Annotated in this window: 60 protein-coding genes (1 of these 60 running past the window's edge); 20 read left to right on the forward strand and 40 right to left on the reverse strand. The window is 44.3% G+C overall.

All coding sequences use genetic code 11. The features are described from left to right. Positions 1–213: 213 nt before the first annotated feature. On the reverse strand, positions 214–1098 hold the full coding sequence (locus tag ACY3LV_RS14440; RefSeq protein ID WP_148963678.1) for a nucleotidyltransferase-like protein: 885 nt from the start codon (positions 1096–1098) through the stop codon (positions 214–216). A gap of 206 nt (positions 1099–1304) precedes the next feature. On the opposite strand from ACY3LV_RS14440, the gene ACY3LV_RS14445 reads away from it, so the two are divergent. Then, positions 1305–1658, forward strand: coding sequence for a YgzB family protein (locus tag ACY3LV_RS14445; RefSeq protein WP_464864031.1), 354 nt, complete (start codon positions 1305–1307; stop codon positions 1656–1658). Positions 1659–1692: 34 nt separating this feature from the next. Here ACY3LV_RS14445 and perR read toward each other — a convergent pair whose 3' ends face one another. After that, a complete protein-coding gene (gene perR, locus ACY3LV_RS14450) occupies positions 1693–2130 on the reverse strand; it encodes a peroxide-responsive transcriptional repressor PerR (RefSeq protein ID WP_464864032.1) in 438 nt (145 codons plus the stop codon). 114 nt (positions 2131–2244) lie between these two features. Continuing rightward, positions 2245–2718 (reverse strand): thioredoxin-dependent thiol peroxidase, encoded by a 474-nt coding sequence (gene bcp, locus ACY3LV_RS14455; protein WP_003223280.1) that lies wholly within the window; start codon positions 2716–2718, stop codon positions 2245–2247. Between the two features lie 152 nt (positions 2719–2870). Here bcp and ACY3LV_RS14460 point away from each other — a divergent pair, with 152 nt between their 5' ends. After that, positions 2871–4160 carry a glutamate-1-semialdehyde 2,1-aminomutase gene (locus tag ACY3LV_RS14460; RefSeq protein ID WP_464864034.1) on the forward strand — a complete coding sequence of 430 codons (1290 nt, stop codon included), beginning with the start codon at positions 2871–2873 and terminating at the stop codon, positions 4158–4160. A gap of 219 nt (positions 4161–4379) precedes the next feature. Beyond that, the gene (locus ACY3LV_RS14465) at positions 4380–5441 is read left to right on the forward strand and encodes an aromatic acid exporter family protein (RefSeq protein ID WP_148963675.1); all 1062 of its coding nucleotides are present in this window, start codon (positions 4380–4382) and stop codon (positions 5439–5441) included. A 74-nt stretch (positions 5442–5515) separates the two neighbouring features. On the opposite strand, the gene ACY3LV_RS14470 is transcribed toward ACY3LV_RS14465, so the two are convergent. The 5 genes from ACY3LV_RS14470 to fabL all read right to left on the reverse strand — a co-directional run bounded on the left by ACY3LV_RS14470 (position 5516) and on the right by fabL (position 9528). Beyond that, positions 5516–7258 carry an ABC transporter ATP-binding protein gene (locus ACY3LV_RS14470; protein ID WP_333562373.1) on the reverse strand — a complete coding sequence of 581 codons (1743 nt, stop codon included), beginning with the start codon at positions 7256–7258 and terminating at the stop codon, positions 5516–5518. A gap of 87 nt (positions 7259–7345) precedes the next feature. Further along, the gene (gene ntdP / locus ACY3LV_RS14475; RefSeq protein WP_003223272.1) at positions 7346–7876 is read right to left on the reverse strand and encodes a nucleoside tri-diphosphate phosphatase; all 531 of its coding nucleotides are present in this window, start codon (positions 7874–7876) and stop codon (positions 7346–7348) included. A gap of 144 nt (positions 7877–8020) precedes the next feature. Then, positions 8021–8281: a YgaB family protein gene (locus ACY3LV_RS14480; protein WP_087992627.1), complete on the reverse strand. Its 261-nt coding sequence runs from the start codon at positions 8279–8281 to the stop codon at positions 8021–8023. Positions 8282–8453: 172 nt separating this feature from the next. Beyond that, the gene (locus ACY3LV_RS14485) at positions 8454–8708 is read right to left on the reverse strand and encodes a gamma-type small acid-soluble spore protein (protein WP_148963673.1); all 255 of its coding nucleotides are present in this window, start codon (positions 8706–8708) and stop codon (positions 8454–8456) included. Positions 8709–8775: 67 nt separating this feature from the next. After that, a complete protein-coding gene (gene fabL / locus ACY3LV_RS14490) occupies positions 8776–9528 on the reverse strand; it encodes an enoyl-[acyl-carrier-protein] reductase FabL (RefSeq protein ID WP_087992625.1) in 753 nt (250 codons plus the stop codon). 82 nt (positions 9529–9610) lie between these two features. On the opposite strand from fabL, the gene ACY3LV_RS14495 reads away from it, so the two are divergent. Next, positions 9611–9835 (forward strand): hypothetical protein, encoded by a 225-nt coding sequence (locus ACY3LV_RS14495; protein WP_148963672.1) that lies wholly within the window; start codon positions 9611–9613, stop codon positions 9833–9835. Between the two features lie 6 nt (positions 9836–9841). Here ACY3LV_RS14495 and mutY read toward each other — a convergent pair whose 3' ends face one another. Continuing rightward, positions 9842–10951, reverse strand: a complete 1110-nt coding sequence (gene mutY / locus ACY3LV_RS14500) for an A/G-specific adenine glycosylase (protein WP_148963671.1) — start codon at positions 10949–10951, stop codon at positions 9842–9844. A gap of 215 nt (positions 10952–11166) precedes the next feature. Here mutY and ACY3LV_RS14505 point away from each other — a divergent pair, with 215 nt between their 5' ends. Beyond that, positions 11167–12150, forward strand: a complete 984-nt coding sequence (locus ACY3LV_RS14505) for a metal-dependent hydrolase (protein WP_464864035.1) — start codon at positions 11167–11169, stop codon at positions 12148–12150. Here ACY3LV_RS14505 and ACY3LV_RS14510 read toward each other — a convergent pair. The 5 genes from ACY3LV_RS14510 to ACY3LV_RS14530 form a co-directional block, all read right to left on the reverse strand. Beyond that, positions 12143–14728: a YfhO family protein gene (locus ACY3LV_RS14510; RefSeq protein WP_333562147.1), complete on the reverse strand. Its 2586-nt coding sequence runs from the start codon at positions 14726–14728 to the stop codon at positions 12143–12145. The two genes, ACY3LV_RS14505 and ACY3LV_RS14510, sit on opposite strands and share 8 nt — an antisense overlap. Before the next feature lie 62 nt (positions 14729–14790). After that, positions 14791–15780 carry a glycosyltransferase family 2 protein gene (locus tag ACY3LV_RS14515; RefSeq protein ID WP_333562146.1) on the reverse strand — a complete coding sequence of 330 codons (990 nt, stop codon included), beginning with the start codon at positions 15778–15780 and terminating at the stop codon, positions 14791–14793. A 228-nt stretch (positions 15781–16008) separates the two neighbouring features. Beyond that, the gene (locus ACY3LV_RS14520) at positions 16009–16869 is read right to left on the reverse strand and encodes an alpha/beta fold hydrolase (RefSeq protein ID WP_148963667.1); all 861 of its coding nucleotides are present in this window, start codon (positions 16867–16869) and stop codon (positions 16009–16011) included. Next, entirely contained in the window at positions 16856–17188 is a 333-nt protein-coding gene (locus ACY3LV_RS14525) for an SdpI family protein (RefSeq protein ID WP_148963666.1), read from the reverse strand. The genes ACY3LV_RS14520 and ACY3LV_RS14525 overlap by 14 nt, the downstream gene beginning before the upstream one ends. 85 nt (positions 17189–17273) lie before the next feature. Beyond that, a complete protein-coding gene (locus ACY3LV_RS14530; protein WP_333562145.1) occupies positions 17274–17792 on the reverse strand; it encodes an SH3 domain-containing protein in 519 nt (172 codons plus the stop codon). Positions 17793–17983: 191 nt separating this feature from the next. On the opposite strand from ACY3LV_RS14530, the gene ACY3LV_RS14535 reads away from it, so the two are divergent. After that, positions 17984–18196 (forward strand): helix-turn-helix transcriptional regulator, encoded by a 213-nt coding sequence (locus tag ACY3LV_RS14535; protein WP_087992617.1) that lies wholly within the window; start codon positions 17984–17986, stop codon positions 18194–18196. 1 nt (position 18197) lies between these two features. Continuing rightward, a complete protein-coding gene (locus tag ACY3LV_RS14540) occupies positions 18198–18581 on the forward strand; it encodes a hypothetical protein (protein WP_333562144.1) in 384 nt (127 codons plus the stop codon). Between the two features lie 31 nt (positions 18582–18612). Here the strand turns inward: ACY3LV_RS14540 and ACY3LV_RS14545 are convergent, their stop codons facing one another. Then, positions 18613–18882, reverse strand: coding sequence for a YfhJ family protein (locus ACY3LV_RS14545; RefSeq protein ID WP_087992615.1), 270 nt, complete (start codon positions 18880–18882; stop codon positions 18613–18615). Positions 18883–19006: 124 nt separating this feature from the next. On the opposite strand from ACY3LV_RS14545, the gene ACY3LV_RS14550 reads away from it, so the two are divergent. Next, a complete protein-coding gene (locus tag ACY3LV_RS14550) occupies positions 19007–19159 on the forward strand; it encodes a small, acid-soluble spore protein K (RefSeq protein ID WP_010330867.1) in 153 nt (50 codons plus the stop codon). A gap of 32 nt (positions 19160–19191) precedes the next feature. On the opposite strand, the gene ACY3LV_RS14555 is transcribed toward ACY3LV_RS14550, so the two are convergent. The 3 genes from ACY3LV_RS14555 to recX all read right to left on the reverse strand — a co-directional run bounded on the left by ACY3LV_RS14555 (position 19192) and on the right by recX (position 21642). Further along, complete coding sequence (locus tag ACY3LV_RS14555) at positions 19192–20385, reverse strand: MFS transporter (protein ID WP_333562143.1); 1194 nt, start codon at positions 20383–20385, stop codon at positions 19192–19194. Positions 20386–20522: 137 nt separating this feature from the next. Further along, positions 20523–20843, reverse strand: coding sequence for a YfhH family protein (locus tag ACY3LV_RS14560; RefSeq protein WP_333562142.1), 321 nt, complete (start codon positions 20841–20843; stop codon positions 20523–20525). Between the two features lie 7 nt (positions 20844–20850). Continuing rightward, positions 20851–21642, reverse strand: coding sequence for a recombination regulator RecX (gene recX / locus ACY3LV_RS14565; RefSeq protein ID WP_148963661.1), 792 nt, complete (start codon positions 21640–21642; stop codon positions 20851–20853). An 88-nt stretch (positions 21643–21730) separates the two neighbouring features. On the opposite strand from recX, the gene ACY3LV_RS14570 reads away from it, so the two are divergent. The 3 genes from ACY3LV_RS14570 (at position 21731) to ACY3LV_RS14580 (ending at position 23064) form a co-directional block, all read left to right on the forward strand. Further along, positions 21731–22642 carry a TIGR01777 family oxidoreductase gene (locus ACY3LV_RS14570; protein ID WP_148963660.1) on the forward strand — a complete coding sequence of 304 codons (912 nt, stop codon included), beginning with the start codon at positions 21731–21733 and terminating at the stop codon, positions 22640–22642. A 53-nt stretch (positions 22643–22695) separates the two neighbouring features. Then, positions 22696–22806 carry a YfhE family protein gene (locus ACY3LV_RS14575; RefSeq protein WP_003223230.1) on the forward strand — a complete coding sequence of 37 codons (111 nt, stop codon included), beginning with the start codon at positions 22696–22698 and terminating at the stop codon, positions 22804–22806. 66 nt (positions 22807–22872) lie between these two features. Further along, on the forward strand, positions 22873–23064 hold the full coding sequence (locus ACY3LV_RS14580; RefSeq protein ID WP_148963659.1) for a YfhD family protein: 192 nt from the start codon (positions 22873–22875) through the stop codon (positions 23062–23064). A 38-nt stretch (positions 23065–23102) separates the two neighbouring features. On the opposite strand, the gene ACY3LV_RS14585 is transcribed toward ACY3LV_RS14580, so the two are convergent. The 4 genes from ACY3LV_RS14585 to ACY3LV_RS14600 all read right to left on the reverse strand — a co-directional run bounded on the left by ACY3LV_RS14585 (position 23103) and on the right by ACY3LV_RS14600 (position 26795). Continuing rightward, entirely contained in the window at positions 23103–23687 is a 585-nt protein-coding gene (locus ACY3LV_RS14585; protein ID WP_464864036.1) for a nitroreductase family protein, read from the reverse strand. An 86-nt stretch (positions 23688–23773) separates the two neighbouring features. Next, the gene (locus ACY3LV_RS14590; protein ID WP_333562140.1) at positions 23774–24655 is read right to left on the reverse strand and encodes a PhzF family phenazine biosynthesis isomerase; all 882 of its coding nucleotides are present in this window, start codon (positions 24653–24655) and stop codon (positions 23774–23776) included. Positions 24656–24765: 110 nt separating this feature from the next. Further along, on the reverse strand, positions 24766–25797 hold the full coding sequence (locus ACY3LV_RS14595) for a FecCD family ABC transporter permease (protein WP_148963656.1): 1032 nt from the start codon (positions 25795–25797) through the stop codon (positions 24766–24768). Further along, positions 25794–26795, reverse strand: coding sequence for an iron ABC transporter permease (locus ACY3LV_RS14600; RefSeq protein ID WP_333562139.1), 1002 nt, complete (start codon positions 26793–26795; stop codon positions 25794–25796). The genes ACY3LV_RS14595 and ACY3LV_RS14600 overlap by 4 nt, the downstream gene beginning before the upstream one ends. 130 nt (positions 26796–26925) lie before the next feature. Here ACY3LV_RS14600 and ACY3LV_RS14605 point away from each other — a divergent pair, with 130 nt between their 5' ends. Continuing rightward, positions 26926–27903: an iron-siderophore ABC transporter substrate-binding protein gene (locus tag ACY3LV_RS14605; RefSeq protein WP_333562138.1), complete on the forward strand. Its 978-nt coding sequence runs from the start codon at positions 26926–26928 to the stop codon at positions 27901–27903. Between the two features lie 17 nt (positions 27904–27920). Here the strand turns inward: ACY3LV_RS14605 and mprF are convergent, their stop codons facing one another. Continuing rightward, complete coding sequence (mprF, locus tag ACY3LV_RS14610) at positions 27921–30491, reverse strand: bifunctional lysylphosphatidylglycerol flippase/synthetase MprF (RefSeq protein ID WP_333562137.1); 2571 nt, start codon at positions 30489–30491, stop codon at positions 27921–27923. 172 nt (positions 30492–30663) lie between these two features. Here mprF and ACY3LV_RS14615 point away from each other — a divergent pair, with 172 nt between their 5' ends. Together ACY3LV_RS14615 and ACY3LV_RS14620 are read left to right on the forward strand one after the other, a co-directional pair. After that, positions 30664–31146, forward strand: a complete 483-nt coding sequence (locus ACY3LV_RS14615; protein ID WP_289346722.1) for a MarR family transcriptional regulator — start codon at positions 30664–30666, stop codon at positions 31144–31146. 111 nt (positions 31147–31257) lie between these two features. Then, positions 31258–32814, forward strand: coding sequence for an MFS transporter (locus ACY3LV_RS14620; protein WP_333562136.1), 1557 nt, complete (start codon positions 31258–31260; stop codon positions 32812–32814). On the opposite strand, the gene bstA is transcribed toward ACY3LV_RS14620, so the two are convergent. Further along, complete coding sequence (bstA, locus tag ACY3LV_RS14625; protein WP_333562135.1) at positions 32811–33347, reverse strand: bacillithiol transferase BstA; 537 nt, start codon at positions 33345–33347, stop codon at positions 32811–32813. The two genes, ACY3LV_RS14620 and bstA, sit on opposite strands and share 4 nt — an antisense overlap. Positions 33348–33470: 123 nt before the next feature. Here bstA and ACY3LV_RS14630 point away from each other — a divergent pair, with 123 nt between their 5' ends. Next, the gene (locus tag ACY3LV_RS14630; protein WP_464864038.1) at positions 33471–34724 is read left to right on the forward strand and encodes an MFS transporter; all 1254 of its coding nucleotides are present in this window, start codon (positions 33471–33473) and stop codon (positions 34722–34724) included. Continuing rightward, complete coding sequence (locus ACY3LV_RS14635; RefSeq protein ID WP_333562133.1) at positions 34690–35307, forward strand: TetR family transcriptional regulator; 618 nt, start codon at positions 34690–34692, stop codon at positions 35305–35307. Before ACY3LV_RS14630 ends, ACY3LV_RS14635 begins: the two co-directional genes overlap by 35 nt. Positions 35308–35344: 37 nt before the next feature. Here the strand turns inward: ACY3LV_RS14635 and ACY3LV_RS14640 are convergent, their stop codons facing one another. From ACY3LV_RS14640 to ACY3LV_RS14655, 4 genes are all read right to left on the reverse strand, one after another. Further along, complete coding sequence (locus tag ACY3LV_RS14640; RefSeq protein ID WP_464864039.1) at positions 35345–36433, reverse strand: acyltransferase family protein; 1089 nt, start codon at positions 36431–36433, stop codon at positions 35345–35347. 436 nt (positions 36434–36869) lie between these two features. Continuing rightward, positions 36870–38879, reverse strand: a complete 2010-nt coding sequence (locus ACY3LV_RS14645; RefSeq protein WP_464864040.1) for a hypothetical protein — start codon at positions 38877–38879, stop codon at positions 36870–36872. Next, positions 38876–39343, reverse strand: a complete 468-nt coding sequence (locus tag ACY3LV_RS14650) for a hypothetical protein (protein WP_464864041.1) — start codon at positions 39341–39343, stop codon at positions 38876–38878. The genes ACY3LV_RS14645 and ACY3LV_RS14650 overlap by 4 nt, the downstream gene beginning before the upstream one ends. Before the next feature lie 3 nt (positions 39344–39346). After that, a complete protein-coding gene (locus ACY3LV_RS14655; protein WP_394716726.1) occupies positions 39347–40291 on the reverse strand; it encodes a hypothetical protein in 945 nt (314 codons plus the stop codon). A gap of 562 nt (positions 40292–40853) precedes the next feature. Between ACY3LV_RS14655 and ACY3LV_RS14660 the strand changes: the two genes are divergently transcribed. Together ACY3LV_RS14660 and ACY3LV_RS14665 are read left to right on the forward strand one after the other, a co-directional pair. Beyond that, positions 40854–41402: a PadR family transcriptional regulator gene (locus ACY3LV_RS14660; RefSeq protein WP_148963648.1), complete on the forward strand. Its 549-nt coding sequence runs from the start codon at positions 40854–40856 to the stop codon at positions 41400–41402. Between the two features lie 49 nt (positions 41403–41451). Next, positions 41452–42051 (forward strand): GNAT family N-acetyltransferase, encoded by a 600-nt coding sequence (locus ACY3LV_RS14665; protein ID WP_148963647.1) that lies wholly within the window; start codon positions 41452–41454, stop codon positions 42049–42051. Between the two features lie 35 nt (positions 42052–42086). Here ACY3LV_RS14665 and ACY3LV_RS14670 read toward each other — a convergent pair whose 3' ends face one another. From ACY3LV_RS14670 to glvA, 12 genes are all read right to left on the reverse strand, one after another. Continuing rightward, positions 42087–43244 carry an ABC transporter permease gene (locus ACY3LV_RS14670; RefSeq protein WP_464864042.1) on the reverse strand — a complete coding sequence of 386 codons (1158 nt, stop codon included), beginning with the start codon at positions 43242–43244 and terminating at the stop codon, positions 42087–42089. A 12-nt stretch (positions 43245–43256) separates the two neighbouring features. After that, the gene (locus ACY3LV_RS14675) at positions 43257–44447 is read right to left on the reverse strand and encodes an ABC transporter permease (protein WP_464864044.1); all 1191 of its coding nucleotides are present in this window, start codon (positions 44445–44447) and stop codon (positions 43257–43259) included. A 12-nt stretch (positions 44448–44459) separates the two neighbouring features. Further along, positions 44460–45395 carry a linearmycin resistance ATP-binding protein LnrL gene (gene lnrL / locus ACY3LV_RS14680; RefSeq protein WP_464864046.1) on the reverse strand — a complete coding sequence of 312 codons (936 nt, stop codon included), beginning with the start codon at positions 45393–45395 and terminating at the stop codon, positions 44460–44462. A 144-nt stretch (positions 45396–45539) separates the two neighbouring features. Continuing rightward, a complete protein-coding gene (gene lnrK, locus ACY3LV_RS14685) occupies positions 45540–46202 on the reverse strand; it encodes a two-component system response regulator LnrK (protein WP_464864047.1) in 663 nt (220 codons plus the stop codon). After that, a complete protein-coding gene (locus ACY3LV_RS14690) occupies positions 46199–47401 on the reverse strand; it encodes a sensor histidine kinase (RefSeq protein ID WP_464864048.1) in 1203 nt (400 codons plus the stop codon). Before ACY3LV_RS14690 ends, lnrK begins: the two co-directional genes overlap by 4 nt. A 117-nt stretch (positions 47402–47518) precedes the next feature. After that, on the reverse strand, positions 47519–48376 hold the full coding sequence (catE, locus tag ACY3LV_RS14695; RefSeq protein WP_464864049.1) for a catechol 2,3-dioxygenase: 858 nt from the start codon (positions 48374–48376) through the stop codon (positions 47519–47521). A 17-nt stretch (positions 48377–48393) separates the two neighbouring features. Then, positions 48394–48798, reverse strand: a complete 405-nt coding sequence (gene catD, locus ACY3LV_RS14700) for a DoxX family oxidoreductase CatD (RefSeq protein WP_464864050.1) — start codon at positions 48796–48798, stop codon at positions 48394–48396. Positions 48799–48951: 153 nt separating this feature from the next. Beyond that, complete coding sequence (locus ACY3LV_RS14705; RefSeq protein WP_464864051.1) at positions 48952–50766, reverse strand: ABC transporter ATP-binding protein; 1815 nt, start codon at positions 50764–50766, stop codon at positions 48952–48954. Further along, entirely contained in the window at positions 50760–52481 is a 1722-nt protein-coding gene (locus tag ACY3LV_RS14710) for an ABC transporter ATP-binding protein (protein ID WP_333562123.1), read from the reverse strand. Before ACY3LV_RS14710 ends, ACY3LV_RS14705 begins: the two co-directional genes overlap by 7 nt. Before the next feature lie 105 nt (positions 52482–52586). After that, a complete protein-coding gene (gene malP / locus ACY3LV_RS14715) occupies positions 52587–54173 on the reverse strand; it encodes a PTS maltose transporter subunit IIBC (RefSeq protein WP_464864052.1) in 1587 nt (528 codons plus the stop codon). Between the two features lie 15 nt (positions 54174–54188). After that, on the reverse strand, positions 54189–54953 hold the full coding sequence (glvR, locus tag ACY3LV_RS14720; RefSeq protein ID WP_464864053.1) for a MurR/RpiR family transcriptional regulator GlvR: 765 nt from the start codon (positions 54951–54953) through the stop codon (positions 54189–54191). 65 nt (positions 54954–55018) lie between these two features. After that, positions 55019–56368: a maltose-6'-phosphate glucosidase gene (gene glvA / locus ACY3LV_RS14725; RefSeq protein ID WP_464864054.1), complete on the reverse strand. Its 1350-nt coding sequence runs from the start codon at positions 56366–56368 to the stop codon at positions 55019–55021. Positions 56369–56703: 335 nt separating this feature from the next. Between glvA and ACY3LV_RS14730 the strand changes: the two genes are divergently transcribed. Both ACY3LV_RS14730 and ACY3LV_RS14735 read left to right on the forward strand, forming a co-directional pair. Next, positions 56704–57018 carry a WXG100 family type VII secretion target gene (locus ACY3LV_RS14730; RefSeq protein WP_087992581.1) on the forward strand — a complete coding sequence of 105 codons (315 nt, stop codon included), beginning with the start codon at positions 56704–56706 and terminating at the stop codon, positions 57016–57018. A gap of 5 nt (positions 57019–57023) precedes the next feature. Then, positions 57024–57671, forward strand: partial view of a hypothetical protein gene (locus tag ACY3LV_RS14735; protein WP_464864055.1) — the 5' portion only. It continues 576 nt past the right edge of the window; the window shows 648 of its 1224 coding nt (coding positions 1–648); the start codon lies at positions 57024–57026; the stop codon falls past the right edge of the window.

Raw genomic sequence — 57671 nt, forward strand, 5'->3', positions numbered from 1 at the left:
TACGCACATCGCTGTGCGATTTATAAAAAAATGAATTAACAGGTACGTTTTGTCTTGTTTAGTTTTCAAAGATCATTTCCACTTCTTGTTGAAGCGACTTTACTAATATAACATTTTGACTTTCTTTTGTCAAATGTTTTTTAATTTATTTCTCCGCCGCTGTGAGCTCATTTTTCCAGAAGCACATCAGCGACGTTTAATAATATAACACGGTCAAGAATTAGAGTCAACATCTTTTTTAAAAGAATATCCTCGGTGATAGACAGCCTGTCCTTTCGTTTCTATCTGGCAGACGTTAATAAGTCCCTTGTCAGTCAGGTAATCAAGCATAACGCCAAGGTCTTGAGTAAAGTGCTTTAAGTCAGGATGCTGAAGAAGCTCCCCAAATTGCCAAATGTCTTTTTCTTTCATCACCTCAAAAAGATGTGCCGACCCGATATCTGATTTAGAATGGATAAGAAAATCATTTGCTAGAAATAATAATTCAAGTCTTTTTTCCAAGCTCTCGTGACTTTCAATCAGCTCAGAATATAATTTGTATACTTGAGGCTCCATCTGGCGCACTTGGCTCCATACTGTGGTTTCCGGATGGAATCCTCTGTCGATTACTTCTATACGCGCTAAATGATGCAGTGCATGAACAACCGCATTGTAGGCATCTAAAAATTGATTGGCTTCAAAAAAAGCTTTTCCTTCAACATATCTTCTGATTAATTTGCCGTATTCAAGTCCGATCTTCAGTTTACGTTCGGCAAACGGAAATGTATTCAGTCTCTCAATCTGTTCGGCAATGTATTCATTGCGGTCAAACATGACTTTTCCATTTATAATCCAATCTATGATTCTTCTATTTGTCCCGAGCAAAATCCATTCTTGAATCTGAGAATCTGTTACCACATGCAAAGAAGCTGTTTTATGATCAAATTCATAATGCTTTATAAAAACAGGCTCGTCAGCCTCCTTTACAATCACCAGCAAAGCGGCATCAAAGTTATCTGTTAAGGAAGATGTTTTGTTTCTTCTCTCGATCATTATGACAGCCAATGTGTTGGGGTGACTTGCTCTTTCTTGGTAAATTGGACGGAGAAGATTATCCATCACTATTCCTCCAATGCAAATGTTCAATTTTTTATTTTCTATTTGATTCAATTCTATGATTAAAACGAAATTCCTTTATTCTAAACACATTGAACTATTATAAACAATTTCACAGGAAGTCTCCATATGTAAATTCCAGTTCAACCGAAAACATGAAGAAAATCCCATTGGGTTTGTGCTATAGTTAAAGTCAGAGGGGGATGGACATGGCGAAATACTCCAGCAAAATTAATAAAATCAGAACATTTGCGTTAAGTTTGGTTTTCGTTGGGTTTGTCATTATGTACATCGGGATCTTTTTCAAGGAGTCCGTTTTGCTTTCAAGTTTGTTTATGATACTAGGGCTTTTATCCATCGGGCTCAGCACGGTTGTTTACTTTTGGATCGGTATGCTTTCGACCAAAGCGGTCCGCGTCATATGTCCGGGCTGTGAAAAAGAGACAAAGGTTTTGGGAAGAGTAGATATGTGCATGCATTGCAGAAAGCCGCTGACTTTAGATAGGGGCTTAGAAGGAAAAGAATTTGATGAGTCTTATAATAAAAAGAAAATGTCCAAATAAAATAAGCTGACCGTTTCGTACGGTCAGCTTATTTTTAATGGTTTTCTTTTTTTGAACACTCTTGGCAGACGCCGTAAATTTCTAAACGGTGGTGACTTACTTTAAAGCCCGTGACATGGGCAGCAAGCTGCTCCACTTCGTCAAGGCCCGGGTAGTGGAAGTCCACAATTTTGCCGCAGTTTTCACAGATCGCGTGATAGTGATCGGATGTGACAAAATCGAATCTGCTGGAAGCATCACCGTATGTGAGCTCTTTTACCAAACCGGATTCCCGGAACACACGCAAATTGTTATATACCGTCGCTACGCTCATGTTAGGAAACCTCCCTTCCAGAGCTTTATATATATCGTCCGCTGTTGGATGAGCCATAGAGTTAACGAGATATTCCAGAATCGCATGACGTTGAGGAGTAATGCGAACTCCGGTTTCCTTCAACGTTTCTAAGGCTTCTTTTAGTTCATGTGCAGCCATCCGTCATGCACCTCTCTTCTAAAAAAAATTCTTACATTGTAATGTTTATAATTAGTGTAACTCTTTTTACGATAATTTGTCAATTGATATCAGGGTGAAAGTAACCAAATCAGTTTACTTTTCCGACATATCCTTGAGTGTCTGAAGCGCTTCGGCTACATGGTCTTTTACTTTTACCTTTCTCCATTCTTTAACGAGCCGGCCTTCCTTGTCTATCAAAAAAGTAGAGCGTTCAATTCCCATATATTCTTTTCCAAAGTTTTTCTTCAGCTTCCAAACATCAAATGCTTCCGCCAGCTTATGTTCGTCATCAACAAGAAGCAGAAATGGAAGGTTATGCTTCTCTTTAAATTTTCCGTGTTTTTCCTGGCTGTCCGGGCTGACGCCGATAATAACAGCATCAAGTTCAGCGAAGCTTTCATGGCTGTCCCGAAAATCGCATGCTTCAGTTGTGCATCCCGGTGTCATGTCTTTTGGATAAAAGTAAAGCACGATATACTTCCCTTTATAATCCGATAATGTTACTGTTTCCCCATGATCGCCCTTTAACTCAAGATCAGGCGCTTTTTGTCCGATTTCTATAGTCATTGCTTTACCTCCGAATGTTTTTTATTAAGCGTATCCAATTCTTGTCCAGATTACAACCATCGTCCTCTCCATCTTAAGCCCGAATCCGTTGTTCTTATTGGGAAGCATGCTACAATAGAAAGGACGCATGGAGATATAGGAGGTTTTTATTTTTGCATACAAAATCAATTGAACTTCACAACGAGGCATTAGCGCACATTGTCGGCGGAGTAAACAGCCCGTCTAGATCATATAAAGCGGTCGGCGGCGGTTCTCCCGTCGCAATGGAAAAAGCAAACGGCGCTTATTTTTGGGATGTGGACGGCAACAAGTACATCGATTATTTAGCGGCGTACGGTCCGATCATCACAGGGCATGCCCACCCGCATATTACAGAAGCGATTAAAAAAGCGGCAGAGAACGGTGTATTGTATGGAACACCGACGAAACATGAGGTTACATTTGCAAAGATGCTCAAAGAAGCCATTCCTGCTATGGACAAAGTAAGATTCGTTAATTCGGGAACAGAGGCTGTGATGACGACCATCCGCGTGGCTCGCGCATATACAGGCCGGACAAAAATCATTAAATTTGCAGGCTGTTATCACGGGCATTCGGATCTTGTTCTTGTCGCAGCCGGCTCTGGCCCGTCTACTCTCGGCACGCCAGACTCAGCCGGCGTACCGAAAAGCATCGCAAACGAAGTAATCACAGTTCCATTTAATGATATTGACAGCTATAAAGCAGCCCTTGATAAATGGGGCAGTGAAATCGCGGCGGTTCTCGTTGAGCCGATTGTCGGCAACTTTGGAATTGTTGAGCCGAAAGAGGGCTTCTTGGAAAAAGTAAATGAATTGACACACGATGCGGGCGCTCTCGTTATTTACGATGAAGTCATTACGGCTTTCCGCTTTATGTATGGCGGCGCGCAGGATCTCTTACAGGTGAAACCGGATTTAACCGCACTCGGAAAAATTATCGGCGGCGGACTTCCGATTGGCGCCTATGGGGGTAAAAAAGAAATTATGGAGCAGGTAGCTCCACTCGGACCGGCTTATCAGGCTGGAACAATGGCCGGTAATCCCGCTTCCATCCTATCAGGCATCGCTTGTTTGGAAGTGCTCAAAGAGGAAGGCTTGTATGAAAAGCTCGATCATCTTGGCGCTATGCTGGAGGAAGGCATTTTACAGCACGCAGAAACACACGGCATCACGATTACTGTCAACCGGTTAAAGGGTGCACTCACGGTTTATTTCTCTGAGGAGAAAATCGAAAATTACGAGCAGGCTGAACGCAGTGACGGGGAAACATTCGCTACGTTTTTCAAGCTGATGCTGGAACGCGGAATTAATTTAGCACCATCTAAATATGAAGCCTGGTTTATTACAACAGCACACACAGAGCAGGATATTAAAGACACGCTTGCAGCTGTCGAGGATGCTTTTAAACATCTTAAAAACTAGGATTACCCCCCTTGGACAGGAGCATAAAGCTCCTGTTTTTTCATTCATTCCCACAGCGTGTAAGATTTTGGTCTTTTTCTTGAAAAAATAGCTTGAATATTTGTATTGATCCCTGTATATTACTTAATTGTTTAGCAAATAAACTGACCGGGAATTTTAAGGATAGCCCATTTGCTATGTCACATAATTTATTATAGAAAGGAATGCACGCACAAACCAATGAAACTTGGTGCCCGCATTTTCAAAACCGGGATTGCGATTACACTGGCCCTTTATTTGGCTTCGTGGATCGGGCTTCCCACGCCGATTTTCGCTGGGATTGCAGCGATATTTGCGATTCAGCCGTCGATTTACCGCTCTTTTCTTATTATTATTGATCAGGTTCAGGCCAATATTATCGGAGCTGTTATCGCCACAGTGTTCGGCCTTATTTTTGGACCCAGCCCGATTATGATCGGGTTGACAGCAGTTATTGTCATTACAATCATGCTGAAACTTAAAATTGAGCATACAATTTCAATCGCACTTGTAACAGTTATTGCGATTTTAGAAACCGCCGGCGACGACTTTTTAATGTTCGCGCTGATCAGAACAAGCACAGTCATCTTGGGGGTGCTGTCTTCTTTTATCGTCAACCTTGTGTTTTTGCCTCCTAAGTACGAAACAAAGCTGATTCATAATACCGTTGAAAATACAGAAGAAATTATGAAATGGATCAGGCTGAGCATGCGGCAGTCAACAGAGCATTCGATTTTGAAAGAGGATATTGAAAAGCTGAAAGAAAAAATGATCAAGCTTGATCAGACTTATCTTCTATATAAAGAAGAAAGAAGTTACTTTAAGAAAACGACTTATGTGAAATCAAGAAAGCTTGTCCTGTTCAGACAGGCAATTATTACTGGAAACAGAGCGCTTGATACATTGAAGAAGCTGCATCGTCTGGAAAACGACATCTATCATATGCCGGAAGAGTTTCAGGAAACTCTGACTGAAGAGCTTGATTACCTGCTTTACTGGCATGAACGGATTTTGATGCGGTTTGTCGGAAAAATCAAGCCGCATGATGACACAGATGAAGAAGGCATTCAATATAAACAGCTTTTAACAAAGTCATTTTTAAAAAATCAGCAGAACACAAATGATGAGCTTATTGATTACAACATGCTCAATATTATGGCAAGTGCCGTAGAGTATCGCGATCAGCTTGAACATTTAGAAACTCTGATCACAAGTTTTCAAACGTATCATCCGAAAGACTGCGAAATAGAGACAGAAGAGTAACCCGGTTGAACAGCCGGGTTTTTAATATACAAAAAAATCTTATACCCTTCGTTGAAAGGATATAAGATTGATGTTCAGCTCAAATTTTGAATAGTAAATAAGTGTTTGTACTGACTGTCATAGTCCATGAGTTCATGATGGGTTCCTGTTTCGGTGATTGTGCCGTTTTCCATAACCACAATCTTATCCGCATGTGTGATGGTCGATAAGCGGTGGGCGACAACAAAGGTTGTTCTGTCCTTTGCCAGTTTGTCCATCGCTTCTTGAATGTAATGCTCACTTTCCAGATCAAGAGCTGATGTCGCTTCATCTAAAATGAGGAGCGGCGGATTTTTCAGAAATACTCGCGCGATTGAGATCCGCTGCTTTTGTCCGCCTGACAGCTTAACGCCTCTTTCACCTACCCGGGTCTCATACCCTTCTGGGAAACTCATAATAAATTCATGGGCATTGGCAGCTTTAGCGGCTTCGATAATCTCTTCCAGCGTGGCATCAGGTTGGCCGATTGCGATGTTTTCCCGAATCGTTTCGCTGAATAAAAAGGTATCCTGAAGCACCATACCAACCTGGTTGCGAAGGCTTCTCGCTTCATAATCGCGAATATCTGTCCCGTCAATCAGCAGTCTGCCGCTTGTCACATCATAAAATCTCGGAATCAGGCTGACGAGTGTGGATTTGCCTCCTCCGCTCATGCCCACGAGAGCTACGGTTTCTCCTCTATTTACCTTTAAAGAGACATCATGGAGAATGTTTTCTTTTTCCTTTTCATATTGAAAAGAAACGTTTTGAAATTCCACTTCTCCGCGAATCCGGCGGGCCTTAATGGCATTTGGTTTGTCAGTGAGTTCATAAGGCTCGTCAATAAATTCAAACACCCTGTCCATTGATGCGATTGACTGTGTCAATGTTGTAGAGGAATTAATCAGCCTTCTAACAGGGTTGTACATTCTGTCAATATATCCGACAAACGCGACCATTGTGCCGACTGTCAGCGGCCCATTAATGACAAAATAGCCAGCGCACGCAATCACGATGAGCGGTGCCAAATCTGTAATGGTATTAACGACCGCAAAGGTTTTGGCATTCCAATTCGTGTGGCTGATGGCTTTATTTAAGAAATGGCTGTTTTTCTCATTAAAATTAGCCTGTTCATGATCTTCTATCGCAAAACTTCTGATGACCGGCATGCCTTGAATGCGCTCGTGCAAATGCCCCTGCACTTGAGCTAGCGCCTGCGAGCGCTCCCTTGTCAGCTTTCTTAAACGGCCGTAAAAATACTTCACTGATATGCCGTATAGTGGGAATAATACGATAGAGATCAGCGTTAATTTAATGTCCAGTGTCAGCATGATAGAGATTACAATCAAAATCGTCAGCATATCAAGCCATATATTCATCAGGCCTGTAATGACAAAATCCTTTGTTTGTTCCACATCATTGATCACTCGCGAAATGACTTCTCCTGTTCTTGTATTCGCATAAAAACGAAGGCTCAGTTTCTGTATATGGTCAAACAGCTTGGCTCTTATATCGTAGAGCACCTTGCTGGCTGTCCACTGGGCAAAATATTGCCTATAGTATTCAACAGGCGGGCGCAAAATTAAAAATAAGGCGAACATAATCGCCATAATGGTGAACAATGACGTTGTTTTGTCACTGGCCGTGCCGCCTCCTTGAATAATGTCGTCAACTACGTACTTCAGAAGCAATGGGAGAGCAAGCGGAATGGAGAATTTTACAATCCCGATTAACACGGTAACGAAAATTTGCTTCTTATAAGGTTTGACGAACTGCATGTAGCGTTTCATAACCCCCACGTTGATTCCCCCTCTCTCTTTACCATGATGTGTGTGAGCCCATGTGAAAAACCTGTTGTACCCCGCAACAGGTTTTTTACGTAACCATTATTTTGTATAGCGCAAATACCGTTCATACCACATATCGACAAACTCGGGAGCAAACGGTCCCTGACGCTGGTGAATCCAATGGAGCAGCGTGTTTAGGTAGTCTCTTAAAATACTGTCGATTTCTTTTGGATAATTCATGGCTTTCCGATGATCATCATATTCGTCTTCATCGAGAATATTGTAGGTCATGTCAGGAAAAACCTTAACATCTAAGTCATAATCAATATATTTAATTGCTTCGCCATCGTAGGCAAATGGAGAACTGATATTACAATAGTAATGAACTCCGTCTTCCCTCAGCATCCCGATGACATTAAACCATTGTCTTGCGTGAAAATAACAGATTGCGGGCTCTCTGGTTATCCATGTCCGGCCGTCTGATTCGGTAACCATCGTCCGGTCATTGGCTCCAATGACACACATTTCTGTACTTTTTAAGATTGTCGTCTCATTCCAAATTCTATGAATCAGCCCGTTATGCTTATAGCTGTGAATTTGAATGGTTTCTCCTTCCTTGGGATAGCCCATATTTCTCCCCTACTTTCTATAAAGCCCTACAGTTAGTATGTCCAAATTTTGCTTACCGACAACGTCTTTTACCTATTATAACGTTACAAATTGAAAAATGAAAATAAAAGAGCCATTCCGGCCGGGGAATGGCACATTCCTGCTCTACACAAAGGAAGACGGCTTTTCTGAGCTGCGATATGAACGAATCACCTGCTCTGTCTGTTTTTGAAACATATCCTTTATATCGGCAAGATGTTTCCGTTTTACCGCAATTTCATTCTGAATACCGCGCAGCCTTGCATCTCTTTCCAAATGCCGGAGTTCTGCTTCAATTTGTTTGCAGCGGTCGAGCTCTGATTGGAGCTCGAGAAGCTTGTCCATCGTTTTCATCTGTTCACTTACGAGCTTTTCAAATTCCGTCATCGGTTCCTCCTTCAGCCTGGTGAAAGTCTAAACGTTTCCTCCTTTCATTATTTCGATCTCAAGAAAGCAAACCCTTTGACTCATTCTGTAGACCTTGCACAAGTTTTGTCGTTTTACAAACAGAAAAAAGCACTTTCACCCGAAGATGAAGTGCTTTTTTCTGTTTCAGTGATTAGCTGTTTTGTTGTTTGTTTTGTTCAGCAGATTGGTTTTGCTGTCTTACCTGCTGTACGTTTGTTTCGCTAGCGAATTCAGTGCCGAATTGGCCTTGTTGGCCAGCAGCTGATTGCTGGTTTTGTTTTCTGACTTGCTGAGCGTTTGTTTCGCTAGCAAATTCAGTGCCGAATTGGCCTTGACCAGCAGCTGATTGTTGATTTTGTTTTTTGACTTGTTGTGCGTTTGTTTTGCTGAAATTTTGGTTTGCCATTGTTATCACCTCCACGGTCATTAGAATGTGCAGGTGACGGTATGGCTATTCCTCTTTTTTAAAAATTTTAAACGAGCAGCGAGCGTCCGCCATCGATGATAATGGTCTGTCCGCGAATCATGTCAGCCTTAGATGACACTAAAAATTCGACAGTATCAACCATGTCTTTAATCTCAACCATGCGTCCTGCCGGCGTGTTTTGACGCGCATCCTCGAGCAGGTCTTCTCTATTCGGGAAGTGTTTGAGCGCGTCTGTGTCAATCGCTCCGCCCGATACGGCATTGACGATAATTTGTTTTGGAGAAAGCTCAACCGCGAGATAACGGGTTAACGCTTCTAATGCCGCTTTAGATACCCCAACTGTCGTGTAGTTTTCCAGGTAGCGGATAGAACCTAGTGAACTGATGCTGACGATATGCCCGCCTCCGTTCTTTTCCATTAGCTTGGCCGCTTCCTGAGCGCAGAAAAGCAATGCCTTCGCATTAATGTTCATCGTCCAATCCCAGTGTGTTTCTTCTAATTCCATGACAGGTCTCAGGACGCCTGAAGCGGCATTATTAACAAAAACATCAAGTCTGCCGAACGTTTCTTCAATTTGCTGAAACATTTCTTTGATTTTTGCCTGCTGTCCTACGTTTGCTTTTACGACAAGCACTTTGACACCAAGCTTTTCGATTTCTTCCGCTGTTTCCAAAGCTGCTTTTTTGCTGCGTGCATAGTTAATGACGATGTTATAACCGTTCTCAGCGAGCCTGATCGCTGCCGCTTTTCCGACACCTCGGCTGCTTCCTGTTACGAGTGCGCATTTATTTTGTTCCATTTTTTCCTCATCTCCTTGTAGCGTATAGTTCTTTTATTTCCACAAACAATAATGACAAGAACGTAAAGGGGGATCTTCTGTTATGTATGTCGGACGTGATATGAGCGAATTAAACATGGTTTCCAAAAAAGATTGGAAGAACAGTGAACTCGCCTATTTTCATCATGCCTTTCAGCAAATTATGCCTTATTTAAACGAAGAAGGCCAATCAAAATACCGGGAATTAGCGCAAGAAATTGAAGCGCGAGGCGGGATGAAACGAAATGAAGCGGACTACACCCACGGCACGCGCGTCACTTACGATTAAGAACGTTTACGGAGCAGCCGTGTATTCGGCTGCTTCCACTGCCATCTTCCAGATTTTTTGATGTGACACCGGGAACGCAAATTGTTCAAGCTCTTCTTTCGTTACTTTTTTCAGCTTTGCGGAATCCGACACTTGTTTTACTTTACCGAAAAACACAGAAATATTCCATACCAGGTGGGTGAAAACGTGCTCGACTACACCTTGCAGATCACTGATGTCAGCTTGTATCCCACATTCGGTTTCCAAAAATGCAATGAGCTGTTCACGCTCGGTTTTGATTCCTTTTTGTGTTTCAAGATTAGGGAATTCCCACAGGTTGGCGAGCAAACCTTTTGACGGGCGTTTGTGTATATACACTTGTCCGTCTTCATCAGTCAGAACGATCGCGGCCATTGATTTGACCCCTGGCTTTTTCTTTTTGCTTTTTACGGGAAGTTCCCGTTCAGTGCCTTCTTCAAATGCTGAGCAATGCTGCTGAACCGGGCATAGCAGGCATGAAGGTGATTTCGGCGTACAGATCAAGGCTCCAAGCTCCATCAGGCCTTGATTAAATTCAGATGGTTTTTCTTTTGAAATAAATGCACGAACTGCATCTTCAAAGATCGTCCTTGTTTTTGGTTTGGCTATGTCATCCCAAATGGAAAGAATTCTGGACATGACACGCATCACATTTCCGTCAACCGCAGGGACGGGTTTATTGTAGGCGATGCTGAGCACAGCTCCCTTTGTATAAGGGCCGACGCCTTTTAAGCCGCCAAAATCTTTCTCGTCTGGAGGAACAATGCCCCCGTATTCCTGTTTCACTTCTTTTACCGCGCTTTGCAGATTTCGGACTCGCGAATAATAGCCGAGTCCCTCCCATGCTTTCAGCACTTTTTCTTCATCAGCATCAGCGAGCGCTTCCACTGTCGGGAATTGTTCCACAAACCGCAGAAAATAAGGAATCACTGTATCTACTCTTGTTTGCTGCAGCATCACTTCAGATACCCACACTTTATATGGATCTTGATCCTCTCTCCACGGCAGAATGCGCTGCTCTCGTTCGAACCATGAGATTAAATCATCGCGAAATTGCTGTATGTCTTTTTGTTTTAATTTGTCTTCAAGTACGTTCATATGTGTTTCTCCCCAGTCTTTCGCGCCCCGCTTTTCTTTAGACTGTTTTTTGTTGTACACTAAGGGCACAGTACGATAATATGTTACATTAAATAGAAGTAAAGAAAAAGCGGAAACATATGAGAACGATTAAATCGGTTGAAAAATTGGGTATATGAAAATGGGGAATATCTTATAAAGTCAATGTGCAGGACAATCCTGCAAGGAGGTCACCTATGGATACGGGCACACATGTCGTCATGGGCATCGCACTTGGCGGTATTGCGACGCTTGATCCTGTTGTCGGATCAGATCCGGCAATGGCTCACGCTGTTATGATCGCAACGCTTGCGGGCTCTCAGGCTCCGGATATTGATACTGTGTTAAAGCTTAAAAATAATGCTGTTTATATAAGAAATCACAGAGGATTTACCCATTCAATTCCCGCTGTTTTGTTTTGGTCTGTGATCATCCCGGCCATTCTGTATTTATTTTATCCGCAGGGCGATTTTCTGCATCTGTGGCTATGGACGCTGCTGGCAGTCGTTCTGCATGTTTTTGTTGATATTTTTAACGCATACGGAACACAAGCCATACGTCCGTTTTCGAAAAAGTGGGTTGCGCTCGGGCTGATTAATACGTTTGATCCGTTTATTTTTATCAGTCATCTGGCGGCTATTGCGATATGGTATGCGGGCGGCAGTCCCGGCATCACGTTTCTCAGCTTATATATCATATTGGCAGGTTATTATATGGTGCGCCTTATCATGCAGCTGAGAATTAAACGGAAGCTTCATGAGATGATTCATGATGAAATCGAAAGCATCATTATTTCTCCGACGATGAAATTCAGGCAATGGCGGGTCGCAGTTACGACAGCCCATGCTTTCTATGTGGGAAGAAGCATGGAAGGGCATGTCGTGATTCTGGATACGTTTAATCGGGTGCCTGTTCCTGAAACCGAAGTGATGCATGCGGCAAAGCAGGATGATAACATTGCGGCGTTTCTGTCATTTTCTCCTGTTTACCGATGGGAAGTGGATACGTTTAAAGATCATTATGAGGTGAGATTTATTGACCTGCGTTACCGAAGCAAAGGCCATTATCCGTTTGTGGCCATCGTTAATATCGGCCATGATCTCAAGATTCGCTCATCCTATACGGGATGGATATTCAGCGAAGAAAAACTCCAGAAAAAATTAAAGCTCGGCTCTATTTAGAGCCGGGCTTTTTTCGCCTTATATATAAAACAGCAAGCAGCAGACTGACGAGAGATATGAGCGCCGATCGTTTAAAGTATGGCGGATAGTAGGCAAGCTCAATGTGATTGTCTCCCTTTTGCGCCTTAAAGCCTATGAAAGCATAGTCCGCTTTTTCGATCGTCTGTGGTTTCCCGTTAATCTTCAGCTCCCAGCCTTTTTCATAAGGAATGGGAAGCATGATGTACTTGTCTTTTGACAGATGATAGGCAAACATCAGTTTGTTTTTATCCCATTTCAGATTGTCTGCTTCTTCTGTTTTATTTTTCCGCACAGCGCTTTTCAGTATTTGATAATTTTCTTCGTAGAGCGCTATGTTTCTCAGTTCATATGATCCTTTCGGAAGCTTGATCGAGATATGCCCTGATTTAGGCACTCTGACCGTGATATCATTTACTCCGGTTTTATAAATCGATTGGTTCGATTTCCTTGTTGTGGCATAATCATTGACTCTTAACGTAAATCCTTTGTCTTTTGCTTTGCTTTTCAAATAAAAGCTGACATAGTAGTCTCCCGGAGAGGATGACGCCTCTTGCGGGGTAATGATCAGTTCTCCTCCGTTTTCTCCAGTCACAGTGAGCAGTCCGTTTTGATACTGGGCATGCTTTGCGGTGATGTCCGACTTGTGAACCAGATTGGCCAGTTTTGGTGCCTGCTCCGTTTTCCCCGTTGGATCTGCTACTACAATTCCTTGCAGCATCGCCTGTTCTTTCACAAGAGCGGGCAATTTGTCCAGCTCGGTTTCGCTGTATATGGCATCGGCTGTTTTGACAAAAGGGAGCATGTATTGATTTTCATAAACCGCATAATGCTCTGATTCCAAGTGCTTTTTGAAGCCGTACGGGACATTGGCTTCGTTTGTTTTTTCCGTCATGTAATATTTTCCGTAAAGCAGGCTGTATAAATTCGCCCTGTCTCCCAATGACGCATAACGGCTGACGCTTTCCCTCCCCATATCGATGCTCAAATCATTCCAATAAAAGGTCAGCAGATGTTTGTTTAAAATGCTGGAATAAGCGCTGAAGCCATTAAACCCGTAAATGATTGGCGTGTTATTGCGGACCCCGTTCATCCAGTCGATTCTCATGAGCGGATCATCGTCTTCCTTCTGTAAACGCTTGATGAGCTCAGAAGATTCTTCCCCTCTATACTCCTCACCCGTTAGATATGCTCTTGTCACTCTGTCCAGACCGCCGCCTTCTGAGAGTGCGTATTTTTGATAGGTGTTGGCGACAAGCAGTGAAGAAAGAATGACCACACCGTACACAGCTACCGTTGCCCGTTTTTTCGCAATGGCTGAAGTAAACAAGGCAGCGATTGTCAGGAATAAAAGTAATAGAATCCATTCATTCACAGGCTTCCATATATCAAGCTTATACCTTTGGATATGATATAAGTACAGAAGCAGGACAACGGACGCAGCCGGGAGCAGTTCTTTCCATTTCAGTTCAGACACCTGTGAAAGTCCCCCCGCAACCGCTCCCGCAATGGTAAAGGCCAGAACATATTCAAACCGGTTTTGCGGGGCGGAAAAGCCGTTAAATGCGCTTGCCGCATACGGACTGAAATGAAACAGAATAAACAGCAGGCTCAATCCGGCAAAAAGACGAAACACGCGTTTTTTGTAAAAAGAAACAATAAATAAAAACAGCAGAAAGGCAGCCGGCAAAATGATGATCCGGCTTGTAAATAAGATATTATCATCGAAATTAAGCCACTCTATGTTCTGGCTGTACGGAGGGCGCAGGTTGTTTAAATAACCGTATACCACCGGCATAAACGCGGCCGCACTAATACCAAAAGAAATCAGGCCTGAAACGACAAACATTCTGCATTGAATCCATCTTTTCTCTTCATGCTTTTCCAGCCGGATGAGCCATCTGAACAGCACGTAAATTCCGATGAATATAAAGTTTATGTATGCAAAGTAAAAATTGTTGATTAACGTCAGCGAAGACGCAATGATAAACCATGCCGGACGCCGTTCCCTAATGACTTTTTCCGCTCCGAGCACTAACAGCGGAAGCCAGATCATTGTATCGGTAAAAAATTCCCAATACGCTTCGTGCCGGAAATAAATGATTGAGGTACCATATAATACGGCCCCCGTAAACGACGCCGCTCTGTGTTTGAGAAGATAGTGAAAAACAGAAGCGGCCGTAAAGATGATCAGGCTCAGTTTAAAAATACTGATAAAAACAGCTGATTCCGCCCAAAAAAGCGTATCCGCTTCTCCGATCAGCTGGACGGCTTGAAGCAGCCAAACGACGGCGGACGCCGCAAGAAAAAGAAAGGAAGCAGAAAAATAATAGCCAAGCTGACTGAACGTGCCGCCGCCGAGTCCGAATGAATAATTATAAAAAAGATTCCCATGTGTATATTGTTCAAATAATATTTTTTTAAATACGATCATTTGCGCAAGCCCGTCACCAGGACCTGTCATATATCTGCCGTTCGTCCATTCTTTCACAAAAAAAGCGTGTGCCAGAACGGAAACCAGTAGACTGGCCGCATAGATCATGACATATTTTCTTTTCATATGAATTCTCCAGTCTTGCTTTTGAGATGGTAAACAGGCAAAAAAAGCACCGCTCGGTGATTTCAGTGCATTTTTGTCAGGCGCCGCATGCTTTTCAGTTCGTTCGTTTCAGGTATGTCTTTGTTCGGGATATTCGCTTCTTTAATCAAATAATGCGGGCGTTTTTTTGTTTCATAATAGATTCGCCCGATATATTCGCCTATGATTCCGAGGCTTAACAGCTGTACTCCGCCGAGAAATAACACTGCTGAGATAATCGTGAAATATCCGGGCACAGAAATGCCGTTTGTCAAAATTTTAAAAAATGTGGCAATGATATAAATGATGGAAAGCAGTAAGATGAAAATGCCGGTATAAAAGCATATTCTCAACGGCTTATGATTAAATGAAACGACGCCATCCATTCCGTAGTTAAACAGACTGCTGAACGACCATTTTGATGTGCCGTTTTTTCTTTCAACATTTTCATAAAACACGATTTTCTGATCGAAGCCGATCCAGCAAAACAGACCTTTTGAAAAGCGGTTGCCCTCGCTCAGCTTCAAAAGAGCGTCCACAGCTTGGCGGCTTAACAGCCGAAAGTCTCCAACACCGTCACGCAAATCAACCTCCACCGCTTTATTGATGAATTTGTAATACAGAGATGACAGGAATGAGCGGACAGGGCTGTCGCCTTTTCTGTTCCTTTGGGCAATGACTTGATCATAGCCTTCTTCGTAGCCTTTGATAAACTCCTTCAACAAATAGGTCGGATGTTGCAGGTCTGCGTCCATGACAATTACCGCTTCGCCTTGAACATGCTCAAAGCCCGCCAGAATCGCAGCTTCTTTTCCAAAGTTCCGTGAAAAAGATATGTATTTAACACGGCTGGATACGGCTGCTAAATCTTTGATCTGCTGAAGCGTGTCATCGACACTTCCGTCGTTTATGAAGAAAATTTCATAGTCATAATGAATGCTCTTGAATTCCTTTTTCAAGGATTCATGAATGAGTTTGACATTATACCCTTCATTGTAAGACGGGATAATAATCGAGATTAAACCTTGTTTCATTAAGGCACCTTCTTTTTATATTCTTTTTAAGCACTGCCTTAGGGGAGTTTTACACAAATCTTCAGTAAGGCTATTCCTTTTTTAAAAGTCGTTTAAACCTGTTTTTTGTTACATTTTATGGTGACATTCATGATTTTTAATGTTATTTTGTCATGTTTAAAACAGACTATGAAAAAAACGCACAGAAAAAGTCTGCCATTACGACAGACGATTGGGAGACATTCTGGCTTATATTTTTTTAAGATATTCGAGAATAAGCTGATTGACGATGGCTGGTTTTTCGTGGTTAATCCAATGGGAAGCTTCATCAACAAAAATGAGATGCCCATTCTGGCAATGCCTTGCCGTTTCTTTCGCAAGCTTTCTGCTTAAAAAGCGGTCTTCCATTCCCCAGATCATCCGGTAAGGTGCTGTTTCACAAGTTGCTTTCTCTGATAGGCTTCCTTTTCTGAGGGCTCTGTACCAGTTCAGCATAGCCGTCAGCGCGCCAGGCTGTTTCCACGCTTCTTTGTACCTGCTGACATCCTCGGACGAAAAAAGCTCAGGACGTGTCGATAATCCAATCGCTTGATCTAATGTTTTATAATCATTTTCCTTTAGTGATGCCTCCGGTATGTCAGGCAGCTGGAAGAATGCGATGTATGAGCTTTTCAGCCACTGTGGAGGATAAACCGGCGTTATACTTTTCATGATATGTGGATGCGGGATGTTAATGGCGATCAGCTTTTCAAGATATTCGGCGCGTGTTGAAGCCAGATGCCATGCGACAGCTCCTCCCCAGTCATGCCCGATAACAATTGCTTTTTCATCTGTGAATTGGGTGATAAGCCCGATGATATCATCTCTTAATGTATCAATCCGATATGATTCAATTCCCTCCGGTTTATCACTGAGATTGTAGCCTCGCTGATCAGGGGCAATGACTCGGTAACCCGCATCGGCGAGCGGTTTGATTTGGTTTTTCCAGCCGTACCAAAACTCAGGAAATCCATGGAGCAGGACAATTAACGGGCCGTCCTCCGGCCCTGCGGCTGCAACGTGGAGCGTGATTCCATTTGTTTTGACAAACTGGCATTTAACTCCGTCCACTTCTATCTCCTCCTTGACTGTGCGTCATGTTTTTCAGCCTTTTCTCCGTTAGCATCATTGTGATGACACAGGCCGTTACCAGAAGGCTAAGCTGAAGAATGATCAAGTTTGACTTCAGCAGCACACCCATTCCCGCAATCAACAAGCCTGACAGGATCATCAATGATGCACTGTAACGGTTCGCTTCATTCCATAATTTTTCATCTGACATTGAGCGTCTCGTTCTATATCCGTACACACTGTTGATGGATTTGGGAGGAAACAGCTTGGTCAGAATACCTGCTATGACCATAAGGCCTCCGCCTACTAAACCAGCCATATCATCATCTCCTTTCTCATTGTTACGTGCAGAAAGAAGAAATGTTTCATACTCAGGCAAAAAGACAAGCAACGGCCTGCCTTTTTTATTGTAGTTGTAAGTCCTTTGTCTGAACATAGCCTATGACTCCGCCGTAATCAACAAATGCCCAGGTGAAGTCAAATCCGCCGTTTTCACTGAATCCCCATCCGAGTAATGTTACCTCTGTTCCAGATGAGAGCTGTTTGGCTTTTCCGTTTTCGGGTGTCGGTGCATAGAAGGCTGTCTGTTTTGCCGTTTTCACTTGGCTCTCGGTTTTCATTAAGAAGTGTGTTGAAATATATGCTTTTTTTCCTTTGAAGTGAATTTGAGCCCAATCGGCATTTGCGAAACTATTGACTGTAACTTTTTGTTCTGATGATAAAGTGCCAAGAATTTTGCCTTTATGATTTGGCTCAGTCCGGACATTCAGCTTTCCTGCTTTTATGATGTAAGAATCGGATGATGGCATGCTGACAGATATGTTGTGAAGGGGCGCAGCTTTTGCTGCGGGCACGGAGTGAAGTGCTGTAAAACCCAGTCCTGCTGCAGCTGTTAAAGCGAGCATTACTTGTTTCTTTTTCATACAAAGCTCCTCCTCGCAATTTGACCAAGATATAGGTGGTATTCCCTGATTGACAGGCGGGTGAAACACATATTGTTTATTTTTTTATCCTGTTAAGGTAATTTTAAGAAATGTAAGGTATACATTACGTACTAATTCCTGTATCGTTATTTTTGTAAAGTAGACGTTACATATAGAGAGGATCTATCAAGATGAAGCACGGGGTGCGCAATTGCGTAAAAGAATACAGAAAAGACAAAGGATGGACACAGGACCAGCTTGCAGAACAAATCCAAGTCACAAGACAGACAATTATCGCGATTGAAAAACAAAGATATGAACCTTCAATTGGTACTGCAATTAAATTATCTACCGTGCTGAACTGCTCATTAGATCAATTATTCTGGATAGAAGGAGAAAGGTAATATGAACATGACGTATCGTACCGGATTATTTTTTCAAGCACTGCTTCCTATTTTATTATATGTCCTTTATTGGTATGCACCTTCAAGGTTGACACTTATATTAGCAGTTATTGGAACTTCTAGGTTACTCTATTCTGCCCTGCGTATCCATAAAAATAAACTATGGAGAAAAGTACATTTGCAAAATGACCAGCGAACTCGATCAAATTCTCATTTTGCCGGTTACATATCTCATTGGGTAATGATTGTCGTTTTACTTCTAGGGGTTGTTTTGATTCATCAGTCTATGCTTCCTCTATCATATCTGCAGCTGATTACTTATACTGCTCTTCTTGGTTTTTTAATTAGAATGGTGGTCAAAGATGTACTGAATACAAATGTATAAAAAAACCTGCCGGATGATAACGGCAGGTTTTTTAATGCAAAAGGCCTCTGCTTTGGTTTAAGTAATCATTCACGTTGTCACGGGAGCTTTGGAAAAGGTGGAGCTGGCCGCCATAGTTTTCGATCCATTGTATGACGATTTTTTCGGTCATTTTTTCACCCTGGTAGGCGTGTCCGGCTTTTGCATAGGTTGCTTCGAAGTCGCTCCATAACAACTCCACCCATGTTTTTGCCTGTATATAGCTGATCATCTCGTTCTTTTCCAGAAGCAGATTTGTCAGTTTCTCAATGTACGTATTCATGTGTGCAGTCTCCTTTCTTCAGGAAAAAAATGACGCTTTAAAACGTGCTGTTCTCCATATACTAACCTTACGTCTTCATCTGGAAAGACGCAACTTTTTGATCTCGAACCTAGGGGGAAATGACATGGTCCGGAATAAAGAAAAAGGATTTCCTTACGAAAACGAAAACAAATTTCAGGGTGAACCGAGAGCAAAGGACGACTATGCTTCAAAGCGTGCTGACGGTTCAATCAATCAGCATCCTCAAGAAAAAATGAGAGCCTCCGGCAAACGGTAAAGAAGAACAGCTGCATGCGCTGCAGCTGTTTTTCACCCTTTATTGACCTGATACTCATAGACGCTCTTCTTTTCTGATAAGTGGGCAAGGGTTGAAAGCACGAGTCCGCATGCGGTCATAAGCGCTCCGCCCGCAAACAGCCAGGAATAAGAACCTGTTCCGCTCAAAATCATCCCGCCGATCCACGCACCGAGCGCATTAGCAAGGTTAAACGCCGACACGCTGACAGCGGCGGCAATCGTTGTGCCGCTCTCAGAAGAGGAAATGACCTTCGTTTGCAGCAGAGGCGGTGTGCCGAATGCGCAAGCTCCAAATAAGAATGTTGCAACAATGGCTGCGGCCGGGTAAATGGCGATGTAAGGAAATACAGTCAGGACACCGATCAACCCGATCATCACACCGATCATCGTCCGAGTGAGCAGAGGTAGCGGCACTTTTCCCGCAAAGAAATTCCCCGCAACGCCTCCCAATCCGTACGCAAAGAGAGCGCCTGTAATGCCGACTGTGCTGAATCCGGCTGAATGTCTCAAAATGGGTTCGATAAAGGTGTAGGCGATAAAGACGCCGGAATAGCCTAAAATCGTAATCGCGAAGGAATACAGCACTTGTTTGTTTTTAAATACCCCCCACTCATTCATAATCAAGGGGATCACTTTTGGTTTTCTGTTCGGCACGGCAGCCATGAGGCCCAAGAATCCAATGCCCCCAAGTGCGGTAATGATAGAAAATACTGCTCGCCAATTCAGGACATCTCCGAGATAAGAGCCGAAGGGAACACCAAGCATCAGAGCCACTGTCAGTCCGCCGTTCATTGAGGCTGCGGCTGCGGCACGCTTTTCCGGCGGAACCATTTCACTGGCAAATACCATGGCGATCGCAAAGAAAGCGCCGTGAATGGACGCGGATAAAATTCTTGAGACGGCCAACACCGCAAAATTAGGTGCCAGCGCGCGCATCAGGTTTGAAAGGATAAAAATCGCCATCAGCCCAAGCAGCACAGGCTTTCTCGGGAGCTTGACGGAAATGATGGTGACGAGCGGGCCTGTCAGACAGACGCTTGCCGCATAGGCCGTGACAAGAAGCCCCGCGGATGAAACCTGTATATGAAAGTCATTGGCAATCGACGTCAAAATCCCCATCACGGCGTATTCTGTGTATCCGATTGAGAATGTACAAATCATAAGAACAAAAATAATAAATTTCACTGATGGGTTTTTGATACTCAACGTCAATCGCCTCCTTCAATTTTAAAAAACAACGAGGTTCATCTTAAAAGATTTTTGGAGTGGATTCAATGATTTTTTCTTTAAGGTTCAGTGTAAATGTGCTGCAAATAAAAAGAGGCTGATATTCAGCCTCCCTGTTACACTTGCTTCTTTTTTTGCAATACTGAGATTGGTAGCGCTTCTTCTCGCTGAGGAGACGAGGTTCTGTATCCCCATGCGAAAACGCCATTTAAATAACTGATGGTAAACTCGTCCTCAGTGTCTTCCACACGATACGTTTCTCCCGGTGAGAAATCTTCCGGGTTCAGCAAATATGCTTTTGCCATCGTAATTTTCCGTTCGAGCACTGCCAGTTCATTGATGATTCCGTGCTGTTCGGCTTTTCTTGCTTTTTCTGAAAGTGATGCGATTTCGGTATTGAGTTCGTGCGGTGTCATTTGACTGTATCGTTTCTCCATTTTTCAGCTACTCCTCTTCCTGCAGAAATTGCTCGATTAAATCGAGTGAGAATCCTTTGCGGAATAAAAATTGTTTGACCTTCATGGTGCTTTCATACGAGCCGTCATAGCGGTATTTTCTAAGCGCTTTTTCGGCGTGAAGGCGCAGCGCTTCTTTCTCTGTGTCTTCATCATTTTCATATTCAATCTGCTCCAGAGCCGCGCTGATGACATCAAATGAGAAGCCCTTGCGCTGAAGCTGCATCTGAGCGCGCTGTTTGAGTTCTTTCGACGAGAGTTTTTTGTCTTTTTTGAGAAGCTTTTCAACATGCTTGACCGCTTCTCTCGTCTGGTCTTCAAAGGAAAAGGAACTCAGCGCATCCTTAATTGTATCGTCATCGATCCCCTTCGCTCTCAGCTCTCTGAACAAAACGTCTGGGCCTTTTCCGTTCGTTTTTTTGTGAGTGCTGACATAGGCGGCGGCAAATTCCTGATCATTTAAGTACTTGTAGTCGTTGAGCTTATGAATGACTTCCGCAATTGCAGGCGCTGAGGTTTCTTTTTTCTTTAAGTGATCCTCTACCTCTTTCGTTGACCGCATTCGGTAGGATAAAAAGTCAAGCGCACGGTTGAAGCCTTTTTTCACTTCATCACCGTATTGAATCTCTATGATGTCAAGGTCATCAAGCTCTTTTCCCTTTGTGAGCTCAAATTTTACGAGCACATCTGCGTCCACGCTAAAGGCGTATTTTTCATCGAGAAAAATATTGAAGCGTTCCGTATTCTTTTTTTGCGTTGATATTTTTGTAATAAATGGCATCTTAATCTCCCTTCTCAGGCCTGAAACGCGTTTTCTTTTATGAAAATGAGGTAAAGTATGGTTATTAGAACGATGAGGAGAGATGTTTATGAATATCGCAATGACAGGCGGAACCGGTTTTCTCGGCCAGCATCTGACAGGCATTCTTACCCGTCAGGGACACCATGTTTATATTTTATCAAGAAACGCAAGGGAAACTGAACAAAAAAATATGACATATGTTCAATGGCTGACAGAAGGAGCCGCACCAGAACGGGAACTTCCTCATATTGATGTCTGGGTAAATCTTGCGGGACAATCGATTTTTGGCCGCTGGACAGAAAAAACGAAGCAGCAAATCCTCTCCAGCCGTATTAATGCGACCCGTGAAGTGCAACGGCTTATTCATAAACAGAAGGAAAAACCGAAGGCGCTGATCCAAGCGAGTGCCGTGGGCATTTACGGCACAAGTCTTGAGAAAACTTTCACAGAGGATTCTGCAACGTCAGATGAGGACTTTCTTAGCCATACTGCCCATTTGTGGGAAAAGGAAGGACAGAAAATTGAGGCGATGGGCATCCGGACGGTTTATGCGAGATTTGGCGTGATGCTTGGGGAAAAAGGCGCTCTCCCGCTCATGGTTCTTCCCTATAAGCTTCTGGCCGGCGGAACGATCGGAACGGGCAGACAGTGGCTGTCATGGATTCACGTCGAGGACGCGGCTCAGATGATTCGATATGCGATGGAAAACACCGGCATCTCAGGACCCATGAATGTCACCGCGCCAAACCCTGTGGAAATGAAGCAATTCGGAAAAACGATTGCGCGGGTAAAGCACCGCCCGCACTGGCTCCCCGTCCCGGAATTCTTTTTATCAAAGACATTGGGTGAAATGAGTCTTCTGATTGTAAAAGGACAGCGTGCCCTGCCTAAAAAAGCAATGACCTCCGGGTTTCGTTTTACATATTCAGACCTTGAATTGGCACTCTCACAGCTGATAACGGTCCGAAAGGCTGTATAAAAACGGAAAGAAGCGTCAACCTTAAGAATAACATGGTTGAAGGAGGTCCTTTTATGGAAAAGAAGAGGGAGAAGCATCAGCAAGGCGCTAACCTGAAAAAAATGCAGGAAGTTCTTTATTCAGGCGAATTTAAAAAAGCGGAAAAAGCTGCTAAGCGCAAGTAGGAATACATAGCCCCTTTATGCCAGATACTATGTTTGTTTGATATCACTTTTTAGGGGGAATTTGATATGGGCAGAAATCATATTCACAAAAACCGTGATAAAAACAAACAAAAGCTTCCTCAAGTTCCCGACGCATTAAAAAGGGAAACTGACGGTGTTTACGAAGAATATTCAAGCGAGCTTGCTGATGCGGATGACCGCGAAGCGCAAGAGCGTGCGAAAGCAGCAGACAACAGAGCGAAAAAGAAAACTCGTTAACGAAAAACCCCTTGTCTCCGTTTGAGACAGGGGGTTTTTTACATGTCGGTGAACCGTTCACGGATCGGCGTGCGCTTTTTCACTTCCGGCGCTTCGTCAGGATAGCCCGTTTGTATGATAGCGGCGAATCGTTCATCATCCTGTAAACCAAAGGCCTGATGCACCTCTTTGTCGTAAAGGATTTTTCCGCTTTTCCAAACCATGCCGATTCCTTTTTCCCAAGCAAGAAGCTGAAGGTTTTGAATCAATGAGCTGGTTGCCGCAAAATCATCGTCTCGCGCTCTTTCGTTTTCATCTTCTTGAAACACGACGAGCAGAAATCCCGGTACGCGTCCAAGTGTGTTTTTGAAATTTTGAAGCTTTTCCTCTGTTATATCCGGCTTAGATTTCTTAGAGAATGCTGCAAATGTGTTGATCAGGTTTGCTTTTCCCGTCTCACTAGAAACGTAAATAAATCTCCATGGCTCTGTCACTCTGTGATTTGGCGCATATTTCGCCGTTTCAAGCATGTCAAGAATATCTGCTGAAGGTACTGGCTCTTGTTTAAATTTTCGAATCGATCTTCTGCTGCGTATGATGTCCCGCAGTGCTGAATGTTGATGTATCTGTTCGGTTTGAGGCATACCGTCTCACCTTCCTAAGCAATTGAAAATGATTATCATTCATAATGATAACGGATAGTGCATCTTTTTGTAAACCATCATCCGTATTAGATTTTTAGAATACGGGTTTCTGAGTAAACAGCCGTTCCTGTCATATTCACTTTCACATGGCCGCCGTCTTCGTTCATTTCGATTTCCACTTTCCCGTCTTTTCCTATTTCCTGCCCTTGTTCAATAATAAATTCTCGCTGCCCGGCATTGCCGTACTGTTTCATATAAGCCCCCATCACGCCGGATGCCGTGCCCGTCACGGGATCTTCTATCGTTCCCGAATACGGGGATGAAAAGTGGCGCCCGTGCAGGTCGCTGTCGGGATGAACGGTTTCAAAGGTAAACGGGTGGACTGAAGCGTTTGGCAGATCAACTAATACTTCCGGAAATTCTTTGTTATCAGGCACCATTTTTTTGGAGGCCTCTAATGATTTAAGCGGAACGATGGCTGTCCATATGCCAGTGCTGCCAAACACAATCGGAAGGTCTTCATGAAAATCTTCTTCAGAGATTCCTAGCGCGCCCGCAAGTTTTTCCCGATTTCCTGTAAATGGTTTGAATTGCGGAGATGCCTGTTCAAGCGTGATATGAATGCGGCCTTCTTTTTCAGAAGTCTTCACAGGCAGGATACCGGCTTTTGTCTGGATACTGTACGTTTTACCGCTATCCAGCATTCCTTTTTCACATAGTGCGTAAAGAGAAGCAACTGTTGCATGGCCGCACAAATTCATTTCGTGTCCAGGGGTAAAGTAACGGAGTTCAAGATCAGCCGGCTCGCTTTTCCGGATAAAGGAGGTTTCTGAATATCCGGCACGCTCAGCTATGATCTGCATCTCTTCGTCAGTGTAATGGTCTCCCTCCAATACAACGCCGGCGGGATTTCCTTTGCCGGGACTGCTTGTAAATGCTTCATATTTTAATACCTCTATTTCTTTCACTTGTCTGCCGCCCTTTCTTTATCAATGTCTCTGTCAGTATAGCAAAAAACATTATGAATTTTCAGTCATTATCAAAAAAACCCATTTTCTTTTGAAAATGGGTTTAGCCATCAAGCGTTTCTCGTTTTATAGAGCAAATAAATAAAATAAGGGGCGCCGATAGCGGCTGTAAAAACGCCGGCTGGCACTTCCACCGGAGCAAATAAGGTTCTGCCGACGATGTCAGCTGTTAGGACGAGCAACGCCCCGATGAGTGCCGACGCCGGGAGCAGCGCCCCATAAGACGAGCCGACGAGGCGTCTTGCAATATGGGGCGCCATCAGCCCGACAAAACCGATTGTGCCGGCAACCGAAACCGCACAACCCGTAAGAGCCGTGCTCAAAAGAAGCAAGAAAAAACGATTGCGCTGCACAGCGCTTCCCGCACCCGCCGCAATATCTTCGCCCAGCACCTGTATATTCATATTTTTCAGCGCGATAAAACAAATAAAAATGAGAATGACAGATAAGATAATAGCTATTTTTACATGCTGCCAGTTTGATCCATAAACTGATCCAGTGATATACACATTGGCTTGTGATGCTCGGTAAATTGGGCCTTTGATCATCAGCAGGGTGGTCAGCGCCTGTGCCGACATTGAAAATCCGATCCCGATAAGCACCAGCCGAAATGTGGAGGCGCCATTTTTGTATGCCAGTAAATAGACGATGAGCCCAACAGCTGAGGCACCGATAAATGCAGCCGCCGGAAGCCATGACAGACTGATCGTAAGTGAACTGCTGCGGTCTGAAAAGAACATCATCACAAGCACGACTGCTACCGCCGCTCCCCCCGTTATTCCGATAATATCCGGAGATGCGAGAGGGTTTCTGACGAGCCCCTGCAATATCGCGCCTGCCGCCGCCAAGCAAACGCCGGCGCATATAGCGGTTAAAATTCTTGGCAGGCGGAATGACATGATCATCAGTTCATCCAGCTTGGAGCCTGCACCAAAAAATGTTTTTGCCACATCCCAGGGAGGAATAAACCTTTGTCCGAGACCAGCGCTAATGATCAGTACAGCCGCTGTTAATCCCAGTAAAACGAAAAAGACGGTCCATGCTTTCTTTTCAGCCGCGGTAACGCCAAAACGAAGTTTCATAGTTTTGCCCCCCTTCTTGCGATGTATACAAACACAGGCATACCGATGATGGCTGTCATGACCCCGACAGGAACTTCCTGAGGCATAATGATATATCGGGCCCCGATATCCGCGGCAACAAGCAAAACCGCACCCAAAACAGCGGAAAACGGCAGAATCCAGCGATAATCATTGCCGACGATAAACCGCGCAAAATGCGGAATAATGATGCCGATAAAGGAAATCGGCCCGGCAATGGCCACAGCAGATCCGGCAAGTAAGACAACACAAAGCGCCATCACAAATTTCAGCAGGCCCGTTTTTTGGCCGAGTCCTTTTGCCACATCTTCTCCCATAACGAGGAGATTCATTTTCTGGCCAAGAAAAAAGCTGATCACAAGCGCTGCGGCTGCATATGGAAGCATTGTCATCAGCAGATCCAGACTCCTGCCCTGCACAGAGCCGGTCAGCCAAAAAAGCACCTGAGCGAGCTCGAGTTCATTGACAGAAAGCAAGCCTTGTGTCAGAGAAGAAAACATGGCCGCCATGGCAGCCCCCGCCAGCGTCAATTTGATTGGCGTCAGCCCTTCCCTTCCAAGCGAGCCTGCGGCATAGACGATCGCAGCGGTAAATGTTGCACCGAGAAAAGAGCTCCATACTAGCGCCTGAGGTGATTGAATATGCAGAAAAAACGATCCGGCAACAATAAAAAAGCCGGCACCTGCGTTAACTCCGAAAATCCCCGGTGACGCGAGCGGATTTTTTGTGAGCGCCTGCATGAGAACGCCTGCGGCTGCAAGCGAGGCGCCGACAACTGTGGCAACCACTGCACGCGGGAGTCTGACGTCTTTGATGATGACATGTTCATTTGTACCGTTGAAAGAAGTAAACGCCTGATAGACCTGTCCCCATGACGTCCCTGTATAGCCGTAGACGACGCTTGCGCAGACAGCCGCCAGTAAAATGAAAATCAGACATACTAACACAATCCATTTTGAAGATGCCTTTTTGCAGATCATGATCTAATTCTCCTAGTTATTTACTATGTCATGTTTGTTTTTGAGAATAATCCTCAATTAGGGATTGACACTCTTAACACTGCTTATTATGATCTAAATGATAATGAATTTCAATATTGGGAGGAAAAAGATGAAAAAGCATATCAGCATGCTATTCGTAATTTTAATGGCCGTTATGGTACTTTCTGCCTGTAATGGTTCAGAAAGTTCAAGCAACAGCGAGGGGGCAAGCAGCAAAACAAGAACGGTCAAACATGCAATGGGGACATCAGACAACATTCCCGCCAATCCAAAACGGATTGTTGTTTTAACAAATGAAGGAACAGAGGCGCTCTTAGCGCTTGGCATTAAGCCGGTCGGAGCCGTAAAGTCATGGAAGGGCGACCCGTGGTATGACTATCTGAAAGATGACATGAAAGGTGTTAAAAACGTCGGTCTTGAAACGGAACCGAATGTGGAAGCCATCGCAGAATTAAAGCCTGATTTGATTATTGGAAACAAAGTGCGCCAGGAAAAAATTTATGATCAGTTAAATGCGATTGCGCCGACCGTTTTCGCCGAATCTTTGGCTGGGAACTGGAAGGAAAACCTGACTCTATACGCCAACGCGGTGAATAAGGCGGACAAAGGCAAGGAAGTCATTGCCGATTTTGATAAACGCGCTGCCGATTTAAAAGAAAAGCTTGGCGATCAGACAAATAAAACAGTTTCTGTCGTACGCTTTTTATCCGGCGAGTCAAGAATTTATTATACCGATTCATTTTCTGGAATTATTTTAGACCAGCTTGGATTCAAACGCCCTGAAAAACAGGTGGAGCTGTTTAAGAAACAGAAAGATCAATTTACGTTCTCAACAGACAGTAAAGAGTCCATTCCTGATATGGATGCCGATGTGCTGTTTTATTTCACGTATAAAGCCGATAACGCAAAAGAAAATGAAAAATGGGCCAGTCAGTGGACGAGCAGTTCACTATGGAAAAACCTGAAGGCCGTGAAGTCAGGTAACGCCCATGAAGTCGATGACGTCGTATGGACAACCGCAGGCGGAATTAAAGCGGCAAACTATCTGCTTGATGATATTGAAACCTATTTCTTAAAGGCGAAATAAAAAAGGACTCCGTCTGGTTAGACGGAGTCTTTTTTGCTTTTACCGATCAGCCGCGTGACGAGGAACATGGTGACAGAAAGGGATCTGTTTTTCCGGTACGCCAAGTATTTGCCACGCCACTCCGGTTTGTATTTTTCTTTAAAGGCCCTAAGCCCGCTGAAGCTGTACATGTATCTGACATTATTAAAAATGACAGCGGCAAATCTTTCTGACCAGAAGGATGTAAAGGCGGTGCCGACATTGGCCAAGGGCGCCATTCCCATGTTAAACGACGTGCAGCCTTCCTCCTTCGCCCATAAAAACATACGGATGAACAATGCGTCCATAATGCCGTTCGGGGCGTCATCGCGGTAGCGCATCAGATCGACTGAGATTTCCCCTTCCTGATACATCGGCATGACATTTGCGAAGGCAACGATCTCTCCTTCTGCATTTTTCATGTAGGCGATCGGCGCTTTCTGTAAATATGAAGGATCAAAAAATCCGAGCGAGAACCCCTTCTCCTTTTTCGAGCCGAGCCATTCATCCGAGATTTGTTTCAGTTCCTCCAAAAACGCATCAGAAAATGGGGGATGATCGATATGGAAGGTATATCCCTCCCGCTCAAAGCGGTTATTGATTGCCCGAAGACCGGCTTTTTTCTTCCCGGTCAAGGTAAATGTATTTAAATCCACATAGGCTTCCTCGCCCAGTTTAAAGAAGTTATAGCCGAAATCGTGATACAGCGCCATGTCCTCTCGTTCAATTTGATAGAACAGAACACTGAATCCTTTCTGATGCGCTTCGTTCAGAAATTCTTCCAGTACGAGCGGGAACGATTCTCTGCGGCCTGACGGATCGCCGAGCACGACCAGCCTTCTAGCGATTTTCCCAAACAGAAGCAGTGCATTCCCATCACTTGAAAAATAAAACCGCTTATCTCCAAGATAGCCTAGGTGGCTCAGCGCGTTCCCGCCATTTTGATTTAAAAATAAAGCAAGGCGATCGGGATCAGCTTTTTCCCCGATTGGTTTTGTCTTTTTATGATACACCACTGTAAATAAAATGAAGAACAGCGGCACAATGATGATCGCCATGATGGTTGCATATGTAATATGCGAGGTGCTGTGGACGAAATATTCGTGGCGCATCACCTTCTTCATATGTTCCCAAATGAAACCTGCAATGACGTTATAGTTAAAGAGCGCCACAGTGAAAAGCGCTGCAGCGAAAATCATTTGTCCGAGCGTATAGGATGCCTGTTCTCGAACAAATTGTTTTTTCAATAGCACAAGCAATACAATAATCACCGGCAGTACGAATATCGCACTGATGTTGAGTCCTTTTAAGAAGCTGAACACAAAGCCGCCGACAAGCGCTGTAATCGCCATCGTATAGGAGCGTTTTGTCCGTTTATAAAGCTCGATCGGCAAAATCAGCAATATAAGCGCTGAGCTTAAGGACAGGCCGTTGAACAGCAAAAGGGCCGGGCGCGGAATGTGCGGAATAACCGTCAGCCTGTCAATCGGCAAAGATACTGAAGCCAGGACAATCAGCCCGGCAACAAACACAATAAGGGAAAGCGAGCCCTGCAAAATTCTCAGTAATATCGCCCGCTGGACGACAAGCAAAACGTTTGTCGTCTCAATTGCCGGTGCGATGCGCGGATTCGTTTCGAGCCGTCTCATTGTGTTTTCGGTCAGGTCGCCGGCAGCAAAGAACAATCCCAGACCGAATGGGATAAATGAATAGACGATCCTGTACAAGAGAATAGATGTCACAATGGCCTCCTGATGATAGCCAAGCTGCTCCATCCCGAGCAAAAACAAAAGGTCAAATGAGCCGAAGCCACCCGGCACGAGACTGATCATCCCTCCGATCGCCGCAATGACGAATACCCCGAACACATACCGGATATCAGCATGAATGCCCATGGCGAACAAAGACAGATAGATGACGCCTCCAGCCATTAGCCATTCGGCAACGGAAGCGCCGATATAAGCGAAAATCGGATTTTTCACTTTGTCCGCATTTTCTTCGTCTCCGGCTTTACGGCCTTTTATTTTAGAAACCGCTAGTGATAGCGGCAATAACAGCGCGAAACCGATAATGACCGCCCACAGCCAAGGCTTTTCATGAATCACTTCATCCACTGGCAGCACTCGTGCGGCGACGAAAATGCTGAAAACAGATAACCCGAGAAGCATTGAGGATGTAAGCCAGGCGATTCCTTTTACGAGCGCCTTATGGTCTTTCGTATGCTCTTTATAAAACATCATTCTTAACCCGACTCCGGCTAAACCGCCGAACCCGAGCACGTTATTAAATGAATTGGCGATCCAGGAAACCCTGAATACCTTTCCGTTTGTGATCGAAAGGCGCAGTGAGTATTTCAGGACGTAATCATACAGCGACATGGCCGCAACAGCCAGCAAGCCGATCAATACAAGGATGAATAAGTCCGTACGTTCCAGCCCGTTGATGACCATAAGCGTGCGTTTGAATGATAGATTTGTCAGTTCTTTTTTCGATTGATAAATAACAAATAGTAAAACCGCAATAGGAAAAACAATTTTTAAAATTGATAAAGCATTCTTTTTAATCAGCAATGGTCTCTCCAATCATATTCTAGTTCACTCTTCTCCCCCTAATAATCTCCAACTCATTATACACTACCGTTATTTTTCGGACAAAGTCCCGCTTGCGGTTTCTGCTCACTTTCTTTCGGGAGTGAAAATCGAGTAATATGGTAAGAGGAGCGAATGATGAGGAAGTGATGAAATGGAATATAATTTACACGATACAACGGTATTAAACGAAAACATTCTGTCATCTGAGGAACGGGAAATATGGGTGCTTTATATGAAAGTCTTAACCTCTGCCGGGCTCGGTGACGTGTCCGAGTGGATGAAGCTGGATATGAGCATGCCGCAAATGAAAGTGCTGATGCTATTAAACAACCATGGAACACTGAAAGTAAGCGACATTGCTGAAAAAATGGGGGCTTCCCTGTCCAATACAACAGGGCTGCTTGACCGTCTTGAGAAATCAGGGTTTGTCAAACGATCACATTCTGAAGAGGACCGCCGTTCAGTGGTTGTTCAGTTGACGGAGAATGCAAAAAATATTTTTCGGGGTCTATATGAAAAGGGCCATCTGAAATTAAAGCGTTCATTGGAGCTGCTGTCTCCTGAAGAAAAGCAGGCGGTTTCCGAAGGGCTTTCTATCCTTTCAAAAGCGTTGGAGAAAGTGAAAAAAGAATAAATCTTTAAGTCTGTCCTCCGCAAACCGCGGAAGCAGGCTTTTTTTATTTGACATTTAGTTCACTTAAAATGAATAATATATTCAAAGTGAATTAAAAAGGGGTTGATGAATTTGTCTGAAGCATTGACAAAGCAGAAAAGCCAAAAGTGGGCGATCAGCCTGTTTACGATTGGTGTGTTTATGGCTGCACTGGATAACGGAATTATTTCGGCTGCTTTAACAACGATAAACGAGTCGTTCGCCGTTTCTCCTTCCTGGGGATCATGGGGCATTACCCTCTATACACTCGGTCTTAGCGTCAGTGTGCCGATCGTCGGAAAGCTTTCAGACCGCTATGGCAGAAAGAAACTCTTTCTCATTGAGGTTTGCCTGTTCGGACTTGGTTCTTTGCTTGTTGCTTTGAGCCAAAGCTTCCCTCTCTTTCTGATCTCTCGGCTGATTCAGGCGCTTGGGGGCGGCGGGATTTTCATTATCGGCAGCTCGCACATTCTCACTACCCTTCCAAAGGAAAAGCAGGGGAAGGCGCTTGGGCTGCTTGGCGCAATGAACGGGATGGCTGCTGTGCTCGGGCCGAATATTGGAAGCTTTCTGCTTGATTGGACCGGGTCTTGGCATTGGCTGTTTTTGATTAATTTGCCGATTGCAGTGCTATTGGTTGTTTTCGGTGCATGTTTTATCGCGGAAACAAAAGCGCCTGAGGCTAAACGCCTCGATACGGCCGGAATTTTCCTTCTTTCCCTGTCGATTTTAGCTGTGATGTACGGCATGACGAATCTTGACGGGGCAAATCTCTTAAACAGCTTGGGAGATCTAGAGGTTTATGGATGTATTGGTTTTGGCATTCTTTGTTTTGCAGGGCTTATCTTGTTTGAAAGGCGGGTTGAAATGCGCGGGGGCGATCCGATTTTGGCGTATTCTCTGCTGCGCAACCACATGTTTCAGCGCACGCTTATTATCGGTTTGTTATCTGGCGGACTCTTGGCGGCGGTCATTTTTATCCCGTCATATGTTGAGCAGTATTTGGGTGTCCCTGCTGCAAAAGCAGGCTATTGGATGACACCGCTTGCGTTAGCTTCAGGAATCGGCGCTTGGCTCGGCGGAGCGCTCACCGACAAAAAAGGTCCGGTGAAAACCGTAATTCTTTCGGGCATCATTTCATGTGCGGGATTTGCTTTATTTCCGCTTTGGGTGACGGAGAAATGGGAGTTTGTAATCGCTAGTGTGGCGGCAGGCATCGGTTTTGGCTTTCTGTTAGGCGCCCCGCTGAACGTCCTTGTATCAGAGGCGGCGAAAACGAATAAAGGCACAGCGCTTGGCACGCTTTCATTGGTGAGGCAAATCGGACTGACATTGGCGCCTACTCTTTATGCAGGTTTTATCACAGCCGGGTTTGACCAAATAGATGATGAAATCAGCAGCCGCTTATCGGACAGCGGACATTCAGAAAAGGCGATGCAGATGATTCCGGAGATCGACAGTTCTGACGTTTCTTCTTTCCAAGAACAAATCGAACGGATTCCCGTGCCTGAAGTCAAAACCGCGATAAGCGACGCCATTCATGCGAGTGTCGCGAGCGGCTATGACCATTTATATGCCGCCGCTGCTGTGATTTCACTGCTGGTGATTGCTGCTATCACTCTTCCGGCTTTCCGCCGGCAAAAGCGTTAAGACCACCCCATCCGTTTGGAAAGCTCCGTAATATGAGCGATATGATGATGTGAGTGCCAGACATACAGCCCGAGCGCGTTCTCCAGGGTCATGACCTCTTTTGTGTCGGGGTGATAAAAACCACATTGAAATTGCTGATCCGTCAGGGTGCGAAGAAGAGCCGCCCATCGCCCGTGAAGCGCCTGCAAAAGTGCGAGTGAACCGCTTGGATCTGCTGTTTTCGAGTCCTTTAGCTCCGACCACGCTTTTTCATCATATGGACGGATGGCCGGTGTCTCTTCCGTCAAGCTCAGCTTAAATCGAATATAGCTGTTCATATGACTGTCAGCCAGATGATGAATAACTTGCCGAACGGTCCATCCCCCGTCTCGGTACGGTGTGTCAAGCTGGCTGTCCGTCATGCCTTCAACGGCTTTCTTCAGTTTGGCCGGCACTTTTTCAAGAGCTTGAATCCATACAGCTTTTTGCTCCTTCGATACCGATTCCCTCGGCTGGTATTCTCCTATTGGATAGCTTAGATTGGCTGTTGTCATGTATGTTCTCCCTTCTGTTCAATCTTCTCCTTTATTTTACAAGAAAAAGATTGTATCTTGCGATTATTTCTCATACAATAAAAACGACACTAGTGTCATTTTTATTGAACAGGAGGATGAATCATGGAAAAACCGTTGTTTCGCAATCAAAAAGGGCTGATGACACTGTTAGCCTCGCAAACCATTTCTTCACTTGGAGACTGGCTTCACATTTTGGCCGTGCTAACGTTAGCCGCTTTTCAGCTTCACGCTTCACCGTTAGATATGTCATTTTTGATGATGTCCTTCGCTTTGCCTGTCATTGTACTCGGTCCGGTATCGGGTTTGCTTGCCGACCGCTTTGACAGAAAAACGATCATGTTTCTATCTGAAATCGGCCGTGCCCTCACCGTTATCGGCTGCGTTTATGTCAGTGAGCTTTGGCAGCTTTACGTATTGCTAAGCCTCCAGAGCTGTTTTTCTTCACTTTTTACACCTGCTAAAAACGGGAAGCTTAAGGAATTGGCTCCAGAAGCGCACATTCAGCAGGCCGTTTCCGTCAGCAGCATCATTGATAACAGCTCTAAAATTTTCGGTCCTGCCCTCGGCGGCATGCTGATCGGCACAGTCTCTATTCATTCTGTTTTCTATATCAACGCCGGCGCCTTTCTTCTATCCGCTGTTATTTTGTTTTTTCTCCCCAAAGATGCTTTTTTACCAAAAGCCCATACACCTCAAGAAAAAACATCGGCACTCGCTTCTATAAAAGAAGGCCTTCAGTTTATGAAACGGGTGCCGCTTCTTTTAACAGGCTTGCTCACAGCTTGCGTCGTTCTCTTTGTTTTGCAGATTGGTGATTCGCAGGCGATCATTCTTATCCGTTCTTTTTCAGGCGCTCCGCCTGAGCTTGCAGGCTGGTGCATGGCCGTCAGCGGAGCCGGCATGCTCCTTACGGCGGCAATTGCCGGCAGACGGCGAATCACCTCTTATTTTCTTTATTTCTCAGCTGGGACCTTTCTGCTTGGGCTAGCAACTGGAGGCGTGCCATTTCTGAGCGGAATGGGAATAGCCGGCATCGCTCTTTTTATTTTCGCTTTTTTCATCATGGGAGCGGCTTTCGGTCTTGTCCATATTCCATTTCAAATTCTCGTGCAGACAACAGTGCCTGTCGATTACAGCGGCAGGGTGTTTGGCGCCATTCAGAGCGCGACGACCCTCGCCTCCATCCTCGGCATGGCGGGCGGGGGTGTACTGGCGGAATGGATCGGTGTATCACTTGCATTTCTTGTCTGCGGCTGCTTGCTGATCATGGTTGGGTTGATTACACTTGTAGGTAAGAAAATTGCAGAAAGCAGGCGATATCTTGTCACCGAAAGTAACAAAGGAGCACAAGGATAAACGGCAGGCCGAGATTTTAGAGGCTGCCAAAACCGTTTTTAAACGAAAAGGATTCGAATTAACGACAATGAAAGACGTTGTGGAAGAGTCAGGTTTCAGCCGAGGCGGTGTCTATCTTTATTTTTCAAGCACCGAGGAGATGTTTCGGCGAATCATTGAAGCAGGGCTAAATGAAGGGCTCCGAAAGCTTGATGACTCAGCTGAACACCGAAGTGTTTGGGCCGCCATCTCCCGCTATTTGGATGAACTGGCTGAAGGCCTGCGTGATGCAGCGGATACACTGGCGCCGGTGCAGTTTGAATATTTAGTGACGGCTTGGCGCAATGAAGAACGGCGGAAGTATTTGGAAAAGCGGTATGATCTTTTTGTGGCAAGGTTTTCAAAGCTATTGCAAAAAGGAATCGATCAGGGGGAATTTCAGCCTCTGCAGCCTCTCTCGACGATCGCGAAATTTTTCCTCAATATGAATGACGGCATCATCCAGAACGCGCTATATTTCGATGAAGAAAAGGCCGATGTATCTGGACTTGCTGAATCTGCAAAACTGTATTTAAAAACGGTACTGCAAGTAGATGAGAAATAAAGAAATGCGGCAGGAACCTCTCTCCTGCCGCTTGTTTTCACCCTGCGTGATCACGCACTTCTAATGTGGCTTTCTTCTGTTTTGGCTGATAGACCTTCCCCACAAATAAATAACCGTATTTGAATTTATTCAGTGCCCATGAGGTCAGAATCGGGCCGGCTGTGCACACGGCAAACAACAGAAGAACAGCCGGTACGGCGGGAATCCCGGGCATATTTAAAAGCAAAACGTAGCCTATGATCATAAAATAAGCATGAAGCAGATAAATCGAAAAGGAATAGTTGCTGATAAACATCACGATTTTCGGCACATGCTTCATGTTAGAAAACAAGTGAAAGCACAGGAAAATCATGCTAGTCGAATACAGCATGATATCAGGCCGTTTCGAACTGATCATGCCGGTTTCTCCGCCATAAGAAACAGTGACAACCAGCGCAGCAGAAGCTAGCGCGGCGCCGTATATCACCCAGCGGTATTGGTTCAGCAGCGCTAAAAAGCGCTTGTACTCTGATCCGCAATAGTAGGCCAGACAAAAGTAGAAAAGCCAGCCTGTGAACGGAACCCAGAAGAACGGAAACGCCCCTCCCTCTTCAGAAGCAGGAGCCGGGCTGACTGCTGAGAAATAGCTTAAATAAGCGGCTGTCACGACAAATGAGATGGACAGCACCCATTTCGGCGATGCTTTTTTCAAATACTCGTGAAAAATTATATGCAGAATGTAAAATTGAAAGATAACGAGAATAAAGTATCCGATAAAGTTTCCTAACAATACGTTCGCCAGGTATTTTTGCACAAACGCGAGAAAGGTCACCTCTCCTCCCATCGCACTGGTCATCAACAGTGCATCAATAGACGCGATAAATAAAAAAGGAACGAAAATCACTTTTCCCCGCTTCTTTAAAAAACCGGTCGGCACCCCATCAGGATAAGAACGGGCCAGCAAAAATTCAGAGATGAAAATGAAAGCAGGCGTGCTGAACATCAGGAGTGTGCGGAAAGAATCTATAGTGTGAGAAATATTTGCGAGAGCTTCTGCCTGGAGCATCAGGACCATTGAAATGATATGGAGCAGGACAACACATAAGCACGAAATGCAACGGATCATAAAAATTTCTTTAATTTGCATAACAGCGCTCCTTTTATTTCAAATTTTTAGAAATCGTTGGTTGTACCTTAACATGTCTGCTCTATTTGAAAAAGTGGCTGATGTCATAAATTGGCGTATGCATTATTGACTCAGCGCATAAAAAGCTCTGACTTTTTTGATACCTTCATCAGTTATTTCTCCCGTACCGATGGGCTGTTATGGGGTGCATTTGAAGCTTAGTAGTATTTCAATATTTCTTAATCTAGTAATTTACATTTTAAAGGGTATCCAATCCAAAAAAAATGTAGTGCTTTTGTTACGAGGAGGTTTAATAATAAGTGGAGCAAAAGAATTTTACGCTAACCCCTTTAATTCCTTTTAAATTACATTTAATTTTCTTTTAACCATTTTATAAGCGTTTAACCTAACATTAAATTAAACGCTTATTTTTGTTCAATAAATTATTCTTCAATGTTCACTTTAGAGGTTTAATAATATATTCCTCACCCAAATCAATAACATTAAGAGTCAAGTTTTTAGTCATTTCATTTATTTCTTCGGGTTCTAGGGATGAACCTATAATTGCTTGTCCCTTTGTATTTGATAATACTTCAAACAGTTGTTTTTGGCTTTTCACATCCATTTGCTGCTGGCCAGGTTCATCAAATACCACTAGTCCTGGATGATTTCCATGAAACTCCTTACTAGTTTTGTAAATGGCAATCACATAAGACCAAATTAAACGAATATTATCGCTTGCTGAGGAATCAAACTTGATATCAAAACCACTGACAATTGGAGTGAATTTATCATATGATACGGAGATTTCATTCGTGTTAATACTAGAAAAATTAAAGGCATCTAATAAAGTTAGGAACTGTTTTTCAAAGTATATAAGTTTTTTCTTATCCAATTCTGAAAAGTAATCTTGCGGTAAAGCTTTTCGTCTAACTGAGTAATCCCTCCACTCTTCCTTTATTAATTCAAAACGTTTTTCGATTTTTTCAAAAGAATTACTCGCTTCATAAAATTTGCTTAAGAGAATTTTTAACTCAACTAATTTATCCAATTCCTTTTTGGTTGGTATTTGTGGGTTTTCATTCAATTCTGATTTATATAATCTTAACTCTCTTCTGGCATTTTCCAGATGTTCCGTAATCACAGCTAGTTTGGATTGTTTATTTTTTATAATTCTTTGTGATTGTTTGATACCGAATTTCAGTGTATTAATTTGCTCTTTTATAAAAGTAATATTGTCTGATAAATCTAACGGCTGGATATTTGTTTCTGGCGGCAATAGCGAGTCCTCGACATATTGATTACACGTTGGGCAAATACCTTGAGAAAAGCTCGTATCTATATCTGATCCAAGTTTATATAGCTTCTCAGCTTCTTGATTTCGTTTTAAATCTACATCTAAATGTTTCAAGTTCTCATCCATAGTCTGTATGTTATTTTTCTCCAAATGCAAATCCTGTCTTAATGAGTTAATTTCATCTTGCAATTGTAATACTAAAAGATCTTGTTCTTTTACTTTCTTTTCGTATTCTGATGTTACATTTGATATTTTTTCAACACGAAAGTTCTCTTTATCCTTTATTGAACTCTCTAATTGGAATATACGATCAAAAATAGAAATTAGTTTATTATTATCATAAACATTCAGTGTTAACTCGTCCAAAAGCGTTGGCTTTTCTGGTAGACTAGGAATTTCTGCGTGAACACTGACTGCTAAATCTTCTAAATCTTGTTTTAAATTAGACCACTTATTCATAAGCAATGCTCTAAGAATTTTTAATTCTTCTCGTTCCTTAGTGTTTTTTGTAATATCCATATTTAATAAAAATTCGAATGCTCGCTTTGATATATCTCTTATTCCAAAACTTCCTGAAATCGGAGAATAAAAACTGTTCCAGCCTTTTACCTGCTCTACAAAGAACAAAGGAAAAAGTGTCTGAATGTATAAAACTCTGTCCCCTCCCTCGAAAGTTGGAACCTCTGGTAATTTCCAATCTAAAAAGTTAGATAAAAAAGCGTGAAATCCAGAATTTTCAGACGCTGCTCCCTTCATATGGACATAAAAATCTTTGAAATTCACTTTGCCTTCTTTTGAAAGTTGAGGTCCAAAGTGAACTCTAATTAATTTCTCATTGATACTCGAAGATTTAATCCACCTGGTCAATGTAATGATATCGCCTCTTTGATTAGAAATCTCTAGCTGCACTTTTGACTCTAGGATAAGAATTTCTTTTTCCTTATATAACAGTTTGTCTTTTAACACGGGCTTCATCGTTTTCGCATTTCTCCCACCCAATATCTCTTCAATACCTAACGCGTAAAGTATTGAATTTAGAGTAGAACTTTTTCCTTTAGTATTTCTTGCTCTTAATATATTAAATCCATCTTTAAAAGGTATTTCAGTACCAAAGACTCCATCTACAGTATCAATAGTTATTTTTAGGTTATCCAATTTTATTCTATTCATGAGGGGTACCTCTCTTTAAATAATCGCAATATATAAGAATCAGATAGACTCTTCTTTATTTTTCCCAAAAACTTTTTCTCTTCTAGAAATACATTTTCCTCTAATAGCTTTTCTGCGAGAACTTCCCCTTTTTGAGTTAAAGAGAATTTACCAGTACGGTCATTAAATGAAAATAATCCCATTGCCATTCCGTAATTTAAGGCTCGATTCAAAAAGGGGTCAAAGCGAATAATGGGAAAATTACTTGTTTTCTTTAGCTTCAACAATCTTTCACAGCGACCCTGATTTTGTAATCCCCAATTAAATAACTGTAATTTTAATAGTGATGCAGTTTGCTTTGTTGACGAAAGATGTAAGATTAAAATAATTTGTGATATCCTATACATTGGTCGCAGTTCAGGTGAGATAGGCACTTTTTTTCTTACAAACCTTATTTCTTTAATTTCCTCAAATGGCAAATCCATTTTTCACCCTCCAAAATCCAACGGGCAGTCTATTAACCAGCTTGCTATCGCCTCGTGGCACAAATCGTTGTACACTGAGTATTCAAAAATATCATGAAACTGCTCTCCTTGGAGAGCTAACTTATACTTATCTAATGTGTCTTTCAATAGCTCTTTAGGACTTAAATCCGTTAGCAACACCTCAGCCTCCAAATGACTAGCAATGGAACTTTTAATCTTAACTTGTTTCTCATATGCTGAACTATAAGTTAGCTTCATATGATTAAGGATTTCTTGTCCCTTAATATAATTGCGCACTTGTAAATCAATGTATTTATTTGTTTTAGCGACTTTAGTCGGCTCATCCAATTGACTAAAAAGATTTCCGATTTTTCTGTCTAACACCCCAATTGAGCTTGTTTGACATTGCTTCCAGTTAATAATCTCTTCAGCATCAGGTATTGGTACATCAATATTTATCTTTTCATTTAGAATCTGTTTTGCTTGGATGATCTCCTTCCCATAATAGCTTTCATCATGCGCTAAAACATCAAAGGAATGATCCAATAAATCCAACATGGTTTTATCATTTCTGTACTCAACTGCTTTTTCATGGCAATGTCTTATCAGATCTTTATTTATAATTTTCGGAGTAAGAAAAATCCACTTTTTGATTTTTACTCCTTGAAAGAACTTTAACAATTGTTGTTTGTATTTTTTTAATTTATTTAGGTCTTTTGTAACTTTATCCCTTTGATGACTGTATAGTTTAATAGAATCATATTCTTCATCAGGACAATAGCATTGAAAGACTATTCCCGTTCTAGTGAAACCTTCTATTCCTAAGTCACCATGTGTATGTGCAGTCATCTCTTGATAACCATCTGTTTCATACTTCATTTTCAAAAAAGCTTGGCAGTGTTCTTCCCAACTATCACCATTATATGTACCATAAGGTGTTCTGAGCATCTGTACCCTCCGTACCATTATAAAAATTATTGAATTCGAATTATATTCATAATGGTACAATATTTTTACATATTTAGCTATTCATGAACTTGATTAACTGCCACTCTCATTATAGAACATACGTTCTAATTTGTAAATAAAACCAAAAAAGCGTTATCTCTTGTACTCATACTCATTAAAAAGATACACCTTTGTTCGAGTTTGCTTTCTCTTTTAAACATATATAACAACACTTAAACCCGTTTTAAAATACTCTTAATCAACCTTCATTTTTGATACTACGTAAGATAACTTCTATTAACCGATTACCAAAAAACAGCCTAACTTTTTTGTAAACTGATGATCTGGTAAATGGTTGTTAAAATTTATTATTTATATTGTTACCGTTCCAATATTTTTAATCTTTTTCGAACAAAATTCCTTTTATAATAAAATAAGAAGAAATGGACCGGGTTGTGTTCCCTTCCTCCCTTTTCTATAATAAGGGGAATAGGCAGTTAGGATCACAGGTGAGCGCTGGCTCATCTATTTTTGTGAAACAGCCATAGACACGGAGGATAGCATGAGAGTATTGAAATACGCCATATTAGGGCTTTTGCGAAAAGGCGAATTGAGCGGCTATGATATTACGAGTTATTTTAAAGAGGAGCTCGGCCAATTTTGGAGCGCCAAGCACAGCCAGATTTATCCTGAGCTCAAAAAGCTGACGGATGAAGGGTTTATCACGTTCCGCACAACGATTCAAGGCACGAAGCTGGAGAAAAAGATGTACACCCTGACAGACAGCGGAAAGCAGGAGCTGCATGAGTGGCTGATCCGCCATCAGCCGATACCGGAGACGGTGAAGGATGAATTTATGCTGAAGGCTTATTTCATTTCTTCCCTATCGCGGCAGGAGGCTTCTGATTTGTTCACAGACCAGCTGCGAAAACGCAAAGCCAAGCTGTCTGATTTGCAGGAAAGCTATGAAAAGCTTATGGTTTCAGCGGATCCGATATCATTTACTTCACCGGACTTCGGCCACTATCTCGTGCTGACGAAAGCGCTGGAGCGAGAGAAAAATTACGTTTCTTGGCTGGAATCGATTTTAGCGATGATAGATGAGGATTAGCGGGAGCAGCCTTCAGGCTGCTCCCATACTTTATGCGGGGGGACGAACGATGAATGTGACATTGCGTGAATTAACAGGAGAACTGATCCGGGTGGTGCCGATGGACAAAAGCCATATTCAAGGTTTATATGAAGCTGCAAATGATGAAACCATCTGGGCCCATTTACCGAAAACGATTACAACGCTGCATGATATGGAGGCTTTTGTTGAGGAGGCGCTGAAAACGAAAGAATCCGGAGCGGAATTTCCATTCGTGATGATTCATTGTGAGACTGGTAAAATCGTCGGCACTACGCGATTTCTGCATATGTCATCCGCTACAAGGAGCCTTGAGATCGGCTGGACATGGCTGCACCCTTCAGTGTGGGGCACCTCGGTCAACACTGAAGGCAAATATTTGCTGTTACAGTACTGCTTTGAACAGCTCAACACGATTCGGGTGCAGTTTAAAACAGATGAGCGGAATGTCAGATCGCAAAAGGCGATTGAACGGCTGGGAGCAGTCAAAGAAGGCATATTGCGAAACCAAATGATCAGAAAAGACGGAACATTCCGTAATTCGGTGTTTTACAGCATTATCGACAGTGACTGGCCGTCCGTGAAACAACATTTGGAACAGAGACTGAAGCTTACAGAAAAAGCAAAATGATCCTAAAAAACATCTGCCCCGAAGGCAGATGTTTTTTAGGATCGGAGCGCTTTCAGCCCCGCTGCGAAAGTAATTGCCGCAAAAGCAAGCAAGATGCCGCAGATCCCGAGAATATCTGTGACGTGTGCACCGTTAGCGATAATCTCAGTCAATCCGCTCATCGCCCACTTTTGCGGAAGAAATTCAGCAACGGACTGCATCAATTTCGGTTCAATGTCTATCGGCCAATACATTCCGCTTACCATACACGTTGCGATGACGAACAAGTTGCCGAACGCAAGCTGCTGTTCCGGCGTTCTGACATTGGCCGCAATGGCCAACCCGATGCCGACAACGGTCAGCAGAAAAAGCGATACTAACACAATAACCGCAGCCGGATTGCCCCAGTTGATGCCAAACAGCCAATGGGTTGCGAGCAGCAAGATGCCAAATTGAATCCAGCCAATGACGAAGAAGGACAGCACATACCCCGCACCGATTTCAGCTCGGCTGACAGAGGCTGTAAGCAATCTGGACCAGACGCCGTTTTTTCTTGCTTCTAAGATGGTTCCCGCTGCCCCCATCATGGTCAGCATGACAAACAGAATGGAAAAGCCGGCTGCTCTGGAGGCTGTGTCACTTCCGCCCGCACCCTCTTTTTTATCGCTGAGCGTCTTTCGTTTTACGGCTGGTGCCGCATCTTCATGATCTTTGGCGATAACTGTCTTATACGCCGCCTTCCAGTTCTCCCCCGCTGCCTGAGCTGACGTTTTCGCCGCGGTAACCTGAATATTGAGTTTTGCCAATGTGCTTTCCGCATATTGTTTGGCCATCGGCGCTTCCGACAGTTCTGGGCTGTGGCGGAAGATCAGCTCAGGATGTTTTCCTTTTTCCAGCTGTGCCTGGAACGAGCGGGAAATGGTGATGATCCCGGCAATCTTATTTTGTTTCAGCTTTTCTGACGCTTTGCTTTCAGACATGTTATCGAATATATACATATCATCGTGTGCCTTCAGCTGCCGAATATAATGCTGCGAAAGAATCGTGTCGTCCTGATCAACGATCGCAAGGCGCAGCTTGTCATCACTGCCGCCGAGCATCCCTCCAAATACAAAGGTCAGCAAAAGCGGGGCAGCGAACATCATCAAATAGTTCTGCCGCTTCTTAAGAATGAGAGAAAGCTCAATGCCGCAAATGGCTAAGATTTTTTTCACTTGGTTACCTCCTTATCTTTTATGAAGCCGTCTGATGCCAAGCGCGAGTGAACAAAGGCCGATCGCCGCAAAAAGAAGCACAGGCTTTTGAAGGTCAGCCCAGCCTCCCCCTTCCATTAAAGAAAGAAAGCCGTCAAGCGCCCATCGATTCGGCACCGCTTTGGATACAGACTGCAAGAAGTCCGGAAATTGGTACAGCGGCAGCATGGACCCGCCAAGAACCGCAAGCAATTGAATGCCGAAGCCGCCTATCGCATCGGCCGATTTCATGTCGCTGATGCAGGACGCAAGCAGCATTGAAATGCCGGATACAGCCGCAGCATAAGAAAGCCCCAGTACACTCACAAACAGCAGATTGCCGCCCCAGTACACACCAAATACATTGATCGTAACAATCAGAAATATGAAAAATTGTATGATGGCAAACAGATAGGTTCCGAGCCATTTTCCGAAGAGAATGGCGTATGTTTGTGCAGGCGTCATCATCATTCTGGCAAGCGTTTCCGTATCCTTTTCTTGTAAAAATGATTTCGCCCCGACTGTCATATGAAACAGCATAAACATACAAAGCATGGCCGCCGAATAGTATTGAAAACTGGTAACAGCCTTGCTGCCGACTGATTGTTCCTTAATAGTAATCTTGTCACCCGTTTCTTTTTCAAGCGTCTTTACCAGCTTTTCGGCAAGCTGTGAAGGTTCAAGTATTCCTTGTTTGACAGCTGCTGTTTCACTGACGTAGTCCATTGAGGCTGACGCGGCTTCTTTTACCGCTTTATATTGGTCTATGAAAGATGCGGCGGCTGTTTCGATGATGGAGCTTTTTAATGTTTGATCAGGATCAGCATAAACAAAAGCCGAAGTTTTGCCGGCTTCCCAATCGTTCGGGATGACCATGCCGACATCAATTTTCTTTTCTTCAAGCAGTTTCTTCATCTCGTCTTCGCTGCCGGCTTGTTTGACCTTTATCGACTTCATTTTTTTGAGCACATCTGTTTTAAACATGTTCGCTGCATCTGACTGTCCTGATTGGACATAGCCGACTTTGATGTCTTCAATCTGATTGCCTCCGTCAACAACCGATCCGAGCGCCGCCCCTAAAATACAGGTCAGGATCAGCGGCATTAAGATCAGCATCATAAACCCTTTTCTGTCCGTGATTCTGATTTTGAGATCCTTCCATGCGATCCATATGCTTTTTTTCATTGCCGCCCCCCCTTAATCCCGCAATGTGCGGCCGGTCAGATTCAGAAACAGGCGCTCCAGATTTGGTTCCTGCACTTGAAGAGACAGCAGGTTGATATGATGGGCAGCGGCCTCCGCAAGCAGACCGGTGACGACTTTCTCATGGCGGGCCGCAGAAATGTCAATTTTGAGTCCTGACTCATGTACGGTCACATCATTCACATGGGCCAGAGAACGGATCGCAAAAAGAAATGCTTCATCGAGCCCGCTGACAGTGAGCTGAATAATGGTATCGCCTCCAAGGCGGCTGCATAAATCGCTTTTTGTGCCGATCGCAATCATTTCTCCCTGATCAATAATGCCGATCCGATCGCATAAATACTCGACCTCTTCCATGTAATGACTCGTATAGATCACCGTCATGCCCGTTTCATTAAGCTGTTTCACCGTTTCTAAAATATGATTTCTCGATTGAGGATCGATACCGACAGTCGGTTCATCCATGATCAGCAGCTCAGGCTTGTGCATTAAAGCGGCACCGATGTTGATTCTCCGCTTCATTCCGCCTGAGAATGTTTCAATTTTATCTTTGGCCCGCTCAGTCAGGCCGACATATTCAAGGACCTCTGCCGACTTTTTTTTAGCCTCGCCGTGCGTTAGTCCGTACATTTTCCCCCAAAACATAAGATTCTCATGAGCCGTCAGCGTCGGATATAAAGCAATTTCCTGCGGCACAACGCCGATTTTTTGTTTCGCTTTGGTGGTTTCTTTGCCAATTATATAGCCGCCCACTGTGATATTCCCGCTATCATGCGGCACGAGGCCGGAAATCATCGAGATGGTTGTGGACTTCCCCGCACCGTTCGGCCCGAGCAGCCCGAACGACTCCCCCTTTTGCAGGGAAAAAGAGATACCTCTCACGATTGTTTTCTTTCCATATGCCTTTTTGATGTTTTCTGCTTGCAGCACGTCGTTTCACTCCTTTTGTAATCCCATTGCCATTGTAGAAAAAAGAAAGGCGTGCGGCATGTGGCGGCAGATAGAATGTAAGGCATGAAAAAAAAGGCCTTTAACAGGCCTTTTCAGAGAAACGCATATGCTGAATGTCATATGTCAAAAGTCAGATACACCATGTCTGACCGAATAGATGGCGGCTTGGGTTCTGTCTCTGACAGACAGTTTGCTGATAATGTTCGACACGTGATTTTTCACTGTGCCTTCTGTAATGTACAGCTTTTCGGCAATTTCTTTGTTATTCAGCCCGTACCCCAGCTCAGCCAGAACTTCCAATTCGCGCTCGGTCAGGTCGAGCAGCTCCTTAGGTTTATCTGTCTCGTTTATTCCTTTCAGCTGTTTTTCGCGCTTCCATTCATTCAGCATCTGGGCAGTCAGTTCCGGGGGAAGCACCATTCCGCCAGATTGAACGGTCATCACCGCTTTTACAATCGTATCGGCTGACATGTCCTTCAGCAGGTACCCGCTCGCTCCTTCTTCTAGCGCTTCCGCAATCAGCTCTGAATCCTTGAAGGTTGTCAGCATCAAAACCTTTACGCCGGGCAGCGAGCTTGTAATCAGTTTTGTCCCTTCAACTCCGTTGGACACCGGCATACGGATGTCCATTAATACAATATCCGGCTCAAGTGCTTTCGCTTTTTCGAAAGCTTCCTGCCCGTTTCGCGCTGTTGCGATCACATCAAGCTCTTCTCTGAGCTGAAGCAGTGATGCCAGCCCTTCTCTGACGATATCCTGATCGTCGGTAATGATGATCTTAATCATGATAAATTCTCCTTTTGCTGCGCGGGCCCGAAGCTCCATTTTTTATTAGCCAGTGAAAATTCGGCGATTACAGTAAACCCTTGATCTCGTTCGCTCTCAAAGCGGATCATTCCGCCATGCTCCGCTGTCCGTTTTTTCATATTCAAAAGGCCAAAGCCGAGTGCCGCCTCGGGATTTCCTTTTCCGTCATCCTTAATGACAAGACTGATATTGTCCGTTGTGCAGGCAAGCTGGATCGAACAGGCTGTAGCGCCGCCGTGCCGTTTGGCATTGGTCAATGCTTCCTGCACCGTCCTGACCAGAGTCGGATGAAGAGACAGCGGGATCATCGCAGGATCACCGCTGACCGCAAACTCGGTTGTTACGCCCGCATTTTTGTAAAAGTCCTCTGTCAGCTGTTTCAGCGTTTCGATTATCGAAGGATCGTTTTCCGTTTGCAGGGTCCGCACTGATAAGCGAACATCATCAAGCGCTTCACGGGCAAGTGTTTCACATACACTGACTGTCTCCTCAGCTTTTTGGCCGTCTCTTTTTTGCCATTCACGCAGAAGCTGCAGCTGGACGAGCAGCGCCGTCATTTTATGCCCCACTGTATCATGGATTTCCCTTGCCATTCTGTTCCGCTCGTAAATGGCAGTCAGCTCTTCAACCTGCTTCGCATATAAATGCAGCTCCTGGTGCGCAGCAGACAGCGCCAGATGGGATTCCGTCAATTCCTGATACTGCTGTTTTGCCGTTTCCTGCGCATCCAACAGTTTGCGGATTAATTTTCCGACGACTCCGCAGAAGACGACGAATGTCATGCTCGACAAATGATCGATGACAGATTCATTGCCGAACATCAAATATGTACGGATGAGGACGATCAAAAACAAAATAGAGCATAGACATAAGACAGACCAAGCGATTCTTTTATGAAACCCGCACAAAAAAAAGGCGACTGCAACCGGGCAGAGCATGATAATGAATAAACCCGTGCCGGGAAAGATAAATCCGAACGAAAAGCCGACCGCGATATCAATTAAACAAAACCAAACGGCATTTGTCTCTGGCTTCTGTAAAAAATGATTGGCTGCATACACAGCAGCACCTATTGCTATAAATGCATATTCAAACCAGTTATTCTCTTTCACAATGGACAGATACATCAAACAGCTCACCATCAAGGTGAACATTCTCGTAAAAAACAGAGCCTTCACGCTCATCACTCCCGTTACCCAATTCCCTTCTTATCATACCTGCCTCAGATCATTTTTGACAGGAGTTTCTGGAAATCAAAAAATCCCCCTGCCATTTTTTCGGCAAGGAGATTACAGTTAACTAACAAACATAATATGGACGCCGGAAACAGGATCTTTCACACGGAAGCTGTTTTCCGTTTCTTCGATCGAATATCCGGCATGTTTGACTCGGTCTGCCACTCGATCCAGTTCCTCTTGATGAGGCAGGACAACAGTGTAATCGTCTAATCCACTGGCATTTGTCGGTTTAGGCGGCGCGTTTCTTCCCGCCCAAATGTTTAAGCCGATATGATGGTGGTAGCCTCCGGCTGAAACAAAGAGGGCGGACATGCCAGCATAGTTTCCGACAATATCAAAGCCCAGCACATCTGTATAAAACGCTTTTGCTTCGTTCAAATCACTGACATGCAAATGAATGTGTCCGATGATGGTATCGTCCGGAAGCGCTGTTTTCCGCTCATCTCCGGCTTCTTCCAATAGACCTTCGATGTCAACAGCGGCTGTCGTCATGACGTAGTTTCCTTCACGATCACGCTGCCACTTGCTGCGGGGGCGGTCAGCGTACATTTCAATGCCGTTCCCATCAGGATCAGACAGGTAGAGTGCTTCGCTGACTGCATGATCTCCATGTCCGATCGCAATGCCATAATCAATCAGCCGGGCAAGCGCGATACCAAGTTCCTTTCTGTTCGGAAGAAGAATCGCAAAGTGATATAGGCCCGTCACAGACCGTTCAGGCAAGACGACGGCGCTCGGATTTTCTTCAAGAATAAGCAGTACGCGTTTTCCATCAGCCGTTAATTCAGCTTGCCGATCCGTCTTTTGTAAGACTTGAAAGCCGATGACGTTACAGTAGAACTGAAGAGAACGCTCCAGACTGCGGATTGTGAGTTTGACATAGCCAATATTTGTATCATCATGAATGCTGGTCATGCTGAATGCCTCTTTTCTTATGCCGCTACGTTTTCGCTCTTTTTTCCTTTAAACACAAATGGATCCAGTGCCAAGAAACGGCTTCCTGAAAGCGCCAGGTGGATGGATGTCAAAAGCAGAAGGTAATCAAATTCTGCATTGCCCATGAAAGGCGCTTTCAGCTTGACTGTGATGATGGCTCCGATCAGCGTGAGAGCAAACAGAACACCGACAATACGTGTAGCCAATCCGAAGAAGACGAGCACGCCACCAACGAGTTCAATTGCTGCGATGACATACGCCATAAAGCTTGGAAGGCCTATGCTGCTGAAAAATTGGATGGTGCCCTCCATTCCCTGAAACTTTGATAAACCGTGAACAAAAAAGATAATACCTGTCATAACTCTTAAAAGTAATGTGCCAATTTCAAATGATTTATTCATTTTATCCTCCTTGATAAATGTTATCAGTTACTTAATGTAAGTTAGTATATATACATAACTTATTTACGTCAAGTAATTTCGTTACATTTTACAAAAATGAATTAAAAGAACTATAAAACTGTAACAAAAAAGACCTTTGTGCAGGACAAAGGTCTATTTCTCAAATTGGCTTTCATATAAGTCACTGTAAAATCCTCTTTGCCGAATCAGCTCGCTATGGCTGCCTTTTTCAATCATTTCGCCGTCTTTTAGCACCACAATCTGATCCGCTCTTTGAATGGTATTCAGCCTGTGGGTAATGATGACGCTTGTTCTCCCCTCCATTAAACGGGCGAGCGCTTCTTGAATGTTGACTTCTGTTACGGTATCAATGTTGCTTGTCGCTTCATCCAATATGAGAAGAACCGGGTCGGCAAGCACCGCCCTCGCTATAGAAATCAATTGTTTCTGTCCTTGGCTGATGCCTGATCCGTTTTGCGTCAACACGGTTTCGTATCCTTTTGGCAGCCTTTCAATAAAACTGTGGGCGTTCGCTGTTTTTGCAGCAGCTTCGACTTCCTGATCAGAAGCATCGAGCCTGCCGTAGCGAATATTTTCTTTGATCGTTCCCTGAAACAAGAACGAATCCTGAAGCACAAACCCCATGTTTTTCCTCAGGCTTGCTCTAGTAAGGGTTTTAATATCTGTACCGTCGATTAAAATCCTTCCCTCATTAGGTTCGTAAAAACGGGCGAGCAGGTTCGTGACGGTTGTTTTCCCCGCTCCCGTCGGGCCGACAAACGCGATGGACTGTCCGGCAGGCACGGTAAACTGTAAATGATTCAGTGTCTTCTGCCCTTCATCGTAACCGAAGGACACATCCCGGAATTCAATACTGCCTGTTTGGATCGGCTGATGAACGGCGTTCTTTTCATCGTCGCGCTCTTCTTTTTCATCAAGCACGTCAAACACCCGTTCAGCACCGGCAATGGCGGACAGCATTGTATTAAACTGGTTGGCCAGATCGTTTAAAGGGCGTGTGAATTGCCTTGAATACTCGGCAAAAACGACGATGGAGCCGATCGAGATCCAGCCTTTCAGCGCGAACAGACCGCCGATTGCCGCAATCATCGTAAAGCTTAGGTTATTCAAAGAGTTCATGACTTTCGGGATAAACCCGGAAATCGTCTGTGCCCAGAAGCCCGACGTCTTGAGCGCGGCGTTTTTTTCGAGAAATTCGGCTGTGATTTGCTTTTCACGCGAATAGGCTTTGATGACCTTTGCGCCGGAAACGGATTCCTCAATATATCCATTCAGCTCACCAAGGTTTTTCTGCTGTTCTTTAAACAGCTTTCCCGTCCGGTTGGTGATCCATTTTAGGCTCACAGCCATCACCGGAATGATGGTCAGGGTAATCACTGTAAGGAGCGGGCTCAAGTACAGCATGACCGCAACCGTCCCGACAAAGGTGATGACGCTTGACAATATTTGAATGACTGACGTGTTTAAGGTCGAGCTGACATTTTCGATGTCATTTGTCACCCGGCTCATCAGCTCGCCGTGCCGTTGTTTATCAAAAAACGGAATCGGCAGCTCATGCAGATGGGTAAACAACTCGCTTCTCATTCTGAAAACAGTGCCTTGCGAAATCGTAATCATCCAATAGTTTTGAAACCAGAGCGACAGAGACTGAATCACATAAATGACGAGCAAAAGAAGCAAAACGGGAATCAGTCCGCTGACCGTTCGCCCGACGATAAAATGGTCGATGGCCTTTCCGATCACAAAGGGGCCGAGGAGCCCGAATATCGCGCTGATGACAACCATCAGCATGACAAGGATGAGCAGTCCTTTTCGTTCAGCCAAGTAAAACCAGATTCGCTTCAGTGTGCCTTTTGCATCCTTTGCTTTCGTCCGCTTTTTCGCGCTTTCTTTTTTGTCGATTGGCAGTTTGGGATATTGGAAAGGCTTGCGGATATCTTTTAGCATGACTCACTCCCCTCCCTTCCGAATTGCGACTCGTAAATGCGCTTGTATAACTGAGATTCAGAAAGCAGCTCACTGTGCGTGCCTTTTTCAATCAGTTCGCCATCCTCAAGCAGCAAAATCTTATCAGCTTTCATCGCCGTGGTCATTTTTTGCGTAATGATCAAAGTTGTGCACTCATAGGTGCTGATCGCCTCAAGCAGCTTCGCCTCCGTTTGCAGGTCGAGTGCACTGGTGCTGTCATCTAAAAGAAGGATGGCCGGCTTTCGGATCAGCGCCCGCGCAATGGAAATCCGCTGCTTCTGGCCGCCGGACAGGTTGACGCCTCTTTGTCCCAATACAGTGTCATATCCATTCGGGAGCTTCATAATCGTTTCATGAATCTGCGCATGTTTGGCCGCTTCCATTATTTCATCAAGTGAAGCATTTTCTTTGCCCCAAGCGATATTTTCTTTGATTGTGCCGGAAAACAGGAGCACTTCCTGCGGTACATATCCAATTTGCTTGCGAAGCCCCTCGGCCGGAACATCACGAATCGGCTTTTCATCTATGTAAATGCTGCCTGAATCCGGCTGATAAAGCCGCGGAATGAGCTGAAAGAGCGTGGATTTGCCCGCTCCCGTCGCACCGAGAAGCGCGATCGTTTCCCTTGGATTTACGGAAAATGAGACATCTCGCAGTGCTTCTCTGTCCATGTCAGGATAACGGAAGGATACATGCTGAAACGCAATCCGTCCCGACAAACGATCAGATATGATCTCTTCCTCTCCTTCATCGCCTTCCGTTTCAAGCACCTCGCCGATTCTATCCCCAGAAGCTTTAGCCCTGGTGAAAATCATAATCAAAAACGGAAACATCGAAAGCGCGCCCGTCATTCGTGTTGCGTAGTTAATAATCGCTACAACATCACCAACCTGAGTGCTTTCGTTCGTGATACTGTGGGCCCCTGCCCACAAAATCAAAAGAATGCAGAGGTTCATCAGCAGCATCAGCACAGGCATCGTGAATTCCACAAGCTGAAAAGCTGAAACTGTTTTTTCCATCAGCCTTGTGTTGGCTTTGATAAATCTTTTGACCTCGTGGCTGCCGCGAAGCAGCGCTTTGATCAGCTTAATTGCGGTTAAGTTTTCCTGCATGACGGTGTTCACCTGATCCAGCCGTTTCTGCACTGAGCGGAACAGCGCCCCGCCTTTCTTTAATACCCATAGCAAAAACAAGATCAAGATCGGAATGGTCACAAGCAGAAAAAAGCCGAGCTTCACATTAACGGCCAGCGACAGCACAATGCCGCCCGCAATCATTAACGGAGCCCGCAGCATAAACCGCAAACTCATAAAAATCATATTCTGAACCTGTGTGACATCGTTTGTCAGCCTTGTGATATAAGAAGAGGACGAAAACTGTCCAAATGTCGAATAGGAGAAGGACTGGATTTTTTGAAAAAGCCCTTTTCTCGTATCATAGGAAAAGCTTTGGCTGACATGGGCGGCATAAAAGGAATTCAGCATTCCCGCCGCAAATGATAACACGGTCAGTCCAATCATGACCGCGCCCCATGTCCACACATGCCGGAGATCTTGCTTCAATATCCCATCGTCGATGATTTTTGCGATCAATAGAGGCTGCACCAGTTCAACCGCAAGCTCCGTCAGCATGAGAACCAGGGCAATTCCCACCAGGAATGAATGTGGTTTTAAAAACGATAAAGCCTTTTGCATGTAAAAGCCTCCAAACCCCTTTTTACTCGATTGTCTCTTTCTTTACTTTACTATGATGGTCTTTTTGACGGCAAACGAAAACCCTCCCGAAAAGGAGGGCTGGCTTTATTGATTCAATATTTTTTCCACACGCTCCCGCATCTGCGGAACGCTCAATCCGATAATCACCTGAAACGCTTTCCCATTCCTGACGACCCCGTGTGCGCCAAGCGCGCGAAATACGCTGTCGGATTCAACCTTTGTCTCATCCTTGACGCTGACTCTGAGGCGGGTGGCGCAGTTTGTGACTTCTGTGATGTTGTCTTTTCCGCCCAGCGCTTCAACATACAGAAAAGCGGTGTCATCTGCCGTTTCAGCAGCGGCGGCCGTTTCGTCCTTCTTGTTTTTTCTTTCTCTGTATTCCTTTTTCGAATACAGCTTTGTTTCCTGCTGGTCATCCTTTTCCCGTCCTGGTGTGGCGATATTGAATTTGAGGATTAAAAATCGGAAGACGAAAAAATAAATAGCTGTAAAAGAGAGCCCGATCAAAATTTGATATACATACGTCATACCGTGGCTGCCAAAGAGCGGAATCCAGTTCAAGGTGGCCGCTTCGATCAGCCCGCCTCCCATGTTTCCGACGACACCAGCCAAATACATGACGGTCGACATTGATGCCGCAAGCACGGCGTGAACCGCAAATAAGAAAGGAGAAATGAATAAGAAAGTGAACTCAATCGGCTCTGTAATACCGGCGACAATCGCCGTCAGCGTGACAGGAATCAGCAGTCCTGCGACGAGTTTTTTCTTTTCCTTGCTGGCTGTGGCGTAAAACGCCAGGGCGATCCCCGGAATGCCGAAGATTTTCGAGTTGCCGTGGAGCGCGAAGCCGCCTTGCGGGAAGAGCTCCTTCAGCGATTTGGCACTTTGCGAATATTCACCGAGATGCTGTGCCCAATACGTGACGATCCCGCCTTCCGCTACAGCAGGCCCGTAAATAAACGGCGTGTAAATAAAGTGATGAAGCCCGGTCGGAATCAAAATCCGTTCCAAAAACGTATAAATCCAAACGCCCACCGCCCCCGAAGCAACCAGGAAGCTTTGAAGCGAGCCGATTCCCGTCTGAACCATCGGCCAAATATAAGACACGGCCAAGGCAATCGGGATCATAATGAAGAAGGAAATCATCACAATATACGTTGAGCCTTGAAAGATGCCGAGAAAATCGGGCAGTTTTTTATCGAAAAAACGATTATGCAAATAGACGACAATCGAAGAAATAAAGATGGCCCCGATAATGTTGGTATCAAGCGTTTTGATGCCCGCTATCATCGTTAACCCACTCGTTCCGCCGACCTCTTGGTTCATGTCGACGCCAAATGCGCCTCCCCATACTGTCAAGATCGAGCTCACAAAGTAATTGAACGTCAAGTACACCGTAAGCGCTTCCAAACAAGCGCGAGCCTGAGCTTTCTTCGCCAAAGCAACCGGGATTCCGATGGCGAATAAGAGCGGCATTTGATTAAATACTGTCCAGCCGCCCTGCTCAATGATATACCAGCACTGATACCACAACCCGTCTGGATCGGCGAGCGGGCCCATGAGGGTTTGATTTTTAAATAGCGTACTAACCCCGACGATGATGCCGGCGAACGCGAATAATAGAACAGGCACAAACATCGCGCTTCCAAAGCGCTGAATTTTTTGCATCATACCAGAACCCCCCTGTTACTCAATGTCATTTTTTTCTGCCTCTTTGTAATCAACATATGCGCGGAACAATGCTTCGCCAACGAGAAAAAAAGGTGCAAAAGCGACAATTTCCGTTTTATCGCTCAATGTCACAGGTTTGCTTGTCGCATAAAGATTGTGCGGAGTCAGCTGGGCAAGGACATTGTTTTTTAAATTCGTAATGGAAATAAAGGGAATACCCTTTGCAGAAAGCATTCTTGCCTGAGGAATCAGCTCCGGTGTTTCTCCGGAAAGAGAAATGATAATAAACAGATCGTTTACTTTAAAATCGTCCCGCATCAGATTAAATTCATTTCTGTCTTCAATCAAAATGAGATACCGATGGCGCGGAATAAACATTCTTTGCAGATCACGAGCGCAGATCTTTTGCGCATTTCCTGATCCGTACACGAAAATGCGGTCAGCTTCATCAATCAGCTGGCACATCTCCGTCATATCCTTTGTCCTTAAGAACTTCAGGTTTGCTTCCATATCATCAAGCAGCTTTTGAAAACTCATATTCTCGCCTTCTTCCGGCTGATCTTCCCACTTTAAAAAGACGCGAAATTCACTGTAGCCGCTGAAACCGAGCTTTTGGGCAAGCCGCAAAATCGATGAACGCGATACGCTGCAGGCTTTGGCCATTGCGTCGATTCCAAGGTGATAGCACGTGTGCTTGTGATTCAATATATATTTTAAAATATGAAAATCGTTGTCATTTAATTTGTTATAGTGCTGATTAATCAGTTCTTCGAGCTGCATATCAGATTCCCCCCATTTTCTTTCTATTATATACAATTACAGATTCGAAAATGGGGGAATTTCAGTTATGAAATGCGGGTTGGGCTTTGATCAAGCTGTGGCCAATAGTCTTTGTTCGCCTCTATTAAATCCTCGAGAATGAGCCTTGCCACACGCGCGTTCGGCACTGTTTTTGACAGAATCAGCGCTTGCCAGAGCTTTTGGAACGATTTCTCTGCCCACGCTTCAACCGTCAGTTTTTCAACGGATACCTGTTGCTCCATCAGCCCCTTTTGGAATTGCGGAATGGTGCCGACGGTGATCGGTTCAGGCCCATTAGAGCCGACGATACATGGCACCTCGACCATCGCAGTCGGATCAAAGTTCGCAATCGCGCCGTTGTTTTCAACAATCAACAGCATTCTTTCACCTGTGTTGTAGGCAATTGCCCGGGCCAGATCAACGATATATGATGCGTGATCATCTATTTTGATTTCGCTGTTTTTCGAGGACTGCTCGCGTGTGATCATGTCACATTGACTGAAAATAAAGGCTTCGCGCCCTTCCATCACTTCGTTTGCCCGCGTATGATTCGGATTTGATTTTTTCACCATATCATCCGGGAACAAATAATATTGCAAATACGTATTCGGCAGTGTGTCAGGATCTGCGGCCTGTACGTCACGCGCTTTGGCGAACGTATCATTCCAGCTCGCCTCTACAGCTTCAGCCTCCATCTTCGGAATATACCCGTATTGAGATACATGCTCCTTCAGCTTCGGCATTAAATCGTTACCCTCTTGATCATGAATCGATGTCCACCAGCCGAAATGATTTAAACCGTAATAGCGGACCTTCATGTCTTTTCTTGAGGACAGGCCGAGAATGTGCGCCATCCGGTCTTCGATTCCGACCGGCATATCACAGATATTAAGAATTTTCGAATTCGGTCTGAGGCGTCTCGTAGCTTCGGCTACAATCGCCGCCGGGTTTGAGTAATTAAGCATCCATGCATCAGGCGAGCATGTTTCCATGTAATCTAATATTTCAAGCACGCCGCCGATCGAACGCATGCCGTATGCGATACCACCCGGCCCGCACGTCTCCTGGCCGACAACTCCGTACTTCAGCGGAATTTGCTCATCGAGCGCACGCATCGCGTATTTCCCAACCCTAATGTGCGCCATGACAAAATCGACATCTGTAAAAGCTTCTTTCGGGTCAGTCGTCGCTGTAAATTCAATGTCCGGCGCTTTTTCTCTAATAAAAACATCACAGGCGCCCGCAATGCGATCCTGTCTTTCCTTATCATTATCATACAGCTTGAGCTTTCTGATCGGAAACTCCTCCAAATGATCTAAGAGCATCAGAACGATCCCTGGAGTGAAAGTGCTTCCTCCGCCCGCTATTACGATTGAGAATGATTTTTTCTTCATATGACGACCTCCTTGATAACGTTTACATTTTTATTTATACCATGGGAGAGCCCGTCCCGTAACACGTTTGGCGCACTTAGGTCATTTAATCAACTTTAGTGTTTTTTCTCATAGGGCGGGAAATTTCTCATTTACCTTGTGTTTGAGAGATTTGGTTTTTTTACCTTTTTTGTAATCTTAAAGTCTCACCAACTGTGAAATTTAAGTGAATATACACCCTTCCAGTTCTTATGAAAAGGTTCTTTTGTACGATTCGGATACATGCCGAATTATTTATAATCATTTATAGAAAACATCCATTTGTGCGTTAATTTAGGAAAGGCAGGGGACAAAAGTTGGACTCATATAAAGTCATTGAGCTGGCAAACAAGTACAGTGCGGCCGCGGAAGAGGTCAGAAGTTCCAAAATGCTCCTTGAATCCCGGTTATCTGCATTAGGGGATGCTTGGCAGGGGAAAGCAAGAGATTCGTTCGACCAGGATTTCGAGGAAACGAAAGCGGCCTACGATCAATTCGAACTGGAACTGCTTGAAACAAGCCAAGAACTTAAAGCAGCCGCCGTCAAAATAGAAGAACGAAAAGCAGAGATTGCCAGAATGGAAGAAATGGAACGTAAAGCCAGAGAGGAAAGACATAAACTCAGGGGGTGAACAGTGTGTCAGGAAACATTGCAGTTGATCCGGATAAGCTCGAACAGCTGGCAAATGATGTTGTCACTGAATTAACCGATATGGAAAACAAATATAAGGACCTGCATGTGGAGCTGGGGCAGATGATTTTGCAATGCGATCCCCGCTACAGCAGCTGTTTTTCCGGAGTCGGCGATGCGTGGAGTTCAGGAAAAGCGCTTGTCACCAAGCTGAGTGACAATGACATTTTCATCAGGAAAACGGGCGATAAATTTGTTGAACAGGATGATATGTTACGAAAGCTTTATCATGCTTATGACAAATATGGGACAATGACAAGCTTAACCGCTCTTATGCTGACGCAGGGAAAATACTACGGGCTCGGGCTTACGAAATTCGAAAAACAGCCAAGCGGCTTACATACAGCCCGTCATTCCAAGCTTCTCTTGGATATTTCCGGAGCCGTTGACAGGTCACGTTATCAAAAAGCGGCCAGAGTGCTTTTGAATCCTAAATATTTGTTTAAAAAGACAAACCGGCCATTTTCAGATTTGGTACATAAAAAGTTTACAAAGTACTTCCCTCAGGATACGGTGGATTTTTCAAACAGTGTCAGAAGCTACACAAGAGGATTTCTTAATGAAGCCGGCGTACGCTCGACTTTGAAGGATGTC

This window comes from Bacillus sp. 11C (assembly GCF_055486375.1).

Coding starts and splice junctions, on each gene's coding strand:
- ACY3LV_RS14440 (WP_148963678.1), bottom strand. CDS start 1,098: ATGGATAATCTTCTCCGTCCAATTTACCAAGAAAGAGCAAGTCACCCC.
- recX (WP_148963661.1), bottom strand. CDS start 21,642: ATGCCATTTATTACAAAAATATCAACGCAAAAAAAGAATACGGAACGC.
- ACY3LV_RS14535 (WP_087992617.1), top strand. CDS start 17,984: ATGAAGCACGGGGTGCGCAATTGCGTAAAAGAATACAGAAAAGACAAA.
- ACY3LV_RS14495 (WP_148963672.1), top strand. CDS start 9,611: ATGTATGTCGGACGTGATATGAGCGAATTAAACATGGTTTCCAAAAAA.
- ACY3LV_RS14575 (WP_003223230.1), top strand. CDS start 22,696: ATGGAAAAGAAGAGGGAGAAGCATCAGCAAGGCGCTAACCTGAAAAAA.
- ACY3LV_RS14515 (WP_333562146.1), bottom strand. CDS start 15,780: ATGAAACAAGGTTTAATCTCGATTATTATCCCGTCTTACAATGAAGGG.
- ACY3LV_RS14605 (WP_333562138.1), top strand. CDS start 26,926: ATGAAAAAGCATATCAGCATGCTATTCGTAATTTTAATGGCCGTTATG.
- ACY3LV_RS14560 (WP_333562142.1), bottom strand. CDS start 20,843: ATGGAGAAACGATACAGTCAAATGACACCGCACGAACTCAATACCGAA.
- ACY3LV_RS14445 (WP_464864031.1), top strand. CDS start 1,305: ATGGCGAAATACTCCAGCAAAATTAATAAAATCAGAACATTTGCGTTA.
- ACY3LV_RS14530 (WP_333562145.1), bottom strand. CDS start 17,792: ATGAAAAAGAAACAAGTAATGCTCGCTTTAACAGCTGCAGCAGGACTG.
- bstA (WP_333562135.1), bottom strand. CDS start 33,347: ATGACAACAGCCAATCTAAGCTATCCAATAGGAGAATACCAGCCGAGG.
- ACY3LV_RS14580 (WP_148963659.1), top strand. CDS start 22,873: ATGGGCAGAAATCATATTCACAAAAACCGTGATAAAAACAAACAAAAG.
- fabL (WP_087992625.1), bottom strand. CDS start 9,528: ATGGAACAAAATAAATGCGCACTCGTAACAGGAAGCAGCCGAGGTGTC.
- ACY3LV_RS14505 (WP_464864035.1), top strand. CDS start 11,167: ATGGATACGGGCACACATGTCGTCATGGGCATCGCACTTGGCGGTATT.
- ACY3LV_RS14655 (WP_394716726.1), bottom strand. CDS start 40,291: ATGCTCAGAACACCTTATGGTACATATAATGGTGATAGTTGGGAAGAA.
- mutY (WP_148963671.1), bottom strand. CDS start 10,951: ATGAACGTACTTGAAGACAAATTAAAACAAAAAGACATACAGCAATTT.
- ACY3LV_RS14615 (WP_289346722.1), top strand. CDS start 30,664: ATGGAATATAATTTACACGATACAACGGTATTAAACGAAAACATTCTG.
- ACY3LV_RS14585 (WP_464864036.1), bottom strand. CDS start 23,687: ATGCCTCAAACCGAACAGATACATCAACATTCAGCACTGCGGGACATC.
- ACY3LV_RS14665 (WP_148963647.1), top strand. CDS start 41,452: ATGAATGTGACATTGCGTGAATTAACAGGAGAACTGATCCGGGTGGTG.
- ACY3LV_RS14550 (WP_010330867.1), top strand. CDS start 19,007: ATGGTCCGGAATAAAGAAAAAGGATTTCCTTACGAAAACGAAAACAAA.
- ACY3LV_RS14465 (WP_148963675.1), top strand. CDS start 4,380: ATGAAACTTGGTGCCCGCATTTTCAAAACCGGGATTGCGATTACACTG.
- ntdP (WP_003223272.1), bottom strand. CDS start 7,876: ATGGGCTATCCCAAGGAAGGAGAAACCATTCAAATTCACAGCTATAAG.
- ACY3LV_RS14645 (WP_464864040.1), bottom strand. CDS start 38,879: ATGAATAGAATAAAATTGGATAACCTAAAAATAACTATTGATACTGTA.
- ACY3LV_RS14480 (WP_087992627.1), bottom strand. CDS start 8,281: ATGACGGAATTTGAAAAGCTCGTAAGTGAACAGATGAAAACGATGGAC.
- malP (WP_464864052.1), bottom strand. CDS start 54,173: ATGATGCAAAAAATTCAGCGCTTTGGAAGCGCGATGTTTGTGCCTGTT.
- ACY3LV_RS14595 (WP_148963656.1), bottom strand. CDS start 25,797: ATGAAACTTCGTTTTGGCGTTACCGCGGCTGAAAAGAAAGCATGGACC.
- ACY3LV_RS14630 (WP_464864038.1), top strand. CDS start 33,471: ATGGAAAAACCGTTGTTTCGCAATCAAAAAGGGCTGATGACACTGTTA.
- ACY3LV_RS14545 (WP_087992615.1), bottom strand. CDS start 18,882: ATGAATACGTACATTGAGAAACTGACAAATCTGCTTCTGGAAAAGAAC.
- lnrK (WP_464864047.1), bottom strand. CDS start 46,202: ATGATTAAGATCATCATTACCGACGATCAGGATATCGTCAGAGAAGGG.
- catD (WP_464864050.1), bottom strand. CDS start 48,798: ATGAATAAATCATTTGAAATTGGCACATTACTTTTAAGAGTTATGACA.
- ACY3LV_RS14485 (WP_148963673.1), bottom strand. CDS start 8,708: ATGGCAAACCAAAATTTCAGCAAAACAAACGCACAACAAGTCAAAAAA.
- ACY3LV_RS14600 (WP_333562139.1), bottom strand. CDS start 26,795: ATGATCTGCAAAAAGGCATCTTCAAAATGGATTGTGTTAGTATGTCTG.
- ACY3LV_RS14510 (WP_333562147.1), bottom strand. CDS start 14,728: ATGAAAAGAAAATATGTCATGATCTATGCGGCCAGTCTACTGGTTTCC.
- ACY3LV_RS14640 (WP_464864039.1), bottom strand. CDS start 36,433: ATGCAAATTAAAGAAATTTTTATGATCCGTTGCATTTCGTGCTTATGT.
- glvA (WP_464864054.1), bottom strand. CDS start 56,368: ATGAAGAAAAAATCATTCTCAATCGTAATAGCGGGCGGAGGAAGCACT.
- ACY3LV_RS14650 (WP_464864041.1), bottom strand. CDS start 39,343: ATGGATTTGCCATTTGAGGAAATTAAAGAAATAAGGTTTGTAAGAAAA.
- ACY3LV_RS14660 (WP_148963648.1), top strand. CDS start 40,854: ATGAGAGTATTGAAATACGCCATATTAGGGCTTTTGCGAAAAGGCGAA.
- ACY3LV_RS14710 (WP_333562123.1), bottom strand. CDS start 52,481: ATGCAAAAGGCTTTATCGTTTTTAAAACCACATTCATTCCTGGTGGGA.
- ACY3LV_RS14525 (WP_148963666.1), bottom strand. CDS start 17,188: ATGGCTGGTTTAGTAGGCGGAGGCCTTATGGTCATAGCAGGTATTCTG.
- ACY3LV_RS14540 (WP_333562144.1), top strand. CDS start 18,198: ATGAACATGACGTATCGTACCGGATTATTTTTTCAAGCACTGCTTCCT.
- perR (WP_464864032.1), bottom strand. CDS start 2,130: ATGGCTGCACATGAACTAAAAGAAGCCTTAGAAACGTTGAAGGAAACC.
- ACY3LV_RS14705 (WP_464864051.1), bottom strand. CDS start 50,766: ATGCTAAAAGATATCCGCAAGCCTTTCCAATATCCCAAACTGCCAATC.
- ACY3LV_RS14570 (WP_148963660.1), top strand. CDS start 21,731: ATGAATATCGCAATGACAGGCGGAACCGGTTTTCTCGGCCAGCATCTG.
- glvR (WP_464864053.1), bottom strand. CDS start 54,953: ATGCAGCTCGAAGAACTGATTAATCAGCACTATAACAAATTAAATGAC.
- ACY3LV_RS14675 (WP_464864044.1), bottom strand. CDS start 44,447: ATGAAAAAAAGCATATGGATCGCATGGAAGGATCTCAAAATCAGAATC.
- catE (WP_464864049.1), bottom strand. CDS start 48,376: ATGACCAGCATTCATGATGATACAAATATTGGCTATGTCAAACTCACA.
- bcp (WP_003223280.1), bottom strand. CDS start 2,718: ATGACTATAGAAATCGGACAAAAAGCGCCTGATCTTGAGTTAAAGGGC.